Here is a 57,671-nt window from a genome sequence, read left to right as displayed (position 1 = left end):
CAATTCGCGGGTCTGAAAATGGACGCATTGGAGCCGACGGTGATTCGTTAATCGACATCGCACTCAAGCAAGGTGACGTTGGTGTCAATTACAACTTTGGTGAGCTGGTCGGCGCATCACTATCGGGCCGAGTCCATGTCGACATGGATAACGATTGCACTTATGACGCTGGAGAGCCGACGCTAGAGGGCATCGAGGTCCGCTTGTTCAACAAAGACGGTGACGAGGTCGCCCGCACAACAACCGATGCCGAAGGCATGTATCACTTTACGAATATCGAGCCTGGCGAATACAGTGTGGTCGAAGGTACGGTCGATGGCTACTTCGAAGGCACGTCCAAAGCAGGTTCAGCAGGCGGCCAAGCCGATCCGCCCAATCGAATCGGAAAGATCAACTTGGCGTCGGCGGAAGTGGCGGTTGATTACGACTTCTGTGAAAAACCGCCTGCGGAAATTCGTGGCGTTGTCTTTGCCGATCAAGACCAGGATTGCACATTCGATTCAGGCGAAATGGGGATCGCCAATGTTGTCGTCGAATTGTATGACGATAGTGGAAACCTTGTCGCCTCGACTCGTACCGATGCAAACGGTAAATACCAATTCACGTTCTTACCCGCTGGCCACTACACCGTCCGGGAACTCCAGCCGGTTGGATGGCTGCAAGGTGGACAAATAGCGGGCAGTCACGGCGGTGATACGTCGGTACAAGACACGATATCCGCAATCCCGATCGGCTTCGGCGACCGTCTGACCGATTACAACTTCTGTGAAGTCGAACCTGGGTCGATCGCAGGCGTCGTTTATGTGGATACCGATGCCGACTGCGTTCGTGATCCCGACGAAGCGCCTCTCGAAGGGGTGCGAATCGACTTGAAGGATGCTTCGGGAGCGATCATCGCACAAACGCAAACCGATGCCAACGGCCATTACTCGTTCGGCAATTTGATGCCGGGTGAGTACGAGATTGCTGAACATCAACCCGATGGCTATTTCCAAGGCGGTCAAATGGTCGGCAGCGGCGGCGGACGTGTTCTTGGCGATGACCGTTTGGGAACCACTCTGCTCGCCGGAGCCCATTTCACCGATTACGACTTCTGCGAAATCCCGCCCGGCTCGATCGCTGGAACCGTCTACGTCGATCACGATGCCGATAACCAGTATGATTCCGAAGAACCGCCGATCGCTGGCGTGACGATCGAACTTCGTAACCCCAGCGGACAAACGATCGCGACGACGAAGACCGATTCACAGGGGAACTATCGCTTTGAAGGACTCGCACCGGGCGACTATCAAATTTTCGAGCAACAACCGACGGGCTACTACCAAGGTGGCCAATCGGTCGGCACCGGTGGCGGACGAATCGTCGAGAATGACTTGTTGGCGATGACACTCAAACCGGGTCGTCACGAGACCGAGTACAACTTCGGTGAATTGCCACCCGGTTCGATTTCTGGATCGGTGCATGTCGATAAGGATGCGGATTGCATGATCGATCCCGATGAACCGCCGATCGCAGGGGTGACGATTGAGCTGCGTGATGACAGTGGTCGCTTGATTAGTCAAACCCAGACCGATTCAAATGGCCGCTATCGATTCGCAAACCTGCCGCCGGGACGATATCATATCATCGAATTGCAACCGGTCGGATACTTCCAAGGAGCTCAACATATCGGCAGCGGTGGGGGCGAAGTGATCGAAGACGATCATCTGGCTCTCAGCCTATCCGCTGGCAACGACGTGGTCGACTACAATTTCTGCGAGTTGGAACCGTCAAGCATCTCCGGTTCGGTGTGGAGCGAGACGGATTTGGATTTCCAATACAACTCGGGTGATGTGGTGATTTCTGGGGTCACCATCGAATTGATGGATGAAAACGGGAACGTCTTAGCCACCACGAAGACCGATTCGCTCGGTAATTACGAATTCAAGAACTTGGCGCCGGGCATCTATTCGGTTCGCGAAGCGCAGCCTTCGGGGTTGTTTCACGGCAGCCAATTGCCAGGATCTGCGGGCGGCAGTGTCGGCGGGGATGACTTGTTGGTCGGAATCCGGCTCGTGGGTGGGACAACGGCCATCGACTACGACTTCCCCGAGATCCCACCCGCGACGATCTCGGGATACGTGTTCCAGGACGGCGACGCGATTTCGGCATCCAAGCCACCTGCGGCAGAGGATTTACGTGATTACAAAGATGGTATTCTCAAGCCTAATGATGTGCGGATCGGAAACGTTACGCTGGAGCTGAGAAACGTTCTTGGGCAACCGTTTGAATCAGAGCGGGCACTGCCAGGAATCTATGCGGATGCTGTGATTCGAATCACGACCGATGCCAATGGTTACTACGAGTTCACCGGCCTTCGTCCGGGAACATATCATGTCTACCAAATTCAACCGGAGGACTACATTGACGGGCTTGATACGCCGGGGTCAACGGGCGGTTTGGCTGTCAACAAAGCAGACGCGCTCTCGGAAGATGGACGCATCATGATTCAGACCTTGGCATTGAGCGAGGCGACGCACCCGAGAGATGACGCGATTTTGAACATCACGCTAGTAGCAGGCGGAATCAGTCAAGACAATAATTTTAGTGAGATCTTGGTTCGCGAAGTCCAGATCCCTCGTTTACCCGAACCGGTCCAAGAAGAGGTTCGTGTTTTCGCACCGATTGAAACCTTCGCCCGACCTGAGCTATTGGTTTCCTACGCGGAAATCGATCCACTTCGTGCTCCGCTATTAGCCGATGATGAATGGGCGGTGTCGTGGCACCTCAGCGTGATCAATGGCGGCTTCCCACGCGGAAATCAACTAGGTGCTGAGCAGGTCCATTCGGTTGTTCGCGGCGTTAACGCGACGACGATGAAGGAAAACTGGAGTGAAGGTGAACATCGAATTGGCCGATGGATCATTGTCAATTCAGATGGCAAATTGATGGAAATCGCCGATGTGATGACGCTCGGTGAAGAAGATGCCATCGCCTTGACCGGCGACTTTGACGGAAATGGATCAGACGAAGCGGCGATCTTCGTCAACGGCAATTGGTTCATCGACATCAATGGCAACGGACGCTGGGACCAAGGCGATTTGTGGATCAAGCTTGGTACCGAATTGGATCGACCCGTCGTCGGCGATTGGGACGGCGATGGCAAAGATGACATCGGGATTTTTGGCCGTCGCTGGCAACGGGACGCCCAGCGGATCAAGCGAGACCCAGGCCTGCCCGATCCAGAAAACACTCGCAGGCGGCAATTGTCGGCCGAGGAACTGGCTCGACATCACGAAGACCGTGGTGAGGATCGCCAACGACTGCTGCGACGAGGCAGCCAAGGGGCACTGCGAGCCGATGCCGTCGACCATGTGTTCCAATATGGCGAGCAAGTCGATACGCCAATCGTCGGCGATTGGAACGGGGATGGGATCGATCAGATCGGAATCGTTCGCGGCAGCCTGTGGATTCTCGACAGTGATGGTGACGGACGGATCACGCCGAAAGACGAGCAGACCAGCTTTGGCCGCTCGACGGACGAAGCGATCGTCGGTGACTTTAACGGGGACGGTATCGACGAGATTGCAGTGGTCCGAGGTGACGTTTGGATTATCGACAGCGATGGAGACCGCAAACTGACCGCGAACGATCGCCGTATCATTGTTCCGAGGACGGGCTCGGATAGTCAACCGATCGTCGGCGACTTCGACGGTGACGGCAAAGACGACCCAGGCTACTACGACGAAGACGCGGCCTAGACGTCGCGTTGTGGTTGTAGGCGGTTGCAAACCGCAGTGGAGAAGAACATCTCGATCAAAAACTGCGGAAGTTCTGTTTCCTGACGCCCGAAACAGCAAGTTTTGAGCCCCTCAGACCCAGCGCACGCCAATCCTGCCTATAATGGGCCGCTCACGCTTACCTCTTTCTCGCCATGGAAACTCTTTCCCATGAAACGATTTTGCCTGCGAACACCTTTTTGGGTATTGGCCACGACTCTGCTTGTCACCTGTTTCCTTCTAGGTATGAAGCTTGCTGACCCGCCTGGTCAACAAATGCAGACGTTTGCAAACGCGTTCCTGGAAACGCTTAGCGAAGAACAAATCGCTCAAACCACCGTTGCCTATGAATCGTCCGAGCGGACCGATTGGCACTTCATCCCGATGAAGACACGCAAAGGCTTGCCGCTGATGGAGATGAACACGGCTCAGCGGACAGCGGCGCTTCGGTTATTGAGGTCCGCACTTAGCGAAGCAGGCTACCGTAAGGCTAGCCAAATCATGCTGCTCGAAGACGTGCTTCGTCAACTCGAAGGCCCAAATAGTGAATCGAGAAGGAATCGGCAAAAGTACTATGTGACCCTTTTTGGAACGCCGGATTCGGTAGAGCCTTGGGGACTTAGCTTTGAAGGACACCACTTGTCACTCAACTTCAGCTGTCGAGACGGGAAGTTGGTTGACAGTAGCCCTCAATTTTTTGCGTCCAACCCAGCGACGATTATGAGCGACGTCGAAGGGCCACTCGGAAAGGGAACGCGAGTCCTTCGACGCGAAGAGGATTTGGCTTTTGAGCTCATCAACAGCTTTGATGAAACTCAGAAATCAGCGGCGATCATTGCCGATGACGCACCGCGAGACATTCGTTTTGGCGGACTTGCACAAGCCAAAGTGGGTCCACCCGAGGGTCTTCGTTTTGGTAGGTTGACGAAAGATCAAGCGAAACGACTCAAACAGATTGTAAGCGTCTATACCGATGCGGTGCCCGAACAGATTGCAAAGGCTCGGCGAGATGCAATCAACACGAGCGGTTGGGACAACATCTATTTCGCATGGGCGGGAGCGACAAAGCCAGGAATCGGCCACTACTACCGAATCCAAGGAGACGAGTTTCTAATTGAATTCGTCAACACCCAGCCTGATTCTGCAGGCAATCCGGCCAACCATATCCACTGCGTCTATCGAGACTTGACCGGCGATTTCGGTTTGCCAAACTCGTGAGATTGGTGCCTCTTTGACCCCTTCAAAACAGACGCGTGCAGCAGCAGGATCATAGGTGTGGTGACGCCGTCATTTCAATAGCGGGATGCACCGTTGGTCGCATGAGGTTACACCTCACGGGCGAAAACGGGGTTCCAACGGATTCGCCATCCGGCTTGGGTGGCATCCGCGTCTTCCAACGAAGGAATGGGAACCTCGTCGACGTCGGATGAATTGCCAGGCGAATCCAGTTTTAACGATGACTCGTCATCATCCTCGTTATCATCCTCGCCGCTACGTCCATAATTGCTATCGCCATATTCGCTAGTTGGCGGGCTGATTTCAGCACCCTTTAGCCGAGTGCTAGGCTCGTCATCGAAGGCGGGTTTGGGCGGCGACGATACGGAATGGTCTTCGTCGCTCGAATCTTCGGGCTGCGACACCGAAGGGGCTTCGATAATCACTCTTGAACTCGAGACGATGTCGGATGAGCTTGACGGTACCGAAAACGACGAATAACCGTTCACGATCGCTGGGCTAAACGGATCGTAATACGATAAAGGAACTCGTTGGACCACCTGCTTGGGTACCATGATCGTTTCGGTGTAAGGCACGTACTTCTTGGTTGTCACAGGCCGACGCACCTTTCGCGTAACCGCTTCTTGTTCATAGTACTGAACTTGAACTGGTTCGCGGCGAGTCTCATAAACCATTCGCGTGGTTTGCACGGGAACTTTGCGGACCTGCTCTTCGGTCACCCAACGTTGTTGCTGGACAGGCACTTTGCGAGTCGATGTCTCCGTTACAGGACGCTGCGTCACATAGGGCACCTTTCGCACTTCAGTCGTAGGAACCATGCGAGTCGTTTGGATGGGAACATTTTGTATCACCGTTTCGGTTTGCATACGGTTGACTTGAACGGGAACCGTTTGCGTCACCACTTCCGTTTGCATCTTTTGGACTTGCACCGGTACCTGGACTTGATTGACTTCAGGAACGTAGCTGGTTTGAGCAATCTGTTGTTGGATGTAATTGGGCCGATAGGCAAGTTGGGTTTGAACCGTTGGCGGAGTGACTTGAGGCGTCACGGCGTAGGCACCACGAACGCGGGCGAATAAGCCCAAGGGGCCAGGCACTGCGTAAGCGTTCGGTACGTACTGAGCTTGATACTGAAGCTGCCCCGGCTTAACGACTTGCTGCGCAACGTAGCCACCCGCGTCAACGGTTTGATTTTGGTAGGTCGTGACGGGACGCATCGAGGTGTACTGTTGCGTTTGGTACTGCGTTTCGATGACAGGACGTTGCACGGTATATTGTTGTTGGCGATACTCGGTTTCAACGACAGGTCGTTGCACCTGATATTGTTGTTGCCGATATTCGGTTTCCACCACCGGTTTGTAGGTCGTGATACGTTCTTCACGCTCTGCCGTTTCGGTGACGTAACGAGTATTGGTGACGGTCTCGTCACGGTACGACGTCTCGACGATCGGCTTCCAAACGGTATAGCGTTCTTCACGGTAAGAGGTTTCGGTAACTGGACGAGCAACCTTGTATTCTCTTTCCTCGGTACGCGTTTTCAAAACGGGGCGATAGCTGGTCACCTCCTCTTCAACATAAGACGTTTCGTACGTCAGACGCAGACGCTCGACCGTTTGCGGCTCCATAACCGTTTCGCATTGCAAACGGTACGTTGGTTCAAAACAGCATGCATCTTGTGCGACAACCTGAATACTTGGCAGCAAGGCAATACTAGCGATTGCAGCGGAGCCGAGTAGTATTGTGAACCGACGGCGTTTCACTTGACCAATACGTTGACGCCGCGACATTACAAAGGAAGATTCTTCCAATTCACGTTCTGTTGGTTGATGATTCATCTTGCTACTCGACTTTTCTAGGCTTTGTCCGAAAAGGGTTCTGACCCCTTGGAAAACAATCGTTTTTCCCCATAGTGCTCGGCTTGTCTGGAGAGGGTCAGACCCCTTTTCGGACAAACCCCAGTACCAAGGAAACTTCCAAAGGGACGGATGGATTCACTTTATCGCGCACCACTCAACAGGAAAGCGAAGAGATCCGCAGTTCTTAGAGTACGCGGCCTCCAGAAAAAGAGTAGAGGAAACCTAAAAAAAAACAGTTTTTTAGGCGGAGCTGGTCCTTCTATTTTGTCCAACCCTCCCGAACTGTCCATCCTCCAGTGCAAGCGTTGTCTTTTGTAGCCGAGTCTCTCCGAGACTCGTGGATCCCAGCGTCTCGGAGAGACGCTGCTACTCGTGAAATCCAGCCGTAGCCGAGTCTCTCCGAGACTCGTGGACCCCGGCGTCTCGGAGAGACGCCGCTACTCGTGAAATCCAGCCGTAGCCGAGTCTCTCCGAGACTCGTGGAACCCAGCGTCTCGGAGAGACGCTGCTACTCGTGAAATCCAGCCGTAGCCGAGTCTCTCCGAGACTCGTGGACCCCAGCGTCTCGGAGAGACGCTGCTACGCGTGAAATCCAGCCGTAGCCGAGTCTCTCCGAGACTCGTGGACCCCAGCGTCTCGGAGAGACGCTGCTACTCGTGGAATCCAGTAGTAGCCGAGTCTCTCCGAGACTCGTGGACCCCGGCGTCTCGGAGAGACGCCGCTACTCGTGAAATCCAGCAGTAGCCGAGTCTCTCCGAGACTCGTGAAATCCAGCGTCTCGGAGAGACGCTGCTACTCGTGAAATCCAGCCGTAGCCGAGTCTCTCCGAGACTCGTGAAATCCAGCGTCTCGGAGAGACGCTGCTACTCGTGAAGTCCAGTAGTAGCCGAGTCTCTCCGAGACTCGTGAAATCCAGCGTCTCGGAGAGACGCTGCTACTCGTGGAATCCAGCAGGTCGTGGTGGACGAGTCTACGAGTCCCTGACTCCACAGCGGTCCAAAAGGACTCGTTGCCTCGTCCAGTCCCCTATAACGAGACCTTGACGCACCCCTAGTACCGGCGAACTCGGGCGATGAGGGTTGCACCGATTGTTCCGAGAACGATATTGCCGATCCAAACGCCGTAGGGAGGGATGGCGGCATCCTTGGCCTGCTCGAGACCGAAGATGAATAGCGGATAGTAGGTCAGCAGAATGGGCAGAAAACAGAGCCCGAACGTGGTCCAGTAATCACTTGTCCGGGCGATCATCGCTAGAGGAGCACCGACGAGAACGAAGAAAAAGCAACTAAAGCCTTCAGCCCAGCGGCGCCAGGGCTCGGTGTGAAGCCGAGTGAGACGTTTTTTGCTGTGAGCTAATTTCGCTTCAATTCCCTGCCCGGCGGGCCCCGCGATCGCTTCGCTGCGAGACATGAGGATGGAAAAGCCTACATGAGCGGCCAATTGGCCCGCGGCAGCATGGGTTCGCGCGTCTTGCTGCAGACGCTCGGTCATGATAATCCGTAGCGGCAGCGAACTGGGGCTTCGATCAGCAGGGTCTTTGTCAATCATCGCTTGGCCGAGCGGGATTTTGTACTCAATCTCGCCGGGCACAATCCCTTGAATTCCACGCCCCGTCTCGATTTGACTGTCGACGACTTGCAAGACCAGTTGGTATGTGGCGGGGTCGAGACTCAATTGACCCGTTTTTGCTGTCAATTTCATGGGGCCATCATTGCCATGATTGAGCACCGACACCGTGGGTTGGATGAGCGTTTTGCCTTGGACATCGCGGACGTGTATCGAAAAGCCATGATCCGACGTATACGAGTGCTGTGCTCGCAAAACTCGATAGGCGATATCCTCCACCGACATCAAGACGACGCGGTTGATCCCCGGTTTGCCCCAGGAAACGGCCAGGTCTGAAACGCAAACCGATATCGGGCTCAACAGGACCGCAAAGATCAAAGCGGGTTGAAGCATTTTGAGTGGGGAGATTCCCGACGCTTTGACCGTCGACACCTCACCGTCCGCAGCCATCCGCCCATAGACGCAGCAAACGGAGAACAATGCGGTGGCTGGAAACGAGAATTGAAGAGCGATTGGCAGCACATAAGGCAACAGTTGGACGACCGCCATGATGCCCAAGCCACGTCGCAACAATTCGCGACCGACCCCAATCATCAAAATCAACATCGTCATCGCGATGAGCGCGACGATAAAGATCTTGAAGATCTCCAGTAGGATGTATCGAGTCAGGCGGGTGGGCATTCGTATTTTCAAGCGATAATAAGCAGCGGTCTTTTCCAGCCACCTCTTTAGCAGAAATTTTCTAACGATGGGTAGTCTGAAAATCGAATCTCCCGCCCTTTAGTCGCCCTGACTAAAAATCCCCCCGGCTGGCGTCGCCATGACATTTCCCCCCAGTCGACCATACAGCTGTTTTGCGAAACGATTGGAGTGCACAAGGCGACCCACACATGGTGTTGTGCATGACTGCCAGACAGCCGATGGCACACCACCATTTCGAGGGGCATTCGGACGAGGGCTCTTGGAGGGGATACCCCCAATTTTCGCTAAATTACGATTTTTCAGGTGTGCCAGGGATGGGGTTTGGTCATAACAAGATATAGGGGGGCGTCATCCCCATGCAGAGTGCTCTGGAGGTCAATTTGGAATGTTTGCTAGCTACCAACCTCCCACACTTGACGGATCGTCGCACTGCCCAATTTTGTATTGCTTACAACCACCCCTGCTGGGTATAATGGAAGAGTGTTCACTACCCGGCTTTGGGCTCGTAGTGCGTGGTAAGCATTTGAACTGTCCAATTTAATAAGAAACGGAAGAAAAGATGAAAAAGTTATTAGTCGTCGACGATCACGAAGTCATTCGTCATGGTGTCCGAGTACTTCTAGAGGATACCGACATGGAAATTGTCGGTGAAGCCAGCACTGCGGCCGATGCGCTTAGCAAAGTAAAATCACTCTCTCCGGATGCCGTACTATTGGACATTCGCATGGAAGGTGGCGATGGCCTCAACGCGCTTGGTCGTATCAAGCTCGATTATCCCGATTTGCCAATCGTCCTATATTCCGCTTACGACAACCCAACATACATCGCTCGGGCGGTTGCGTTGGGTGCATCGGGTTACGTTCTCAAATCGGCCACGCGAGAGCGGTTGATCGAGGCTCTCGGTCTGGCATTGGCAGGCGAATCGGCTTGGACTCGCGAAGAGCTTCGGCGTGTAACGGGTGCCTTGGCTACTCCCCGCTTGAGCGCTGACATCGAAGTTCCGCTCACCCAGCGTGAAAGTGAAGTTTTGCGTCAGATGGCACTCGGTTTGACCAACAAAGAGATCGCCAAGATGCTCGGGATCAGTTACGAAACGGTGAAGGAGCATGTCCAGCACATTTTGCGAAAGATAGGCGTGAGCGATCGAACGCAAGCCGCCGTGTGGGCCGTTCGGAAAAACTTGGTTTAGAAGATGCGGTGGTCTTCGCGAAAGTTGTCAAGACTTTCGCTTTCCGGCGTAGACGTGACCCTTCGCGTCTTGTCGCTGCCTGTCTGCTAAATAATACCAACGTCCCAAGCAACTTTGTCGCAAGGGATGGAATTTGGCTTAAACCAAGTGTCGTTTGAGGCTATAATTCGCTTTGAGTTCGATTTGGTTCACCCCCACCCCACGCCCCCCCTATCTTAGAAGGATAAAGTTGATGCCCACCCATTGTCAGACTTCGCGCCGCCAGTTTCTACAGGCGATGGCAGCCAGCACGGCGGCTAGCTGTGTTTATTCATCTTCCGAGAGCGTTTTTGCTGAGACATCGCCCAACGAGCGCCCCGTGTTTGCAACGATCGGGCTTCGCAATCAAGGCAGGCTGATCACAGGCAAGACTTTCAAATTTGCAGACTTCGCAGCCTTTGCGGATGTCGATTCGAAGGTGCTCGCTGAAAATGTTGAGGTAGCTCAGAAACGACAGGGCAAGAAGCCTGACGCCTACAAAGACTACCGAAAGGTTTTGGATCGCAAAGAGATCGATGCGGTCATGATCGCGACCCCCGATCATTGGCATACCAAGGTCGCGGTGGAAGCAATGTATGCGGGAAAAGACGTCTACTGCGAGAAGCCTTTGACCCTAACGATCGATGAAGGCAAGTTGATCGAAAAGGTGGTGAAGGAAACAGGAAGAGTCTTCCAAGTTGGTACGATGCAGCGAACCGAGAACCGCCAGCGGTTTTTACAAGCCATCGCAATGGTTCGAGCTGGACGAATCGGTACCGTCAAACGAGTGACATGCGGCATCGACAGTTTTGCTGCGTCTCCAGTCATCCCAGCGATCACGCCTCCCCAAGAACTCGATTGGGATTTCTGGCTCGGCCCAGCACCCAAGGTGCCCTATCGCGCATTACCTGAAATGCGGAAAGGCTATGGCGGCGGCGTGCCGCTCTATAGCAACTGCCATTATGCGTTCCGAAATTGGCATGAGTACTCAGGTGGAAAGCTGACCGACTGGGGCGCACACCACGTTGATATCGCCTGCTGGGCACTTGGTATCGGCGATAGCGGTCCGAGCAAAATTCGCCCCGTGAAGTACAAGTTGCCCGTTGAGTACAAGGATGGTTATCCGCTGGTTGACGATCAATACAACATCGCGACGGACTACGAGATTCATGCCGACATGCCGGACGGTGTTGAGTTGGTGATCCAAAGCGAGGGGGACAATGGTATTCTCTTCGAGGGCACCGAGGGTCGGTTCTTTGTCAATCGCGGCAGGATTGTTGGCAAGCCCATCGAAGATCTTGCGGACAATCCGCTGCCCGACGGAGCCATTGAAGAGGTCTACGGCGGCAAGGTTAGCGAGAATCACTCTGCCAATTTCATTGAAGCGATGAAAACGCGAGAGCAGCCGATTTCGGATGTTTGGTCGCACAATCGAATGTTGGAGATTTGTCACTTGTCGAATATCTCGATGCGATTAGGCCGCGAGCTCAATTGGGATCCCGCCAAACGAGAGATCGTCGGCGACGCCGAAGCCAACGCCTTTCTCTCACGCGAAAATCGCAAGGGCTTCGAGATCAACATGTAAAGCAGGCCTTCGTCCCGCGTAGGACCGCATCCATTAGCCCCATACGCATCAACTTAAGCCGAACGCCCTTGATTCCCCTCCCGGCGAAGAGGTCGTGCCGCTTTTAAACGATTGTTTTACAAGCGTTTACGCTTGGTGTACCTCCCCCGACGCCGCCGGGGGAGAGGTCGAGGGACGCCCTCAAGGCGTTCGCGAGGGAGGGGCCGGTGCGGCACTTGCACGAAGCAGATCGCGTAAGCCCCCCTCCCGAACGAGGCTTACGCCCGTTCAACCTCCCCCAAGCTTCGCTTGAGGGAGGTTGTATATTGTTAGCCCGGATTATTCATTAGCCGTTTTGGCGATAGCGGGCTGTCGATTTAATCGGTTTGACTCGACTTATTGTTTAACGCCAAGCCGTAGGCGACCGCTTACGGAAAAGCTGACGCCTTCGGCTAAGCGTTAAACGATTAAATCAGCAGGCCGATAGCCACGGCTGCGTGATTTGTCGTGTGAACCGTGGCTAACGGCCTGTCGATTTAATCGGTTTGACTCGACTTATTGTTTAACGCCAAGCCATAGGCGACCGCTTATGGAAAAGCTGGCGCCTTCGGCTAAGCGTTAAACGATTAAATCGACAGCCCGATAGCCACGGCTGCGTGATTTGTCGTGTGAACCGTGGCTAACGGCCTGCTGATTTAATCGGTTTGACTCGACTGATTGTTTAACGCCAAGCCATAGGCGACCGCTTATGGAAAAGCTGGCGCCTTCGGCTAAGCGTTAAACGATTAAATCGACAGCCCGATAGCCACGGCTGCGTGATTTGTCGTGTGAACCGTGGCTAACGGCCTGTCGATTTAATCGGTTTGACTCGACTTATTGTTTAACGCCAAGCCATAGGCGACCGCTTATGGGAAAGCTGACGCCTTCGGCTAAGCGTTAAACGATTAAATCGACAGGCCGCTAACGGCAAAACGGCTAATACGCAGACTGTTTTTCGAGCAATGAACGTAAACGCTTTAAGGCGTAGACGTTAGCAAAACAATTTGCAAGCCCATGAATCATCCGGGTTAGCGAGCTTTCCGGGGAGAGCCTTTCAGATTGAAAACCTGTCCTACGGGTTTGGACTTCTTCTTGCGAAAATCGGGGCGACATTGCGTCGCTCGCTGCCTACGTTACGCTACTTCTTCTTGCGAAGATCGGGACGGCGGCGTTTGTTTGGGCGTTCAATCTTCGGTTCAGGCTTGTTGATCTGCTCACGAATCCGATCGGCAAACGACAACTTCTTTTTCTCCGTTGGCGTGGCCGTGCCATCGACGACGTCCAAATCAAAATGTTTCTTGGCGGGCAACGTCTTCTTCACCAACACTCGCTCGCAAATCCCCCACAAACTGCTGGTGATAAAGTACAAGCACAATCCAGCTGGGACGCGAAAGAAGAACAGTCCCATCATCAACGTCATGATGTTCATCATCTTTTGCGTCATAGCCGTTTGCTCATCCGTCGCAGGCGGCATGAACAACTTTTGTTGAAGCAAGAATAAACCGACCACGATCACCGGCAGGATGTTGAAATAGGGACCAAGCCAACCCGTGCCTCGACCACTGAGGTATTCCCACATCCAATCACCCCAGTAGGCCAGCATGTCGGGGCCAGCCAAGTTGGACGCCCAATTGGTAAACGACGAAAACGTCTTTTGACGAAGTTCGATATCGACCGACAAAGCTCGATACAAACCGATAAAAATCGGCAATTGAAAAAACATCGGCAAGCAGCCAGCCAGGGGATTGAAGCCGACGCGAGTTTGCAACTCTCGTTGGGCTTTCAAGCGGGCTTCCATGTCGTCTTTGTACTTCTCCGAGATCTTTTTCAGCTCGGGTGCTAGCTCTTGCATTCGCTGAGCATTGATGGCGGCTTTGCGACTGAGTGGGAACATCGCCGCACGCACAATCACGGTTAACAAGATAATGGCGATCGCATAATTGCCGATCAATCCGCCGAGTATGTGGAGCATGCCTGCCAAAAAGACGGCAAAGGGAGCAAACCAGCCAAAATAGATCGTATCGTCGAGACCATATTGGCCAACCACTTCGGGGTCTTTCGGCCCCGCGAACAGTCGCAATTCTTGGCGAATCGCTTGGCCAGGCTCGAGGGAGGCAATTTCGCTATTAAGATAGAACGAAACGTTGACGGCTCGTTCTTTGTGTCTTTCAATCTGATCAGGAACCGCGACCAACTCGGCGGTTGCCCGGCGATAGGAATTCAAGAACTCGTCGCCCGCCGGCGGTAAATAGGCCGCGACGAAGTACTGAGCATCCACCCCGATAAATCTCAGTGCCTGAGCGTCCTGGCCCGTGTCGGGTGCAAAGATCGATTGGTCGGCATCGGCAGGCGTTTTACGCGCTTGTTTGAGGAGACCATAGCCACTCAAAAATTGTCGGCCATCGGCGACGTTCTTGTAGACAACGTCACGAGCGGCGGCACCGCCCCAGTTAGGGCTGATTTTGTTGCTATACCACCATCCTTCCAGGGTCAATCCATTGGGACCGTTCAATCGATAGGCCAAATCTTGAGTCTTTTCGCCACGGTTGCGGACTTCCAAATCCATGTCGATCACGTAGCTGGCCTTGGGTAGTCGATACGAGCGAACCAGTTCGATCGCTTCGCCGCCCGCTTTGGCCAATTCTTCGGCAGTCAGATTCAACTCAAAGGTGATCTGGTCCGATACCTCATCGCTGTTCTCCTCGTCAATCGGGTGATCGTCAGTCGGGCGATCGACAATCGACCAAACCATTTTGGCTGGATCGGCGATACCGGCGATCGAATCCTTGCCCACTTCGATCTTTTTGCGATTGATCTGGGAAAGCGTCATCAGGCATGACAATTGTGAAACGTTGCCCTTGATCTGATCGACACCCCCGTCATCCGCCAAACGGATCATGTCAAGCGGATGTTCGCTAAGCGTTGCCGTTAAAGTGGAGCGTTGGCTGCCTCGAGTGACATCGACTTCGACCGTGTCGCCAGGCTTGGTTTTGTTCAGTGCTGCGTCGATATCTTCGCGAAAGCGAATTGGTTTCCCAGCAACCGAAGTGATGACATCGCCGACTTCGATGCCCGCCAACTGGCCGGGGGTACCTGGGCCGACGACGTTCACGCGGACGCCTTCGAGATCAGCTGTCGAATCGGTCGTCGAATCGAGCAGATTGTTATTTAGAGGAGAGCCAGCGAAGTAGCCCAAGTAGCCACTACGGACATCGACGCGGCGATATTTCAAACGGTTCGAGTCTGGCTCTCGTTCGGTAAGTTCGACGCGTTCGACCCCACCACCGCGACTATTGAGCGTGACGAGCATGCGATAACCACTGGCGGGGTCCATCGACCCAAGCGTCGTCCACTGGGCGGTTTCGGTTCGCTCCACACTTTTAGTCGGAGCCGTTTCCTTCGCAGCGTCGGACGTGGCCGCAACCTCCGGATCTTCGCTCTCGACGCCGATTTCAGCTGAGGGCTCGACTTCCGCGTCGGCGACTTGCGCATCGTCACCGACCTCCGCGACCGCGTTCGGCTTTGGCTGAGGTTGCTCGGGCAAAAGCATCGACCGCAGCGTGAAATAGACGAAAAAGAACGCCGTCGATGTGATGATGAAAGTAAGAAGACGCCGTTCCACAGTGATTCCAGCAAATAGAGGGAGAAAGCGAGGTCATGGTTTCGAGTTTAAAACGCGTGATTTAAACGCGTGTTCAAAGCTCAGGGCCCAAACAAAAGGCAATTCGGGCGTGTCATTGTGACAACGATCACGCTTCTCGGGAAGGGGAAAAGGAATTTGCCGTTACTCATTCCCTTTTCCGGTGCTATTTCTTACAACATGAAGGCTGAAGTCTGCTCGGTTTTCCACTGCTTTCCTCGTTCCGGTTTTGATCCATGCGCCGTATTGGCACGCTCGACAACGAAAATTTGGCTCGCCGCTTCGGCGATTTCTTGGTAACCCAATCGATCGACGCCACCGTCGAAAAAGCTGCAGGGGCCGGCCAAGGCGAGGTCTCAGAATCATTGGGGTGGGAGATCTGGATCCGAGAGGAAAAGGATGTCGATCAGGCTCGCGAGGCGATTCGAGAATTCGAATTGAACCCGAATGATCAACGCTACCAAGTCAGCGAAGAGGCTCAAACGCTGCGGAACCAGCGAGTGGCCCAAGAGCATCGTCGACAACAGGAGATGAAAAAGCTGCAGCGTTCGATGCCCAAATCGCGTTCGGGTGGCTCCAACATGCAAACCTTGGGCGTTCCAGGGAAACAGGAAAAGATCCCGGTCGTGATCGCCGTGATTGTCCTTTCCGCACTTGCTAGCTTTGGAACGGACTTCGGAAGGCCTCGCAATACGGCCATGGTCAGCGGTTTTTGGACCGAGGCGGAACTGTATTTGGGGATGTCCTTCGTGGACCAAACGGATCCCGATTACATCGAATCGGGCAATACCGAATCGAGCCGAGATTCGTTTGCTTCGATTCGCAAAGGGCAAGTATGGCGATTGGTGACGCCGATGTTCTTGCATGGTGATACGATGCATCTGCTTTTTAATATGATTTGGATCTTCGTCCTCGGCTCAGCGATCGAGCGTTTGCAAGGCTCCGTATTTCTGGCGGTGCTACTGATCGTGACACAAATCGCCGGGATGATGCTGCAAGTGATGCTGCCGGGGGTCGAATCGCTGCCGCCGTTCTTGAGCGCTTTAGCAGGGAGTCCGTTTGCGATTGGAGCCTCAGGAGCGGTGTATGGGTTGTTTGGTTATCTCTGGATTCGCCCAACGCTGGATCCCGGTTACCCGATCCATATGGCTCCGATGAACGTGCTACTGATGTTGGGGTGGTTGGTTTTCTGTATGACAGGGATGTTCGGCAACATTGCCAACGGTGCTCACTTGGGCGGCTTGCTTGCCGGTATTGCGGTTGCCTATTTCGTCTCACCACGTCGACTGTAAAGATAAGACGATCGTAATGGTCGGGCCGCCAACCGAAACGAATCTCTTTTTTGCTCCTCGATGCTTCCGATGAACTCAAACAGATTACCTATGGAGGGGTATCGCCAAACTGTTTTTTCAAGGAATAGAAACCATGCCAATCGCCTATGAAGAGGCTGATTGCGGCATTCTGCCAACAATCAACCCAAAACGCGGATTTCGTTTTTTAAGCCGTCGATTTAAGGTCGGTTCTTGGTCGCTCGCAGCTCTTTTGGCGATCTCCAGCCAAAACGCCGTGCTCGGCCAAGCACCGTGTAATTGCGGTCCCGGTTCTCAATACCCCGGATCATCACAGTATCAAAGTGGCCCGTATCAAGGGTCCGTTCAATACGGTGGTGGCCAATACGGTGGTGGCCAATACGGTGTGAGCAATCAAGCAGCGAGTCAGTATTACTCGCAGCCTGGTTATGGCCAATCAGGTCAGTACTACGGTCAAGGCCCAGCCCCGAACCAGAACTACATGCAAGCACCTGGCCAAGCACCTGGTCAGGTCCGTGCGACTGGGCCGATGCAAGCTCCACAAGTTGCACAACCAAACGCTAGAGCTTCAACCCAGGGACGGTCAGCCGCTGGCGTCCAATCATCCTCCTCGGATAACGGTTCGGATAACACCGCCGCAGCGAACCAATCCCAGTGGTCAGGCTCTGCGAACGGTGCGGTCAGCGAAGGCTACGTCGGCCCGCTGCCGAGCGGGGGAAATTGGCAAGGACCTTCATCTTGGTCAGCAAACCAAGGGGTTGTCGAAAGCCAGGTCGTCGATGGCGGTGCTGTTTACAGAGGCCCGATGATGGGTGGCCAGGCATATGGCGGCACAATCAACGAAGGCATTATCAATGGCGGACCGGTCTACGCGGGTCCGATAGGTGGTGGATACCTAGGTGGCTCCGCTTACGGCGGTGGTGGTTATGGGCAAGCCGTTGCCTGTGCCCCCGTAGCGTGCGCACCGGCTCCACAGCCGCTTGGGCTCTATGGAGGTTTTGACTTCCTGTTCATTCGACCTCACTTTGACAATAACGTCGCCATCGTGATCGACCCGCCTTCGGGCAATACACTGCAAACGTACGATTATGACTACGAGTTCAGCCCGCGTGCCTACCTTGGGTGGCAGGACCAGTGCAGTGGCTTTGGATTCCGATTCGGTTTCTGGAACTTCGACGCGGACGCTGGCCCCTACTCGGCAACTTCAAACGCTTTTTTCGAGCCCGTCTTCGTGAGCGTCCAAGGAGCATCAGGCAACTTGTTCCGAGCGGCGACGGCGGAATTCGATGCGGGTGGCGGCAGTCAGACGTTGACGGCTCAGCATGAATTGGAGTTGCAGGTCTATGACTTCGAGATGACGCAGGCCTTCAATGCCAGAGGATGGAACTTCCTCGGCGGCGTCGGTATTCGATTCGCCGATATCGACCAGCTTATGTACGCTAAAGCGACCCGCGATGGCGATGGCTTAACCATGGCAGAGGTTTCGAATGACTTAAGCGTCGAAGGTGTCGGCCCGACGGCATCGATGCAAGTCTTCCGCCCGCTTGGCAATTCTCGCTTCTCCGCCTTCGGTGGACTGCGTGGTTCGCTATTGCTCGCTGATACGAACCAGTCGATCTACAACGGTTATTATGGCAACTGGGATAACGATGCGGGTCCCGATGGTATTCCAGGCAATGGTGACGACGTCGTAACTCCCGATACCTACGGAACGCTCACCGATCGCGCGGATCAAAGAGAAGTGATCACGAACTTCGAACTTCAACTCGGTGTTCAATATCAACTGCCGATCACTTCCCGTTGCGATTTGGTTCTGCGATCGGCTTACGAAACGCAGACTTGGTTCGATGTCGGCGGTCCCGTCGATTCGCACAGCACGCTTAGCTTTGACGGCATCTCGTTCATGGCTGGTTTGATGTTCTAGGCTTAACGCCTCGCAACCCTATGCAATTGCCCGGCGCGGCAAATACACGGCTTGGTGAGCTTTCGAAATTCAATCGAAAGAGCGCCAAGCCGTGTTTTTTTGCGCTATCACGAATGAATGGAACACTTTTCGCGAATCGCCACCAATCCTAGGCCGGATGATTCATGGGCTTGGAAATTGTTTTGCTAACGTCTACGCCTTCAAGCGTTTACGTTCATTGCTCGAAAAACAGTCTGCGTATTAGCCGTTTTGGCGTTAGTGGGCTGTCGATTTAATCGTTTAACGCTTAGCCGAAGGCGTCAGCTTTTCCATAAGCGGTCGCCTATGGCTTGGCGTTAAATAATAAGTCGAGTCAAACCGATTAAATCGACAGCCCGTTAGCCACGGTTCACACGACAAATCACGCAGCCGTGGCTATCGGCCTGCTGATTTAATCGTTTAACGCTTAGCCGAAGGCGTCAGCTTTTTCATAAGCGGTCGCCTATGGCTTGGCGTTAAACAATAAGTCGAGTCAAACCGATTAAATCAGCAGGCCGCTATCCCCAAAACGGCTAATGAATCATCCGGGCTAGCAAAAATCGTACTCGTAACTCATTGAAAGGGTACGCGTCCTCGGACGACGAGCACGAGTACGAGTACGAGTACGAGTGCCGCCGAGATACGAGTGCCGCCGAGATACGAGTACCGCCGAGATACGAGTGCCGCCGAGAGCTGAGCAGGAGTACGAAAATGCAGTCTTTTCGGACGTTTCCCTGCAATCGCCGGCGGTGTTTACCGAGAAGTGTCGAAAAACATACGGTTAAACATCTTCAACGCCGAGCGGAACCGGGACAGTCATTCTCTGCCTTCCAATCCAATCGGCAGCCCCAAGATGGCTATGAACCTAAATGGGCTCAAGGGCTTCTGCATAGCCGCCAAAGATCCGCATTGCCATTCGTAGAATCAGAAAGACCAGTACCACGATGACAGACAACCAAATCAGTCCTGTTGCGATTGCCGATATCGTACTGACGGCCGACTTGGCTTTCTCGTCATATTCCGCTGCCAATCGGTCGATCGATTCCGCATCGGTTCCCGAAATCTCGGAAATTTCAACCTGCGTCAAAAATTCCTCGGGGAACAAATTGGTCGCTTTCAGGCCGCCCGACAACGTTGCTCCACCGAGTATCGCATCTCTCGCCAAATCCGACCCGCCTCGGTAGTAATCGCTATCGGTGCTGTCGAGAGCCAAGTCGATGGAGCGAATCGGATCCAAACCCGCGTCGAGGGCCAGCGACAAGGTCCAACAAAATCGCGATAGCGTGATCGTTTGTAAGGCGGGACCAACCACGGGAATCAAGTAGAGAATCGGGATGATATTTTGAACGCCCCCCAGATTTCGAAAGAAGGCCCAAATCATGCCGCCAATGATCACAAAAAAAATGCCAACGTATGCCCACAATTGGAGGACGCCCGACGTACCACGCAATCCAAACCCGAGCGTATCGAACATTTCGCCACCGGTCGGAGGGGTGAGCACACCGAGTAGCCAAATCAGCAGCGAGATCGCCATCAGTCCGCCAAACGCTTGCAGTCCCGGCCACGCCAGCGACGTTAAGAATTTTCGCTTTAACATCAACCGATGTTGATATAGATTTGCCAAGGCCAAGAGCGATCGTTCGAGTCGTCCGGTCGCTTCGCCAACGCGAGTCATTGCGATCAACAAGGGGGGAAAGAACGGATGCTCAGCTTTCATCGATTTGCTGAGCAGTTGCCCATCCTTGGCACCGTCCCGCAACGCCAGCATGGCGCTGCGTTGGCGTGGCGACCCGTAGCCCGCCTCACTCTTGAGTAACACCAACAAATCCGCGCCTGCTTTGATTCCCGTGCCAAAGCGGTAACAGAACCCCTGAGCAGCCGATAGCTTCATTCGACGAGAAAACACTTAAGTACAAGCCTTGTATTGCGATTTAGTCGCGAATGCGACGACAGGTAATAGCCCCAGACGCCCGACCGGAGAATCGGAACAAGCGACGCGTGGGATTCGCGAGTGACGTCGATTGTATTAATGCGGCTTTTACCTCCACCTGAGTCAACATTTTAACCACCTCCACTGAGCGAAGTTTGGGGGGAGCGAAGTTTGGGGGGAGGTCAAACGCGGCGCCCGAGCCGCCGTTCGGGAGGGGGGCCTGCACGACACGGTTCACGAAAGCACGCTGCGGGCCCCCTCCCTGGGCCCCCTCTCTCGCGAACGCCTTAAGGGCGTCGCTCGACCTCCCCCAAACTTCGTTTGAGGGAAGTGGTTTCGCTCAGTAACACAATCGGCGTTCCACGCGTCTAGTGTAGGCGAAATGACGGGGTTATGCAGCTTGACGGATCTTTTTTTCTGCATTGTGTTTTTCTGGAGACAATGCAATCGCTTGGCGGTATTCCGCGAGTGCTTCTTCCAATTGGCGAAGCTGCTCAGCGGCGGTTTGAGATAAGTCAACAAAAATTATCTTTTGTTTGCCAATCATGCACCACGTCGGCTGCTCGCCGTCGAGGTACTCACTCCGCAATTGAAAACCAATTTTCTTGACTTCGGAAGAAAGTCGTCGAAGTCGTTCGACCACATTCGCTTCCATTTTCTCGGAAGTGTGATTCTTGAGAGTGCGAATCGATCGTGTGGGCACAAGATCTCTCCGATTCAGGGTTAAAGAAACTATTCAATTGTCACATTTTGCCAAGCTTGGTGTTACAGGTTCACTCAATCGACCGTCTGGCAAACTATGCGGGAGCGATTATCCAGGGTGTAGCAGATGAAACGAATTCGACGATAGATCAAGTAGTCCTTGGCGACTTTGTTCTTCACGCCTTCAATTGTCCTTTCAACGAAAAACCTATGTCACCGCAATCAGCTCCATCGCCCCACGATCCTGTCCAAGCCGATGCCCAAGCCGAAATTCAGTACTTACGTGCTGAACTTCGAAAAATGCAGTCGTTGGCCACTTTAGGGGAGCTGATGGGGACCGCCACTCACGAGTTCAACAATGTCTTGATGACGATTTTGAACTACGCCAAATTGGGAATTCGCAACCGAGATGATGCCAGCCGTGATAAGGCGCTCGACAAAATTCTGTCGGCAACCGAGCGAGCGGCAAAAATCACAGGCACCATTCTGGCTCAAGCTCGCAATCGTAGTGAATCGCTTGAGCCCACCGATCTCCGATCGATCATCACGGATTCGCTGGTTCTCTTAGAACGCGAACTACGTAAGTATCGAATCACGGTGGAAACCGACTTTGCCAATCAAACCCCCGCCGCGATCGCCAGCGGGAATCAAATTCAACGGGTGGTTCTGAACCTCTTGATCAATTCGCGACAAGCGATGCCTGAGGGTGGAACGATTCTTATCAAGCTGAGCGAATCGAAGGACAAGGAATGGGTCGAGCTAAGTGTTCGCGACAGCGGCGCGGGGATCCCGAAAGACAAATTGCCACACATTTTCGACGCGTTCTACACGACCAAAAGTGGACCGGATGATTCAGGCAAAGGCGGCACGGGATTGGGATTGGCTGCGTGCAAAGAGATCATCGATGCTCACCACGGCCGCATTCGAGTGGAGAGCACCGTCGGACGAGGAACCGCATTCGTTATTCGCCTGCCGATCGCCAAAGAGCAACAAGCCGCCGCGTAGGACGCGCGTTGTTGCGTTGTTTCACCGCCGGGGCAACCTCGAATGGACCGTGGGATCGCTTCTGCCGGGCTTGCCCCAAAGGGCGTGGATTGAAGAAAAACGGGGTGAATTTCAGAGGGGTGTTTTCCCTGCTTCCGCCCGGCTTGTCCGGGCGGAGCAACAGGTGGCAGCTACCATGACTGCAAAACCCCACACTCGCCCCACCCCCACAAATCGCCTCCGGCGATTCGTGGAGGTGGGGCGAATTTCTTTCGGCCGTGCGGTTTGTAGCCGCCACTTGTTTCCTCCACCGAGACAAGCTCGACGGAAGGATCTTTCACGTTTCAGAATTCCTTCAGTCCACGCCATCCGGGCTTGTCCCGGGTTCAAAGCAACAACGGATAGCTGCCATGAATGGCCTCCGCCACTTTATTGCGGTGACGCCGCGTGGACAGAAGGCTCGACTCCCAACGCCTGTAGCTTCGGCTCGATTGCCTTCGCCCATCGTGCGTAACCCTCTTTACTAAGATGCAAGTAGTCGGGCATCACTTCGTCGCTGATCGTTCCGTCGGCTTCGAGGAAAATGGAGCCGATGTCCATATAGTGGATGTGTTTGCCATCGGCATAGCGTTTTATTTCGTTGTTAATTTCATTGTTATTCTTTCGCAAAACGTCCGACGGATTTTTTCCTCGCGGGAAAATGCCGAGCAGAAGTACTTTGGTATCAGGTCGGCTCTCTCTCAATAGATCGAGGATTCGCTTGACACCTGCGGCAACCTCGGTCGGGTCCTGCTGCAAATGTCCCGTGTTATTGGTTCCAATCATAACGACAGCAACTTTGGGTTGCATCTTGCCAAGATTGCCGTGCTGTAAACGCCAAATCACATGTTCCGTTCGGTCGCCGCTAATCCCCAAGTTGATCGCATGGCGATCCGCATAGAATTCTTTCCAGATGGCGTCGCCGGCTCCTTCCCAACCTTGCGTGATCGAATCGCCGATGAATGCCAAATCGAAGTTGCCCTTTCGAGCCTTTTGGGTGATCGCAGCATCACGTGCACGCCAATGGGGCACATCCAACCGCGACGCAGGGATCGCGGCCGTATTTACTTGATACAACTGATGAATTTTGTGGTACTGCCTCTTCAGACCAGAAAAAGTTTCAGAGTAGGCAAGGTCTTGATGAACGCTCTTGAGTTCCTTTGGATCCTTCTTCAGATCAAATAAGTTCCATTCCCGATTTCGGGGAAAGAACATCAACTTATAACGCTCGGTACGAATTCCATCATGAATCGGAACATTGTGCGAGGCACCGTTTTCATAATAGGCATAGTAGATCGCATCACGCCAATCGTCGGTCGCCTTCCCTTTATTTTTCAGAATCGGAACCAAGCTACGCCCTTGAATCTCTTCCGGCACCGGCGCACCGGCGACCTCCAAGAACGTTGGTGCATAATCAATATTTTGTATCATTGCCGTCGACTCGATGCCTGGCTCGACGACACCTGGCCAACGAATGAGGAACGGCATTTTGAGTGATTCTTCGAACATCCAACGTTTGTCGTACCAGCCGTGTTCGCCAAGATAGAATCCTTGATCGGAGCTATAGATGACGATCGTATCATCTGCTAACTTCGATTCATCCAAATAGTCAAGCACACTACCAACGCTATCGTCAACGGCTTGAATGCATCGCAAATAGTCTTTGATGTATCGCTGGTACTTCCATCGCAAGACATCTTTGTCGCTCAATTCGCCAGCCTTCATTCGCTCAATGAATGCTTGGTTTTCCGGTTCGTAGGCGGCATCCCACTGAGCTTTTTGTTCGCTGTTCATTCGCCGGTACTCACCGTTTGCGAGCCCAGATGCAAAATACTTGGGGAATGGATTCTCCCCTTTTTGTTTTGCATCCCAACCCCAAAAGAAATGGTCTTTCAGTGTCATTTCGTTTTGTTTTAGCAGCTCGCTCCGCCCAGAATAGTCATCGAACAGTGTGTCGGGTTCGGGAATGTCGACACCTTTGTACAACGAGAAGTATCGCGATGGGGGTGACCAATTACGATGCGGTGCTTTGTGCTGACACATTAACACAAACGGCTTGTCGGGATCCCGCTGCTCCTTTAGCCACTGCAATGCCCGATCGGTGATGATGTCAGTTACATAACCGGGGTAAGCCTTGCGAGTTCGATCCATTTGGATGAAATCTGGATTGTAGTAGCTGCCTTGGCCAGGCAAAATTTCCCAATGGTCAAAACCGACCGGGTCTGTAGTGAGATGCCATTTTCCAATGATCGCGGTTTGGTAACCAACCTGTTGTAACAGTTTCGGAAACGTCGTTTGCGAACCATCGAAGCGGTCGCTGTTGCGAAGAAATCCGTTGAGATAACTGTGTTTGCCTGTCAAAATGCACGCTCGCGAAGGCCCGCAAATCGAGTTCGCACAAAACGAGTGACGGAATACCGCTCCTTCCTTCGCGATTCGATCCAAGTTCGGCGTCTGGTTGATCTTCGATCCATACGCACCGATCGCTTGGGGTGCATGGTCATCGGAAAAGATGAACAAGATGTTCGGCTGCTTGGCAACCGCGTCGGCGCCACCGCTGCAGAGACAAACAAGCAGAATGCCGATAGAGAAAATGGATGATTTCATGAGATGATCCTGAAGGGGGGGCGGAGGCTGGGTCAAGTCGTTTTCTTTGTAAACGATGCCGACCCAGGATCTGTTGGCTATTTTATCACATTTGCGACGAGGAGCTACGCAGTGTAACGACTTGTCGGGTAAAATAAAATTGTCCAATACGCGCTCCATTCGTAATCCCCTCGATTGTCGCTCCACCCGCGAAGTGTCATTCGGAAATCTTTATTTCTCCGACAAGGGATCACGTAGTGCTTGCTTCGCAAGAAGATGGCATTGACGACAGATCGGATCGAGCCTGCACCAGTTCCACGCTCGGATGTCAACGATGCCGACTCAAAGTCGATCGCAATTACTTATCGCCGTTTTAGCGGTGATGGCGATTATCGTTCATTTGGTTCTTCGCTTTTCAAGTATTCCATCACAACATTGGGTCGATGCACCACTCTATGCGGCATTGGTTCTTGGCGGCATCCCGCTAGTGGTCGATCTGCTGAACAAGCTGGCTCGTGGCGAGTTTGGCTCCGACTTGCTGGCGGGAATTTCCATCGTTACAGCGGCGTTTCTTGGCGAGTACTTAGCTGGCACGTTGGTGGTGCTAATGCTTTCCGGTGGCGAAGCACTCGAAGGCTTTGCTGTCCAAAGCGCCTCGTCGGTACTACAAGCTTTGTCGAAACGGATGCCGTCGGTTGCTCATCGAAAGACCGATTCCCACGTGGAAGATGTCCTCTTGGATGAACTGCAAATTGGGGACGTTGTGGTCGTCTTCCCGCATGAAGTCTGTCCAATCGACGGAACGGTTGTCGATGGTCATGGGGTGATGGATGAATCGTACCTGACGGGCGAACCTTATCGGATGTCCAAGACACCGGGTGCCGCCGTGATTTCGGGATCGGTCAATGGTGAATCCGCGTTGACGATCAAGGCGGAGAAATTGGCGATCGATTCGCGTTACGCTCAAATCATGGGCGTGATGCAGTCGTCACAGCAGCAGCGTCCGCGCATCCGTCGCCTTGGTGACCAGCTCGGTGCCTTTTACACACCCATTGCGGTTGGCATTGCTGCCGCTGCTTGGATGTTTAGTGGTGATCCGGTTCGTTTCTTGGCGGTACTTGTCGTCGCCACCCCGTGCCCTTTATTGATCGCGATTCCAGTAGCGATTATCGGATCGATTTCGTTGGCGGCCAAACGTGCCATTGTGATTCGCGATCCGTCGGTTTTGGAGAAACTTGATAAGTGCCGTACGGTGATCTTTGACAAGACAGGAACGCTGACTTATGGTCAACCCAAGTTGACCCAAATCTCGGTCGCAAAGGGACAGGATGAAAATCATGTGTTGCTGCTGGTTGCAAGTGTCGAACGCTACTCCAAGCATCCGCTTAGTGAGGCGATCGTTCGTGCCGGCAAGGAGCAAAAAGTCGCGACGCTAGAGACATCCGAAATCAGTGAGCGACCGGGGCAAGGCTTGAGAGGCATCGTCGCGGGCAAATCGATACGAATCACGAACCGTAAATCGCTACTCGCCGAACTTCCGTCCGCCGCTGACCAATTACCTCCTCCGAGCGAGGGACTCGAGTGCGTTGTTTTGATCGACGGCGAATATGCAGCGACGTACGGTTTCCGAGACGCACCCCGGAGGGAAGGTGCGTCCTTCGTCCGGCATCTGGGTCCCCGCCATCGAGTGAATCGCGTTATGTTACTTTCCGGGGACCGCGAATCGGAAGTCCGCTACCTGGCCGATCAAGTTGGCGTTAGCGAGATCTATGCCGAGAAAAGCCCCGAAGAAAAGGTGGAGATTGTGCGTCGAGAGACCGCAGCAGCGGATACGCTGTTCGTCGGTGATGGAATCAATGACGCGCCCGCGTTAATGGTTGCGACCGTCGGCATCGCATTCGGGCAAAACAGCGACGTGACGACCGAAGCCGCCGGTGCGGTCGTACTCGATTCCTCGTTACAAAAAGTCGATGAGCTAATGCACATCAGCCGGCGGATGCGGGCGATCGCATTACAAAGCGCCGTGGGAGGGATGGCGATCAGTGTGATTGCAATGTTCATCGCTGCCGCAGGCTACCTGCCGCCAGTCGCCGGTGCGATCACGCAAGAGGTGATCGATGTGTTCGCCGTCGTCAACGCATTACGAGTCGCGCTACCGCCAAAGTCATTGTCGGATTACGAAGAGTTGGAGTCCAGGCTTTAGCCGATTTACGAGACGCATAAATCGCCTAAAGGCTGCACTCCAACAAAGACGGCTTATCATACAAAGACCATCAAACGCTCTCGGCCATGTCTCGCGCATGGTAGCTACTGCGGACGAAGGGGCCCGAGGCCACTTTCTTGAAACCCATGCTGCGGGCGATCTCACCAATTTCTTCAAACTCTTCGGGTGAGATGTAGCGGACGACTGGCAAGTACTTGTCGCCTGGTTGTAAATATTGACCCAATGTTAAAAAGTCGACGTCGTATTCGCGGAGGTCTGCTAACGCTTCGAGCAATTCGCCGCGCTCTTCGCCCAACCCCAGCATCAAGCCGCTCTTGGTCGCGACGCTTGGGTTGTAACGCTTGACTTGCCGCATCATTTCGAGCGTCCAGCGATAATCGCTTTTGGGGCCCCGTACTCGCCTGTACAAGCGAGGCACCGTTTCCATGTTGTGATTGAAAACGTTGGGTACAGCGTCGATCACGCGTTTGAGTGATGGTTTGCATTGGACAAAATCGGGCGTCAAAACCTCGACCGTCGCTCCCGTCTTTTCGCGGACGGCCACAATGCACTCGTAAAAATGCTCGGCACCACCATCGGGCAAATCGTCTCGTGTCACACTGGTGATCACGACATGCTTGAGTCCCAAACGGGCTGCCGCTTCGGCCACCCGGGCTGGTTCGTCGGTTTCGGGCAATTGTGGCTTGCCTCGATGGACCGCACAAAATCCACAGGGGCGGGTGCACGTGTTCCCCAGAACCATGAAAGTCGCCGTTTGCTGGCTATAGCATTCCATGCGGTTCGGGCATTTCGCGTTCTCGCAAACCGTCTCTAGTTTTAGCTCACGCAGCAAACCCGAGGTTTCGTGATTGGAATTGCTGCGGGGAACAGGCCGTCGAAGCCAGCGTGGTAACCGGCCTGATGCACTGACATCGGCACCAGCGGGCATTTCGGGCTCAGAAACAACAGGTAATCGGAAAGCCATAATATAAGGTGAGTTGGGCAAACGGAGGAAGCAAATTGAAAACGTCGGCTCTATTGTAATGAACCTGTGTAGCCCGTCTGCGCTAGATTGCCGATTCGCGGTACAATTGGGCGAAACGCACACTAGGCTTTGCCCGAAAAGGGGGCTAACCCTCTCCAAACAGGCTAAAAACGGTTGAAAACGACTGTCCCCCAAAGGATCAGACCCCTTTTCAGACAAAGCTTAAAACAATCGCTGTTGGCGTGAGAAAGAACAAACGAGAAAGATGGCAAAGAACAAAAAGACCAAAAAGGGGGCAAGCGGCAAGAAAAGTACGCAGTCCGGCTTGATCAATGTCTCGGAAAATCGAAAAGCACGCCACCGCTACGAGATCATCGATTCCGTTGAGTGTGGAATGATGCTGATCGGTAGCGAGGTGAAATCGATGCGGGAAGGCAAATTGTCGCTTGATGAAGCCTATATCCGGGTCATTAAGAACGAATTATGGCTGATCGGAGCCGACATTGCCCATTACAACAACGCTGGAATGTGGAACCACGATCCCCGACGCCCGCGGAAATTGCTCGTTCATGCTCGCGAATATGACAAGTTCGCTGGCGGAGCACTCCAGCGTGGGTTGACGCTGATTCCGCTGCGGGTTTACTTCAACGAACGCGGGATTGCCAAATGTGTGATGGGACTGGCAAAGGGCAAAAAGATCTATGACAAACGACAAACGCTGAAAAAACGCGATACCGAACGTGGTTTACGCCAAGCGATGAGGCGTGCGTAACATGAGCGTTTCGGAAACGAGTGCTTCAGACCCCCAAAGCGAAACCAGATTCCACCTTCGATATCTGGTTGGGATCTTTCTCGTTGCGGTCACCTTTCGTTGGATCGCCCAGCCACCCTTGTCGGTTTGGCCGCTCTGTTTTGTTGCCCTGGTACCGCTCTTGATCCTCGTCGAACTTCGACCACGGTATTCGCGTCGGGATTACCTCGGGTTCTGGGGCGCCGCAACGATCTTTTGGCTTGTCTCTTTGCAAGGTATCCGTCATGCCAACCCGCTGATGTACGGCGGATGGTTTGTGTTGTCAGCATACTTGGCGGTCTACATGCCACTGTTCATCGCTTTGACACGCACACTCCGTCGCCGCAGGCTGCCTCTCCTCGCCGCCGCGCCACTGGTTTGGGTCGGTCTCGAAACGATTCGTAACTACTTTGCTACAGGAATCTCCGCTGCAATGCTTGGTCACTCCGTGGCCGATGTTCCCGTGATGATCCAAATCGCCGATCTGTTCGGTACCTATGGAGTCAGCTTTGTCATTGCCACCGTCAATGTCGCCCTCTTCGTAATTGCTTCGATCGTCCGCCCGGTAAGGTTCGCGAAATGGTTTGGCGACACGCCAGGACGCGGGCACGTCGTGATCGCTTCGGCGATTGGGGGCGGTTTGTTGGTGGCTACGATTGCTTATGGTCAGTTCCGATTGTCCCAACCATCGACCGAACGGCTAGCGACGTTTGCATTGATCCAGCGATCGGAGCCTGTCGAGTACCAACAAGATTCGGCCCGGGAACAAGAGATCTTCCAACAATACGCTCGCGATTCAATCACAGCCTTTGAACGAACGAACGAGCCGATCGATGTCGTCGTTTGGCCAGAATCGATGTTCACCGGCGGGTATCCTTGGATGATTGCCGAACCCGATGCATCCATTCCAGGACCTTTCGAAGGCTCCGCATCTGAATTCAAACTGGCCATCGACAGCTTTCGCGATTACTTTCTTTCTCGCAACGCCGACGTTCAAAATGTGCTCGAATCGGTCAATGGTAACCATGGCAAACCGCATTTGATCGTCGGCTGCGGCGTGATTCGCTACCACGAAAAAACAAGTATACACAGCGGAATCGTGCATGTTGGCACGAAGGGAAACATCCAAGATTGGTATGCGAAGAATCACTTGGTGATGTTTGGCGAATACATACCAATCGTTCGTTCGGTCCCCTGGATTCGCGACGGGGTCCCCGATGGCTTGATGGTCACTGCGGGGGAGGGACCGGTGCCGATGCAAGTGGGCAATACCGTCGTGCTTCCGTCGATTTGTATCGAAACGGCCGTTGAACGAATCACAATCAACCAAATGCGACAACTGGATGACGACGGAAAAACAGCGGACGTCGTCGTGACCGTGACCAACGATGGATGGTTCGATGATTCGAGCGTGATCGACCACCACCGCCGCTGTGCACAATTGATCGCTGTCGGAGTTCGACGACCTATATTGTCAGCAGCCAATAACGGACCGACGGCGTGGATCGATCATTGCGGTCGCGTAGTCGATTCGTTAGCCACTGGATCAAATGGGGCGATCATCGCAGCGCCGATGAGAGAAAATCGCGTGAGCCTTTACGTCAAGATCGGCGATTGGCCTGCCAAGATTTTAGCACTATTCTGCATCATCGTGATGATCGACCGAAGACGTCAAGCGTACGTCTAGCCACAGAGATCACAGAGATCACAGAGATCACAGAGATCACAGAGGGCACAGAGAACAATGACAAGTGACGAATTGACAAAAAAAGATCATTGGAGCAGCGATCGAAGTGCATCGCATTTTGGAACCTGGACTTTTGGAATCAATCTACGAGGAAGCTCTACGAGGATGCATTGTGTCTTGAGTTGCAGTTGCGCGGTATTGCCTGCGAACGTCAAAAGGAAGTTGATGTGGTCTACAAGGGCCATGTCGTGAAAGGACAAAAGCTCGTATTCTTGTCGAGGGAGAAGTCGTCGTAGAACGAAAGGCTGTTACCAAACTTCCCGACGTCACCACAGCACAAACTCTCTCCTATCTAAAATCAACTGGCTTAAAACGTGGTTTGCTCATTAATTTCCGTCAATCCAAACGGATTGACGGAATCAGACGCCTTTCTCTGTGACCTCCGTGATCTCTGTGGCTAAACTACCGGGTGCGATCGGCGAGAGACATTTACCACCTTAAGCCTTCTGCATATGGTACGATGATCGAGAGGCTCTGGTTTATTGACGCCCCAACTCGCTTCGGAGAACTTCCATGTCATTGCCTATCGTCCGTTTGATTTTTGGAGTCGCAGCGGCCTATGACTTTCTCATTGGGTTGGTTTTTCTGTTGGCTGGGAAGGCACTTTTTGATGCTTCGGGCATTCCTTATCCGAATCATTGGGGGTACATCCAATTCGGATCCTTGATGTTAATTACATTCGGGATCATGTTTTTCTGTATCGCCGTCGCACCGGCTGGCAATCGAAATTTGATGCCGTTCGGCATGCTGCTAAAAATCAGCTATGTCGGTATGGTTACGTATTATTGGATCACGACGGGGTGTCCTTTTTTGTTCAAGCCGTTCGCTGTGATTGACTTGCTAATGCTTGTGTTGTTCGTGATCGCTTATCGATCCACCGCTCCCTTGCCCCATGAAACCCCGACGAAGCATTGATTACACTCAATTGGTATTTTGGATGGGTATTGATCGCATCCGCTTTCGGCACTGGCGCGATCATTGGATTGTTCTTCCATCGTGACAATTTCCTTGATGGATACGGATCTTTTCGCCGTCGCTTGCTTCGTCTTGGGCATATTGCTCAAGCCGCACTCGGCATGATGAACGTGCTGTTCAGCATTTCGGTGCCGACGACCGAATCGTTCCAGACACAGATTGCATCGTGGGGATTTGTCATCGGCGGTATCGCAATGCCTATGGTTTGTTTTTTATCCGCTTGGAAGAAACCATTTCGGCACCTGTTTTTTATCCCCGTCGTCGCACTGTTTGTGGGCGTTATTCAAACCATACGGAATGGGCCTCCATGAAGATTGGCTTTTTAGCTCTTAGCGGTTTACGGGCCCATGACAAGAAGCTTCTGAAACTCGGACTGACGCTTCCAGGGGTCTTAGATAGAGGAAAAGTGCTGTCGTCGCTACCGAGTTTGGGACTGCTTTACTTAGCCGCATCGACACCTGCTGGGCATGAGCTTCACTACTACGAAGCTGAGCGTGATGGGAGTGAACCGGAGGATGTATACGACTGTGACCTGGTCGCAATCAGTACCTTTTCAGCTCAAGTCTTTGAAGCCTATGCAATCGCCGATCGCCTACGCGCCAAAGGAGTAAAAGTCGCAATGGGCGGCTTGCATGTTACAGTGGAGCAACAAGAAGCACTGGAGCATGCCGATTTCGTCTTTCTTGGCGAGGGTGAGCAGAGCTGGAACGAAGCGATCCCTCGAATGGTGGCTGGAACGGCAAAGCGAGTTTGGGATGCGCGGGCGTCGGCACCTATGGAACTAAGTTCGCTTCCCATTCCTCGCTATGACTTGTTGGCCGATCGACCTTACACTCGGTTTCCTGTCCAAACCACTCGCGGATGCCCGTGGCGGTGCGATTTCTGTGCTTCCAATGTGATGTTCTTCCATCCCTACCGAAAGCGTTCGGTACAGCAGATCATTCGTGACGTTGAAGCGGTGAAACAGATAAAAAAGCGTCCATTTATCGAGTTCGCCGATGACAACACCTTTGTCGATCATCAATGGGGAAAGAACCTGTGCCGCGAATTGATTCCTCAACGAGTGAAGTGGTTTACCGAAACGGATGTCTCGGTCGCTGACAATCCTGAGTTACTTTCCCTGATGCGAGAATCAGGTTGTAAGCAAGTTCTCATCGGCATCGAAAGCCCTGATCCGGCTTCGCTCGACGGCGTCGAGCTTCGTGCGAATTTTAAATCACGGTACCAAGGTGACGTTCGGCAAGCGGTGAATCGAATTCAATCTCAGGGGATCACTGTTAACGGTTGCTTTATTTTGGGTCTCGACAGCCACACGCCCGAAATTTTTGAGCAGGTGCTGCGATTCGCGAACGAAGCGGAATTGTGGGATGTGCAAATCACCGTTCTGACCCCGTTTCCGGGCACCCCGTTGTACCAACGTTTGGAGGCCGAAGGACGGCTACTCCAGCCAAACCGCTGGGATTTATGCACATTGTTTGATGTCAATTTTGAGCCGAAACAAATGTCGGTTGAACAGCTTCGAAAGGGCATTTATTGGCTTGCGGAGAGGCTGTACACTCGAGAAGCGATCGCAGACCGCCGCCGCTCGTTTCTATCCAAGGCCTTTGTGTCCCATCGTGTTTAACAAATGCATTGACCGGTTCCTATCGGTTTAGGCAGCAAGGATATCTATGCGACCGAATGGGCGACTCCAATGATCGGATGCCTCGATTCCAGCATCACGGGAATCAATCCGCTAAGATGGGGGCTTGGCGAACCGCAAGAACTTTCCTCCTACACGCATTACAAGGATCAAAGAGGATGGAAACCCTGTTTGGCATTTTGGCCATGATAATCCTTGGTGTTGGCATTGTTGGTTGGGTAGGCCGAATTGGCATCGGACTTCTTGCAGCAACAGTGGGCTAGCCCGCTAGAAGGAACCTCAATGAACCGATCCTTTGAAATCGTTCAACTCGATTGCTTGAATCCGCATCATGCCGATGCAATTTTAAACCTGCTCAGTGAGTACGCGGATGATCCAGCGATCGGACGTCCGGGAATCAATGAGGAGGTAAAGAGTCGTCTGATCGGCGAGATGGCAAAGCGACCTTCTGTGGTCGCAATGTTGGCGTTTACATCAGACCATTTGGAGTCGACTGCTGCGGTTGGCGCAGTCATTTGTATCGAATCATTCTCGACCTTCTCCGCCAAGAGCGTAATCAACATCCATGATTTGATGGTGGCCAAGAACTATCGTGGCAAAGGGGTTGGGCGAAGATTGCTTGCGGCGGTTGAAGAGATGGCTCGGACACGCAACTGCTCAAAAATTACGTTAGAGGTTTTTGAGACAAATGCAGCTGCCAAAATCTTGTACCATCGCTTCGGATTTCAATCCCCCGAGGCTGACAAAGAGATGGGCCAGACACTGTTTTTGGCGAAACCGATTGAAAAAGCCTAGCGGTGCGGCAAGGTCTCGTTTTGGGTAGCGGACTCAGAATACGAGAGGAAGACGAAAACGATTGTTTACAAAATTTGGAAAATTTTACAAAATTCTGGACGATTGGCGGACAGTTGGTCGTTTTGGGGATTTAATACAAAAGACGGTAACCCATAGCTGCTACTAAACTTATCGCCATATCTTCTTTTTTCCTGTGCCGATTCGCACGTTTTGGCACTGAATTTTCTACAGTTGTTTACGGGTCAGTTAGTTGACGGTAGGTTTTTTAACCGTGAGAGTCGTTCCATTTGAGAAATGTCGTCGAGGACACCGAAATCATGAAACAACGTCTTTTGAGGAAAGAAAACGTGAACTTCCGACAGATTTTTCTGGTCATTTAAGAAAATGGCGTTATCGTTTAACGCGTATTACAATGAGAGGCTGGCGGCAAGGAGTCGTCAGCCGCTTTGGTGGCAAGAAATTGCACTGGCGTTGACTCGGCACATCACGTAGTGGTTGACGCCTGAGCGTGTTTTGCCGCCAAGGCAAGTGGAGGATCGTCCTATGGAGAGGGCGTTACCCGGGCAATACCGGTATCGAGTCGCGCGGCCCGCCGGGGTCGCAGGGATTGGTTGACAAGCGATACCACAGCACTGGGAGAAGTTGGACGATGGGAATGCACGACGAATATCGCGATGCAAAAATCAAGGAACTTCGAGATCAATTGACTCGATTTGCCCCCAAAGGAAAAAAAATTGAGCAAGCGGATTTAGCCGAGAAGTTGTATGGGGAAATTGAGCCCAATCGACCCTACTCGTTCGATTATCTATGCTTTCGGATCACCAATTATCGGCCCGAAAAGCCCAGTCGCCACAATATCGAAGCGGTCGACTTGAAACACGATCTTCGTTTACTGATCGAAGACCTCAGTGATTCGGCTGACATCGCCGTATCGGAACTGTCTCAACCCGTCCATACGGTCGGAGACTTGAGCAAGATGTTTCGGGTTTCTACGAAAACAATTAGCCGGTGGCGCGATAGCGGTTTGGTCAGTCGGCGGTTATTGTTCGGCGGACGCAAACGGGTCGGGTTTTTGCACAGCAGTGTTGAAAGCTTCGTGTCAGCGAATCGCGAGAAGATTCGACGCGGTGAACGGTTTAGTCAGCTTAGCCACGAAGAAAAAGCAGAGATTGTTGAACGGGCACGCCAATTGGTCGAAGGCGGTTCGAATCTGTCCGATGTCACACGGCAGTTATCCGAGCAAATGGATCGTAGCCCGGAAACGATTCGCTATACGCTCAAAAACTTTGATTCGGGCCACCAGCAAGTTGCGATCTTTCCCAATCATCGATCAACGTTGAGCGAAGACGACAAACGAGCGATTTTCCGCTTGTCGGCGCAGGGCGCAACAACGGCTCAACTATGCAAACGCTTTAAACGTACACGAAGCAGCATCCAGCGAATTCTTATCGACATGCGGATTCAGTACGCGATGGAATTGCCGCTCGACTATATCTACAACGAAGAGTTCGAAGACAGCAGTCGTGAGCAAGAATTCCTGGCGCCTATGCCAGAATCATCCAGTGTGGCGCGGAAGGCACGCGTTCCGAGTGGGTTGCCGAGTTATTTGGCCGCTCTCTACGATGTCGCGCTGCTCGACCGCGAGCAGGAGTATCACCTGTTCCGCAAAATGAACTATTTGAAACACCGCACCAGTGTGCTTCGTGATTCCCTCCAAAACTCGGGGGCAAACCGCTCAGCAATCATGGATCAAATCGATGCGTTGTATGAAGAAGCGGTTAGAGTGAAGAACAAAATCGTTCAATCGAATTTACGCTTGGTCGTTTCGATCGCAAAACGACACGTCGCTAGTAGCGATGACTTCTTTGCGTTGGTGAGCGACGGGAACATGTCGCTGATTCGCGCGGTTGAGAAATTTGATTATTCCCGCGGTAATAAGTTTAGCACGTACGCGTCGTGGGCGATCATGAAGAACTTCGCTCGCACCATTCCGACGGAATTCAAGCATCGCGATCGCTTTCGCACAACAACGGAAGAACTGTTCTTGTCTCGCCAAGATGAACGCCTCGATCCCTACGTAGAAGAGACGGTCCAACGGACTCGGCAACGTGAACTTTCGAAGATTCTCGATCGGCTCGATGAGCGAGAGCAAAAGATTATTTCCGCTCGCTTTGGCCTCGGCCGAGGTAACGAACCGTTGACACTCAAAGAGGTCGGCGAGGAGATGGGAGTGACGAAGGAGCGAATCCGTCAACTCGAGGCACGGGCATTGATGAAGCTTCGCGAAGCCGCAAACGACGCGAAAATCGACGTTGAACTCGGCTCGTAAGGCCGCGGGAGTCCAAATCTACCATGGATTCTGTAGAAGAAACAAAACCAAATGGCGAGTTTGAGCGTACCGATTGAATCGCACAGGTATTTATTTGATACTCGAATCGCACCAAACTCGTTTTCTGTTGAAACATGGCATCGAACGCAGACCCGAAATTAGCCGACCAGAATCCGCCTGACCACGATCCCCCCGGCCAAAATCCGTCCGGCCAAAATCCCCCCGGCCAAAATCCCATCGTGCCGATGATGGGAGCGGAGGGAGGCTTCGAAACGGATGAAGAGATTGCGCCGTTTCGAATCTCAGGCATTTTATGCCTCCTGTTGGGGTTGCTCAGCATCACCGCCCTGATCGGATATGTGATGATCGCGCTGCCACTCGCCGCCATTGCTATCGGGTTCGTCGCGCTGCGAAAGTGGGATGGGCCGAAGCCGACGGGGGTCACGGCTGCTAAAATTGGCATGGTTTTGGCCGTCGCCTTCGGCACATGCGGATTCTTTATCCACCACGGTCGTTCATCGACCTTAGGCAACCAAGCGGAATACTTCGCACGTCAATATCTTAAGATCGTCGGCGAAGGTGATTTCGAAATTGCTCTGGAAATGAAAAAGGATGCCGTCAACCGATTGCCAGTCCACATGCCGCTCAGAGAACACTATCAATCGAGTGAGGAGTTGATTAAATCGATGGACGAATTTCGGTCATCGGGTATGAACCTGAAAGTCTATGGGCTGGGACCTGAGGTTGATTGGCAAATCAAACGTGGCGTACGAGTCTACCAGCATTATGGACGGCAACTTGCCGAAATGGTTTTCACGACGCCTCCTGGACAACCATCGACCGATGTGTACGTCTCGCTCGAATACAAAATTGATCCCGATGGGGACGGGCAGTGGCGGATCGACCAATTCCGTGCTGACCTTAAGCGAACCGTCGCCGAAAGTGTACTTTAGATGAACGGAATTCCGAAGACGCTTCAGATTACCGATGTCGTTAAAACGTTCGACCAACCTGGTGGTGGGCGATTGAAAGTGCTTGACGTTTCGCACTTCGAAATTGCTGCCGGAGAGCAGGTCGCATTGATCGGCGAAAGCGGTGGCGGTAAAACGACATTGCTCCATTTGATCGCCGGACTTCTGACTCCCGACAGTGGTTCGATTCGCTTGGCTGGTACCGAGTTAACCTCATTGAGTGAACAAGGCCGCGATCGTTTCCGTGCGTCGACGATCGGCTATGTCTTTCAAACCTTCAATTTGTTGCCAGCCTTTACAGCTGTAGAGAACGTGCGGTTGGGGATGACGTTCGGGCGCGGCCACCACGGGGCGAGTCGAGCCTTCGATTTGCTCGAACGCGTCGGATTGGCCGATCGCGCACACTATCGCCCGAGTCAATTGAGCGTGGGTCAGCAACAGCGTGTTGCCATCGCTCGAGCGCTCGCAGGCAAACCCAAACTGCTACTTGCTGACGAACCGACGGCAAACGTCGATCCCGTCAGTGCCGAATCGGTTCTCGATCTGATCCAGCAATCTTGCGTCGACGAAAACTTGGCCATGTTAATGGTCACCCACAGCATGGATGTGGCGAAGCGATTCGAACGAGTCGATAGTTTAGAGCAGATCAATCATGCTTTCGCACCCACAACGTCGTAACGATGTCATTAATTCAAATTGCTTGGCGTAATTTCTGTCACCGCTCACTTTCGAGCTTCCTAACCACCCTCTCGTTGGCTCTCGGGGTCGGCTTGGTTGTTTTGGTGTTGTCTGTATTCGGTATCGTCACCGAAGCGTTTTCTCGCAATGCATCGGTTGGCTACAATTTAGTGGTGGGACCGAAGGGAAGTGCCCTTCAATTGACGCTCAACAGCGTTTACTACTTGAGCCAACCGATTGAGAATTTGCCCTTCACGGAATACATGGAATTCTTTGATTCTGCCGATCGCGCCGAAATGGTGCGGAAGTATGGTGGCGACCCGGCATTGGGCGAGCGAGATGGTGAATATGCTGCGTTCGTCGCGGGCGGCTACGCGATCCCCTTGGCCCTTGGTGACTATTTCGGCGAGTTTCGTGCTGTGGGAACCATACCCGATTTCTTTGAAAAGCTACGGCATGGATCCAACGTTGATGAGAAGTTTCGCTTCAAGGAAGGGCGGGCGTTTCAAGAGTACTCCGATGAGAACGGCTATTTTGAAGCGGTTTTAGGATCGCGAGTCGCAGCGGAGATGGACGTTCATGTCGGTGAGACATTCTATCCAACCCACGGCGACCCCGAAGGGCAAGGCCACGGCCAAGGTTTCGTGATTGTCGGAATTTTAGCACCTACCGGGACCCCCAACGATCGCGCAGCATTCGTCAATCTGGAAGGGTTTTATCTGCTCGAGAATCATTCGAAACCATTGGTCGGCGACGAAACCATCGTCGTAAGCGATGATTGGAAAAGCCGCGACCCCGATCACAAACCGTTGACGATCCCCGAACGAGAGGTGACGTCCATCTTGGTTCGCAACGGAAATCTGATGTTTGCACCAGGAATGCAGAACAAAATCAACGAAGGACTGCAATCCCAAGCCGCCGCGCCCGTCGGCGAGATTGCCAAGTTGATGACCGCGATCGTCGGGCCACTTTTGAAGGCCTTGTTAGCGATCACGCTGATCACCTGTGTCGTCGCCGCAGTGGGCGTATTGGTCGCCATTTACAATTCAATGAACGATCGCCGCCGAGACATTGCTGTCATGCGAGCACTCGGGGCCAGACGAGAGACGGTGACGACGATCATCTTGGCCGAGAGCCTTATCATCGCCCTGATCGGTGGTCTGTGTGGTTGGTTCCTAGCCCACCTCGCTATCCTGGTATCTAGCGGTTATATCGAAGCGCAAACGGGAGTGCAGGTGACGCTATTCACGACCAGTAATTACGAGTTGGCGATTTTACCGCTCGTCATCACGCTGGCTCTGTTGGCAGGCTTCTTGCCAGCGTGGAGCGCGTACCGAACCGACGTCGGTTCAAACTTAGCCGCCTAGTGCTTCGTCCCGACTAAACATCTTGCGGAACGTCCTTGGACGCTCGTGTGCCGAGTGCTCCCCAATGTCCGTATGGGCTTGCGATGCCAGGCACCGAAAGGGAGGCCGTGTGCGTGGAATGAATCCCAACCGGTCCACGTTCCGAATCGCCAGCTTCAATCGAGTCGGTTATGGATTTCACCGCCCAGAATGGTTTACGGTGCCTTCACGTCGCACGACACTGCCAACAGCAGGATTCAATCATCGTTGGTTCTGACCTTCCTACAATCATTGGCGCTGCGCAGAGCAACGAGAAAAGCAGCAGTACAGGCAGCAGCTTTCCGTTGATAGGCAAGGTCGTTCCATTGACCCCGTTCAGGCCAACGTCATAACCGGATCGATCGGTTCAGACCAAAAAACAGGGTGGCGGCTCAACGCCCCCTAGCGGAAGGGCCGAATTTATCAAGGAATCGAGCGGTCTCGCTGGTTTCAATCGAGGGGAGAAGGATTTCCGCTCGGCCAGAAAATCAACAGGGAAACTAAGGAAGGTTTCTAATGTCCCGACTCCAACTGCGGCGATCGCGGATCGCATTGCTTATCGCCCCACTGCTGGGCTCCCTTTCGCTCTGCGCCCACGCAATCGCCGAAGATATCAGTGCGTGCGTCCCCCACCCATGCCAGACGATTGTCAGCGAAGCGTGTCCCCCGATCATTGAATGGTGTCCGCCGGTCAACTTACAATCGACACCGATCGTAGATGGCTCCACCCCCATCGAACCGCCTTCTGATGGTACCGCCCCCCAAGAACAACCCGTTGCGCCAGGGGACACCGGACTCGCCGACTCTAACGATCTTCCTCAACCAGAAGCGATCGACGCAGCCACACTCGATGAGGCGGCGACAAATTTTGATCTCAGCCAAGGCTTGGCCACCAACTTCGGTTCCGGCGGCGGAGGCGACTTGGCGTTCTCAGACATTCCCAACATGATGGGTGACTACATCGGGGGAGCCCGAACGACGCGTTTCACCTACAACCTCGCTGGTGATGCCAACCCGGCCTTGACCAGCGGTGGCACCGTGGCAACCAATTCAAAGATCAGCGACAACAACTCGGCGATCCCGCGTGACCGGTTGTCGTTCCGATACCACCGATTTGACGATGCAGCGTCAGTCAATGCCCTCCGGCCAACGGGCGAAACGGTATACATATACGACCCCGATTTGAACCTCTACTACATTCAACCGGAAGTCGAAGGGTTCGAGCAGAAGTTTGATACCCACCTGTTCGAGTTCGGAATCGAACGACGGATCACAGACAATTTCTCCGTTGAATTTCGCCTTCCGTTCGTTTCCACACTCGGATCCGAGCAGGCGTTTATCGCGACGCAGTTCTTGGAAGTCTTTGATGGAAGCAATACGAACGTCCCGTTTGAAATCGACAATCGCTTTTTTGGCATCGCGTCGCCCGATCTGACCCTCGGCAGCGATGATGTTGAATTACAAGATTTTACGATCATCAATAAGTATGCGTTTCATAGAAGCAGATTCGCCGTCGCGAGCATTGGACTGGGAACCCGCATTCCGGTCTCGAAAGATTCCAGCCTGTTTGTAAGTGATGGTGTCAACATCGACGGCCAATCGATCGATTTCGATGATAACGGAACGCCCACGCAGCGTCCCTCGATTAGCCTGTTTCGCGGTCGCTCCGTTGAAACCGACTACAACACGGTTTCGTTGACCCCGTTTCTGGCCGTGGCCTCACAATTGACGAACCGAACATTCATGAATGCTTTCTGTTCGATCGAAGCGCCAATTGGGCACAACCAAGTTCGATATAGAGAACTCTACACCGATGTTTACCAATCGGGCGATAGCAATGCGTTTATCACCAATCCGAATTACAGTGCTTTTCGTGATTCGAACACCGGCGAGCTGTACAACCAGTATTTAAGCGACGAACAACAAAAGGAAATTCGAGAGCAAACCCTGTTGTCGATTGACCTGTCGCTCGGGCGGGTTATCTTTCAAGCGAACAGCGGCTACAGCCGATTGCAACGCGTCGCCTTGCTGTCGGAGTTGCACTACACTTCAACTTTGAATGATGCCGATATTGCAACCTTCCGCAGCGTCGACCCCAATGGGCAACCGGTACAAATCTACGGTGATGACTTTAGCGCCGGATCGTCGCCAGACGCACCATTTGAAGTCGGCAACGTCGCCAATCGGCTCGATATCCTCAATGCCAATTTCGGCACCGTCGCTCAATGGGGCACAAACTTGACCACGTCCGTGGGCGTTGGTGTCCCCCTACGAAGCGGTGACGATCGGTTGTTCGACTGGGAATTCCAATTCCAAGTCAACTACTACCCGCGCGGTTTCACCGGGCTGCCACCGATGTTTTAGAGCATTTTGATTTTTGATGTGGCTGGGACTTCCAGTCCCAGTTGAGAAGAACACTGTGGCTAGAAGCCACAGCCACGAAATACTCAGCCTACGGTATTCTGCAAGAACGCTGTGGCTAGAAGCCACAGCCACGATGCTCTAGCCAACATGTTTTCGCTCAGAAGAGGGACCCGGCGAGCAAAGCAGAAGATTCTTAACTTCGATCAATCTCAAAAGATCCTCTGGATGTCCGCCTGTTCAAACAATCGCTGATGGTTCACCAGGAATCACGGCGATCGTTTAGGGAGACGAAATCCGTGGCAAGGCGGGCCAGAGGTTGACGACGCCTTCGCGACCGGCGGACATCATCAATGCGCCTTGGTCTGCCAGATCGACGGCGGTGACGCTGGAGGCGTGCTTCTCTAATACCAAGACTTCTCTCGCTTGCGAATTCGCAGATAGATTTTTCTTGCCCAGCGACAAACGTGGATCCCAAACGCGAACCGTTTGATCTGCGCTGGCGGTAAAAATCCTCATCGGCGACGATCCGTCTTGTAAGATCGCAATATCCTCGATCCGCTGAGCATGGCCATTCATCTCGATCGGCAATCGCACTTCATCGTCATTAACGCCACGATCAAAACGGGGGACCGACCAGAGCACGGCGGTCGCTTGATCGGTGCCAGCCGCTAACCACTTGCCGTCGTCGGAAACCGCAAGACATGTCAGTTCCGTCATATGTTCCGACTCCTCATCGGCACGAGGATGGTAGTGAAAGACGGTCGGCTTATCCGGTGCTTCGATTTGCCATGCTTTGGCTTTCCCGCCAATGCCTGCGGCAAAGATCGTCTTGCCGTCGTGCCCCATACGAACCGAGGATACAGGAAATCCGAAATCAAACTCCGCAATCTTGGTGACCGTTTCGCTTTGCGGATTCCAAAGCCAAAGACGAACGGACCCGTCGTCGCCACCCGAGACGATTCGGTAATCGACTTGGCCTTGATATCGCCCCTTGGCGAACTCGACCGATCGGACCGGTCCGTTGTGGGCGACTTCTTGCTTGCCAATCGCTTGCATCGATTCCGCATTCCAAACCTTGATCGATCGGCTAGCGGTGACGATGTACTTGCCATCGGCCGAAAAACTTGCTTGCTGAACCGGCCCGTTTGCACGAAAACTCCGCAGGTGTTTTTCCCGTTTTGCATCCCAAAGGAATGCAGCATCACCGTTCAATGTCAAGAACCTTTCGCTCGAGATCGGCAACGTCGCTTCGACGCTGGTAATTCGTGTTGGCATTTCGAACCAAGGTTCACGTTTCGCGTCATCGACGTGTTGACCCAAACTCCAAACACTGATTCTAGCGGCTCGATTGGCTGCCACATGAGTTACCATGAGAGTGTTTCCATCGAGTCCAATTGTCGCGGATGTGATACGTCCCTTTGTGGTGATGACGTCATCCGCGATCGTCTCGGATGCCTGAGCCTTCGGTTTGTTGCCTGCTGAGTTTCGGCTCAAGACACTTCGTTCTAGGTCTCGAGAATTCGATTTCGAATTGGCAGGCAAGCGGAGATCCCACAACGTCGCCGTCGTTTCAATTTGTTCATTGGTGGTTTGTTCGCTTATCGTCAACGCAAAATGCTCATCCGTGGAAAGTGACATCGACGTCACAAATCCGTCGTGCCCCCATTGGCGGACAAGCGTACGCGTTGCCAAATCAATTTCGCATAATTGCTGGTCGTCTGCCGCAATGAACACGGATTTGCCAGAACCAGAAAACTGGGCCGCATTGATTCGGTAGCCGCGAACAACGTCGATCGGTTCACCAATCGGTTTTCCTGATTCGGCGTCCCAAAGAATCCCTCGTCCGTCTCGGTCGCCGGTAAACAATCGTTTTGCGTCGCCGGAAATCGCGAACGCGGTGACCGCTTGATCATGACCGCTAAGTCGATGAACCACCCGTGGATCGGGAGAACCGCCAGGCGAAATATTCCATAACAGTGCTTTGACTTTCTCGGAACTTGATCCAGACAACAAGAGGTTTCCATTTCGTGATAACGCGATCGATTGATTCAATCCCGTCGCCTTCATTCGTCCAATCTCGGTACCACGCTGTAGATCCCAAATTCGAATCGTCGAATCAGCGCTACCGACGAACAAACGGTTTCGCTTCGCATCAATCGCCATCGACATGGCAACATAAGAGGTCCCCTCGCGGAGCAGTTCGTTATCCTCTCTCGAAACATCATCCCTTAATTCTCCGATCGGCGACAACGTCATTTTGACCGGATCAACACGAAGCACTCTCGCGGTCCGATCGCGACTTGCGGTCACGATTCGTTTGCCGTCGGGGCTAAACCTGGCCGACCAAATTTCGTCATGGTGAGCGTAAACCTTGGTTAAATCCGCCGTATTATCGATCGAATCGTTTTGCGACGAGGATGCAAATCGGGATTCAACGGATTGACCAACATAGGTTTCAGGCGTCCAAGAACGCACCGTTTTGTCGGTCGAACCCGATAGCACATGATTTGAATCTTTCCGGACCATGACAGCGGTGGTTACCCACCCACCATGGCCACGAAGCGAATGGGTCATGCGGCGTGATTGGGTGTCCCAGAGTTTCAAGGTAAAATCGTCCGAAGCGGTTAGCAGTTTGCCAGCGTCCTTGGAAAACTCGATCGAGCGAATCGTGTCACGGTGAGCCAACAATTCCTCCGCCGCGATTGTTTGCTCGGACCGAGCTAGCAGGTCCGGCCGGTATTCTTGCAGTTTCTCGTCGATCAAACGCGAAGCAGTCAACGTGCGTTTCGGCCTTCGACCTCCCGATGGTTTACCTAGATCGGTGATGGCCGATCCGATCGCTTCTGCATAATCAATGTCGTCAACCTCGTTGGTCTGCCAAATCATCACCGCACCACTAAGATCCCCGGATGCCGCCAAACTTCCATCCGACGACAAACAGACCGCCGAAACAGGCCGGGTGTGCAAATCGAAAACACCGACGCGCTCGGTTGTAACCGATTCTTCTGAGGCTTTCATTTCCCACAAGACCACACGTCCACTCGATGCATCGGCGACAGCAGCTGCGATCAACCAATCGGACAATCCCTTGACGGGTGCGATATCGATCTGTTTCACACCTGCGATATGCCAACCTTGGGATTGCTGCTTGCCGCTTTCAGCATCCCAAATGCGAATCGTTCGATCATGACTGGCCGACACCAAACGGTATCGATCAGCAAAACGGAGCGAGGTGATTGCCCCGGAGTGTCCATGAAGTGTTTGCTTGAGACGTGTTAAAGCAGCGTCCCAGATTTGGATCTCGCCTGATTCCGTTCCTAGAGCGATCAACGTATCGTCAGCCGAAACGGCCGCGGCGGTTGCAGAGCCTGTGTCGATGTTGTTTGCTGGTTCGCTAGGATTTTCGCCGCGGATGATCCCATTTGCCGATACCGCTAGCCGGTAAACCGAACCGTCCGCCGCGACACAAATCGCGAAGTCGCCCGCATGAGCGACGACGAGGTTCTTCACGGCTGCTGTTACCGTTGCAACCGACTGCGACTGATTGACTTGCCGCTTCAGCCAGCGGTACTCCCACCCCAAATCGGTGATGCCATTTTTTTGTTGTTGGCGTTCAGCGATGTCTCGCAGCATGCTGCGTGCTTTTTCGAAATTGTTTCGTTCGATACGCGCTTTGACCAATCCAATGTTGGAGAGATAGCTTTCATACTCAGCAAGTCCACGTTGGGTTTCCGCTTCATCGCGAGCGACAATGGCATCCTGCTTCGCCTCACGCTCTTGCTTTTCCGCTTCGACCGCTGCCTGTTTCGCTTTGGTTTCCGCTAGCAAAGCGGCATCAGCCCGTTCTTTTTCTTCGATCGCCAATCGTTCGTTTTCTTCCGCTCTGAGCTTTTCTGCCTTGGCGATTTCTTGTTGACGAGTGGCATCATTCCTTGCTTTGATCGCGGCCTCTTTCTGCTTTTCTTCCTGCTCTTTCGCTTTTTGCGCGATCAGGGTTTGTTCGTTGGCCAATTGTTCACTGCGGCGAGCTTGATTCTTCTGAGCGTTTATCAAACCGATCGCGACCGAACCACCGATCAAAATGAAAACCAACATTGCAGCTACCGCTAGACGCAACAGGCGAAAACGCTTGGTGCGACTTTCACGCTCTCGGATCCCAGCCTGCAGTTTATCGATGAGCGGAGCGTGTGAATCGTTGGACGGATCGAGCACTTGCAATCCGTTATCGTAATCCCCATTCGCGTACGCTGTTTCGGCATAGAGAATTCGTGCTCGATCAAGACCAGTGATGGCAGGTTTGTTTTTCCCCCAAAGCGACAATGCTTCTTCGAACCCGAAGATCGATCGCGAGAAATCGGCGTACTGCTTTGACGTTTGCCCCCTTTTTAAATCTTCAGCCGCTCGCGTGGCCAACGCGACACTTTCGGCGTGAGAGCGATAGTCGCGAATCGCTTGTTGAAACTCAACGACGCTGGGGTAGCGATCAACCGGCTGAGTCGCCATTGCCTTCAAGGCAATTTCCATCAACTCACCCGAATGCTTGTTACCGAATTCGCGGATTTTATTCGCCGTGACCGCTTGAATACACTCGCGGACGGTCTCTCCGTAATGAGGTGGCGTGCCGGTGATAATCATGAACAGCGTTGCACCGAGCAAATAAACATCACTCGCTGCAGTAATCCGATCGAGTGGTCCGGTCGCCATTTCCGGTGCCATGAATGCTGGTGAACCACCTAACCCCGTCGTAGGAAAAACGGAATCATGCTTTTCAAATTCGGCCGTCGGTAGAGCCAAGCCCCAATCCATTACCATCACGACGCCGAAGTCGCCAAGCATGATGTTCTCGGGCTTGATGTCGCGGTGCACGACTCCGCGAGTGTGTGCGAAGCCGATTGCATCCGACGCTTTCAACAAGATTTCCAAGTTCTCGTCACGAGTCTTTTCGGCGATCACTTTGGACCACGGCGTACCGACCACCCGTTTCATCGCATAGAAAAGTGTCTCATCGCCCATCACTGCGATATCATGGATCGGCACAATATTGGGATGGTCTAAATCGCCCGTGACCACCGCTTCGGAAAGGAATTGTTGACGACGATCCTCTTCGACCATCTCGAGTCGACCATCGGCGAGCAATTTCTGGCGTTTCTCTTTTTCAAGCGGACGAATGATCTTTACCGCGATCATCCGATCAAGCGAGCCTTGGCGGGCGATGTAGACGTTGCCCATCCCCCCTTTGCCAAGCAGTCGAACCAGGCGATAGTCCGATTTTTCGGACGAATTTAGTTTCCCCTTTGTGACGCTGCGAGCATTGATTTGCAGGTTTGTTTCGCGCAGAGATCGCTCAATCGCGGGCGCTAACTGACTTGGTTCATGCCGGCTGCCTGCGGTGAGCGATTCCCAAAGCTCCGCATCTTCATCCGACATTTCGCGAGGATTGATCGTTGCCCCAACCTGTTTGCTGGCCAAAATGGATTGATTGAAGTCCGCTTCGGAGGACGCTTCGTTTGAGTCGTCTGGCGTTCCGGTTGCGCCACTTGATGAATCAATCACAACCGTTCCGTCTTGACCTCGTTTTGGCGAACCAACGAGCGGGGTGGTTTGATCCAACGTGGATTCTAAATCCGAGGCATCGAGTGTCCTGTCAATATCTCTGCCTTGCCTCGGATCGGATCGCGCAGTAGACCCTGGATCGTGTTTTCCGGCCACTCCTTCCGCTACCGTTTGTTCAAGATCAGCGGCCGATAGGGTCATGTCGTAACCAACCGGTTGCGTCCGAGAAGGATCTTCCTCTGGTTCAACACGGGTTGTTGATTCGAGATCCACCGTTTCAGTATTGAGATCGTTCGACGGAACGATATCCCGAGTCGATTCGAATGAAAGATCTTGCGCCGGATTCTCGTTCGGATCGTCTTGCGAACTTGGATCGTGATTCTCGTTGTCTTTGCTATCTCTGGTCATCACGCCCCCCTGATTCTCCGCTGCGAATCACCGATGATTCCTCTTGTCGATCCTCGGATGGCAATTGTTCGAGTCGTTTTAGTTCCAAATATCCACCATCAAGCTCGTCGCCTGAAGTGATCGGCTCGCCATCGCGAACGTCGACTTCAATAATCGTTCGCCCATTCCCGTCACCAAGTATGTACTCGATCGCATAGCGACCATCGGGCAAATTGGCGAATAATCGTTTGAGCGTGTCTCCTTCGAGAACATTGTCGGGCAATCGCTGGGGTTCCGCTAAATCGTCACCGAATGGGTCGGGTGACAGAACTCGAATTTGAAAGTACTCCTCACGTGTCGACGATGGTGATGCCGAAGCTTCGGATGTTTCTACACTCGTACCCTTTGGCGACAACATTGTTTCGTTGCGCACGACGAGTTCCATCTCTTCGGGCTGCGGTAGCACATCGCGAACGGGAAAGAACGCTACTGGAATCGTCAAGTTGGGAATGATAAACCGAGCGGTACCATTTTGGTGAGTGAGTGATGAATTGTCGGAAACCGAATTGGTGACAAAGTTCGCGTTCAAATCAGGACGTAGCGGGTTGTCGTTATCGGTCGCCGAAACGACTCCGCTGGAAACACTCTCGGTTTCGCCCGCTCGAATCGGCAACGACTGCTCAGCGATCGTCGGGTTCGGATCGAGCACACCTTGCGTGACGGTGTCACCAGTAAGGATGATCGATTCATGATGGCGAACCGAAAAACGGACCTCCAATGGCGCGGTCGCCGACGAGCGGCCATTGAGTGTGCTGCTTAGAATGTCCTGCTCGGTGTAAACGTGAGAAACACTTGTCGCTTGTCCGCCGACGATGGAATCAACCTGCTGATAACGATTGGTCTCAGCACCCCAATCGATGTTTAGCGTTAAACCTCGTTCGCCCGTTTGTCCAATTCCGACCGTTAGCACACCCTCACCGTCGTTGGCATTCGCTTGTTGCAATCGATTGGTACGGATGGAATCAGGGTCGTAGAACGCAGGATCGATCGCCCCGATCACAGGTCGAGGTGAGAACGCACGGGCGACACCGACGTCATCACCCGTGCGAATTTCAATTTGTTCGCCCAAGACAATGTTCGCCGCGTCGAGTTGTACCGCTCCAAGAGTTGACTGTGACGCGATGATGCCGACACCGTTTCCTATCCTTAGTTGATCGTCCACACCATTTCCAGCATCCAATTGAATACGTCCATTATCGCCGAGAGCGATAATGATTGGGGTTACTTCGAATGCGGAGTTAAGATCTTGATCGCGCTGATCTGCGATGACGATGTCGTCGGCGGCCGAGACGCGGATTTCTCCGTCGCTGGTGGTGATGCTTTCGAGTCGAACCGAATTCGATTCGCTGATCTCAATCGATCCCTCTTGAATCGCTGTAGCCTGCACCCGATCGATGGATGTTTCCAATGCATTACCAACACCGATTCCACTCAGGCTGGTCAAAATCACGCCTCCGAAATCAGCATCCATGTCCTGATTGGTATCACCCGAGTCAATAATCGCCCCCGATTCGGCAAGCACCGTCACCGCGCCGTCCGAAGGGTTGAGAGTCCGAAGGCCTGTCAGGTAAACGTCACGCATCGATTCGAGCCGAATCGTTCCGGCGGCCGCGTCGACCATTGCCCCCGAGTCAATGACGATGTCTCGATCGACGAGTAGGACAATGTTGCCACCTTGGCTGCGGATCGATTCGCTGAGTCGTAAGTCCGCAAGATCAACGCCCGCAAGATCGCTTCTGACTTCGATCCGTACATTGCCGCCCCCTGAATCGATTCGCCTGACTTCCATCCCTTCGTTCGAATCGTAAAGGGTCACATCACCACGCGATTGAATCGACTCAACCGAGGCAATTTGATTGTCAACATTCGACAGGTCAATTGTATTATCGCTCGATACCGTTAGGCGATCGATGATGAGTGAAGAGCCGCCCGCTTGCTCAATGCGTCCGACGATGTCTTGGTTGACGCCGAGGACGAGATGTCCATTGGCTGCGTTGATCGATGCAAGAGTGATGTCACCGGCATCGCGTATCGTCAACACATCACCGCCGGAGTTGCTAGTGATCACGCTGCCGCTAAAGTCGACGTTGCCGTGTTGAGCATTGATCATGATCGAGTCATCGATATTGATCGAGCCACCTACTTCCACGTCACCTCCACCCGAAGCAATTTGGATTTGGGTCGTGGTCAGCGGGTCGCCATGGATCGACACGTTTCCGTTGGCTTCGATGGCGATCTTATCCGCTGATATTAAGCCATCCAGAGTGACAGTCGACGCTTCACTGGTCAGATTTAGATCACCAGCAACTTCAATCGGACCACGCTCCGCCGTGATGATCGACGTCGATGTGATGCTCAGGTTCTCGAGTCGATGTCCACCCGAATCGTCGGCACTGCCGAAGTCAATGCTTGCACCGGAAACCATCTGATTGCCAAGATGGATCGACAAACTGGCGGCGGCGGCGTCAGCGGTAACGGTAGCATCACCGAGGAACACTCGCCCGGAAGTGGCAGAGATGTCGACATCGCCGCCCAGAATCAAACGACCTTCCACCAGTAGATCGCCGCGGTTGACGTTTAGCTCAAACGGGTCTCCAGCGATTGCGAGATGAACGTCGCCGCTGAGCAAAAGTTGATCATCGAGCAGGTCAAACTCGCTCGAGACATTTTCGTTCAGCGTGATCGATTCGGCATCGATCGTGTAGCTCGATTCGCGAATCGGTCCGCTGCTCGATGTCGTTAGCGATACCGAATCCAAACCGGCACCATCGAATAGGGTCACATCGAGTCCACTCGGTAGCTGCGCTTCGAAGACGTCGTCGCCGCCGGCAAGAAAAACAATGATTTGGTTTGACGTGACGGAGTTTTGTGAAAGCGGTTCGGTTTCGCTCGCTCCAGGATGGCCCGCGATCGAGATGATTTGGTCATCTTGGTTGTAGAGCGTCAGGTCACCCACCGCATCGACTTCCAATTTGACCGTGTCGGCTGCCGCGGTACCAGTGATAACCAATTGGCCCAAATCGTTGAGCACGGCCGACGCATCCAGGACAATCCGAGGTTCCAGACGCCCAAACATCGGCCGCAGCCCGCGCCGAAGGTGGATTGGCAGCGGTTTGGGAGAACGGGTCCACCGATCGGACAACGAGGACCAGCGTGACATCATTTGGATGGCACTTTGGCATCTTAGCGATAGAAAACGCTGGATTTTCATGCGGATCGCGGACAAAGAGAAAAAAAGGCTGCGTTACGGCCACCGACCCATTGCTTGGGGACTCTCTATGATAATCGATCGTCGCCAAAATGAATGCATGAAAACAGAAGAGTGGCGCAAGCTTCCAGCTTGCGGTTCCTCCCTCCTTGCAAACCTCCCCTCCTTGCAAACAAAATCTACACGAAAAGATGAACAAAACGGGCCTGGGCTTTCTATAAAGTAAGGGACACCCTACCCTGATATGGCTGTTTCGGTAGTGGATCTGATTAAAGATCCTATGCTCTGCGGGATCTCTTACAAGATCCACTACGAATTGCTGCGTTGTCAATCACATATTTCTGGCTACAGTAACGAATACGTTGCTGCCTGTTTCCCTCCATATCCCCCATCCGATAGCGACATGCAAATCTGTTTGCTTTTGCGGTGTTTCTACACACCGAAATCAATGCTCGGCTTGGCTTTTGCCATTCCACTTCTATTCTCCGCGTCTGGCTGCGAACAATCCGACCCGGTCGTGACCTATGAAATACCGACGGAGGCACCTGCGGCCTTTCGTGGCGATACGCAGCAAATGCTGGCTGCGATGTTCCCGGCCGAAGGTAAAACGTGGTTCTTTAAGGTCACAGGCCCCGAATCAGCAATCGAGTTAGTCGAGTCCGATTTGAAGAACTTTGTCACGAACGTCAAATTTACCGGCGGGAATCCCGATTTAAGCGAACTACCCGAGGGCTGGCGAATTGGCGCAGACAAACCGATGCGATTCGCTTCAGTCAACATCGATACACCTGAAAAGCAGCTTGACCTAAGCATATCGTCGCTATCCACTCAGTCGGATTGGGATGCGGAGGTGTTGGCTAATGTGAATCGGTGGCGGCGCCAATTTGGTATTCCACCCTCCAGCAAAAAATGGGCGGAGGGCGAGGCATTTGAGGTTGCTGCCGCCGACGAGCAAGCGATTTGGGTCGACCTGAAAACCGAAGCAACAGACGACAATCCTGCGATGGCAGCTGGCCCAATGACGGCTCCGCCGATGGCCGATGTGATGAATAGCCGAATGCCCAATGATGATGTTCACAGCGGTTTGGCAATGCCCGCATCCGCGGCGGAGCAACCAGCGACCGCCGAATCGCAAGAGGACGCGAAAGAGGACGCGGACGCCAATTCGAAAATCAAGTACGAGCGCCCCGATGGATGGCGGACGGGACGGATGTCCTCGATGCGATTGGCTGCCTTTAATGTTGGCCCCGAAGACGCGGAAGCCGAGATTACCATCATCCCGGCGGGTGGTGACCTGCGGGGCAATGTCGCCCGTTGGCTCGGCCAGATTCGCCCCAGTGGTGTCTCCGATGAGACTGTCGACAAAATGATTGAGGATGCAGAAAAAATCGTTGTGGATGGAAAGGAATCCCAGCGGTTTATCCTCGAGGGCGAGGAATCGGATGGAAAAACCACTTCAATCGACGCCACGATCGTACCACTCGAGGATGGATTTAGTTTATTCATTAAGATGACCGGGCCCGCCGAAACGGTTGCGGATCAGTATGAAGCCACCACATCATTCATTCAATCGCTGAAATTATAGACTTCGAATATGGCCAGTATTCTCACTCCAGCCGACCCACAAGACCGCCGCGACGACCAGCCCGATGGTGCTCGTCACAAAACGTCGAAAGCCGAATACGGTTCGGCCGATATGACGTTGAGTGGTGTTGCAATGACCGCGCTGCGGTCACTCGGTTCGCTCAAGTTTACCGTCGCATTGTTTGCCACTTCGCTCGTGCTGGTGCTCGTTGGCACGCTGGCACAAGACGAAATGAACATGCTTGATGTCAAGAACCGTTACTTCTTGTCATGGATTGCTGCACTGCATCTGGATGATTTTTTTCCGCAGTCGTTCTTTCCACATGAAACCAAGATACCGGGCATCATTCCCTTTCCCGGTGGTGCGTTAATCGGCATGTTGTTGATGGTGAATCTAATCGCTGCGAAGATTACACGTTTCAAGATCCATGCATCGGGTTGGAAACTTTGGGGCGGCATCACCTTTCTAGTGGGCGGCGCGTTGGTTGCTGGATTGATCATTTCGTCGGGCCACAGTAGCGATGGTCTTCAAGGTGAGCCACCGATGGAGTATGCCGAGCTTTGGAATTGGGTCTTGGCTGTCTTGGCGATCTCGACAGCTGGTTTGCTGATGACGGCGGTCCAGGCGAAAGATAAGACCGCACGAAAGTTGCTCGTCATCGCTGCGGCCGTCGCGGGCACCTCGTTAGCTTATTACCTGATTTCCGGCACTCGTATCAACGATCCCGGACTGCGAATCGTTTGGCAGTTGACCAAGGGACTCGGGGCGGGACTGATTCTGCTCGTTGGATGCCGCTTGGTATTCGACAAACAAGGTGGAAACATGCTGCTGCATCTAGGAGTGGGCCTGTTGATGGTGGGCCAATTCGTTTTCGGAGATCGCCAATTAGAACAACGACTTAGCTTGGTCGAAGGTGAATCATCCAACACGATGATCAGCCTTGATTCTATCGAATTGGCGTTCATCGATCGCGGTGAAGGTGTCGACAAGATAGCAGCGATTCCAGCCAGCCGTATGGTCCAGTCGAAAGCTTCAGGCGTACCGGTACGTGATGAGGCCCTTCCAGTCGATGTCCGTGTCTTGGCGTTTTACGATCATTCCGCTTTACGAAGGGTCGAACCGGATGACGACAACTTTGCCAACGCGGGAATTGGAACCGAGGCAATCGCCGTTCCACTCACGAAATCAGGTGGCGCTGATAACTCGGTCAATATCCCCTCGGCCTATGTGGAATTGATCGATAAGGAAACGGACCACTCGCTCGGCGTTTATATGCTGAGCCAATTGCTGTCGGATCGACAAACGTTGGTGCCCGGTGATCCGACACCGGATTCGTTCGACTCCATCACGGTCAAGGGGAAAGACTATGACATTGGGCTCCGGTATCATCGTGAAGTCAAACCGTTCTGGGTTCAACTGCAAGACGTCCGTCAAGTGACTTATAGCGGTACGTCCACGCCGCGAGATTTTTCCTCGATGATTCGAATCGTCGACACCAAGACGGGCGAAGATCGTAAAGAGCGTATTTGGATGAACAATCCGCTTCGTTATCGAGGCGAAACCTTCTATCAATCCAACTACTCGACGCTGCCAAACGGCAAAGAGCTTACCGGTATTCAAGTCGTTCGTAATTCAGGTTGGTTGATCCCCTATCTGGCTTGCAGCATTGTTGGGCTGGGGATGATGGCTCACTTTCTTGGTACACTGATGCGTTTCTTGCGCAGGCGACAACGGGAAACGGAAAAGGAACTCGCGACGCTCGCAACCTACAACTTGTCGCCTCCGAGTCGATTGCCCGTCTATGTTTCGATTGCTGCATTAGGGCTGTTTGCCGTCGTGATGCTGGTTCCCTGGTCCGTTGTAATGAACAAGCTGCGTCCGACCGCTCGAGTGCAATCGTTCGATTTCTACACGGCCGGGAAGATCCCAACCCAGTTTGGTGGACGGATCATGCCGCTCGACGCCTATGCGCGGATGACACTCAAAGCGATAAGCAACAAAGAATCACTGCCGCTCGATTCCGCCCCTTCTGGTATCTCCGAACGTGCCGATGCGAAGCGATTGTCGGCGATGCAGTGGTTGATGGAAGTGGCGGCGGATGAAAAAGAACTGAATCATTTGCCGATGTTTCGCATTGACGCCGAAGAAGTCCGCAGCGAATTGGGGCTTGAGCGACGCCAAAGCAAACTGTATTCGCTCGACGAAGTACGTAAGAACTGGAGCAATACAGAAAAGTTGATCGATGCGGCGTTCAAAAAAGAAGCGGACGATCAGTCGTTCAAGGAAAAGAAGTTGATCGAACTGAGTAGCCGCACACGCCAATACATGATCACGGCGTCGGCCATGCGGTTACCGATGCCACCACAGATTCCGGAACGTTTTTTTCCAGCCGGGACCGACGAACGGACGCGAGGGTTGTTTGCTCTGCGCCAATTGGAACAGCAGATGAAAAGCGTCGAAGCGATGCCTGCGCCCGCGATCGTACCACCCAAGAAAGAAGTGGCAGTATTGTCAGCAAACGATCCGAAGTGGGAACCCTACGGTCCCGCATTTTTCAATATGGCACGAAGTGCGGTCCAACTCGGCAATCAGGATGCGGTCCCCGCTGCTATTCGATCGTTTGGAGATATGATTGAAGCCTACGACAAGGGTGATCCCGCGAAGTTTAACGAATCAGTAGACGCTCATTTGGCAGCAGTGCAAAGCTACGAAATCGGTGGCTACAACAAGAAACTCGTTTCGCTCGAACGATGGACGCAATCCAATTGGCCTGTCGGCGTCGCAATGGTCATGTACTTGATCGCAGTCGTCATGGGGCTGGTGTTCTTCCTCGTGAATGTGCCCCGGCTTCGCGAAGTCGTCTGGGGAACACTGCTGATCGCGGTGGCCATTCATACCGTTGCCATCCTCTGCCGCGTTGCCATCACCGGACGCGCACCGGTGATCAATCTGTACTCATCGGCCGTCTTTATCGGCTGGGGCGCGGTCGTCTTTGGCTTGATCGTTGAACGTATCTTCCGTTATGGAACAGGCAATATGCTGTCTGCGGCATCGGGAGTCTTGACCCTCTTTGTCGCCTACGGGCTCAGCAGCGGCGATACGATGCCCGTGTTGCAAGCAGTCCTCGATACTCAGTTTTGGTTGGCGACCCACGTGCTGAGCGTGACGCTCGGATACGTAGCAACCTTGGTCGCAGGAACGCTGGGGATCGGTTACTTGATTGCTGGATGGGTGGGGAAAGATCCGAAAGCTCTCAAGGATTTGTATCGGTGTTGTTATGGAGCCGCCTGTTTTGGAATCCTGTTTAGCTTCATCGGAACCGTACTCGGTGGCCTCTGGGCCGACGATAGCTGGGGCCGGTTTTGGGGTTGGGACCCGAAAGAGAATGGAGCTTTGCTGATCGTGATTTGGAACGCTCTGATGTTACATGCCCGCTGGGATGGCATGGTCGCAGCAAGAGGTTTTGCCGTGTTGGCGATCGGTGGTAACATCGTGACCGCCTGGAGCTGGTTCGGAACAAACGAGCTTGGCCTCGGACTTCACGCCTACGGTGGCTTCGATTCCGGCGTGCTGATGTGGCTTTGCGCTTTCCTGGTAACTCAAATCGCCTTCATCGTCGGTGGAGTCTTGGCAGGAAAGCAACCAAGTGAGCTAACCAACCGTCAAGTGAGCTAACCAACCGTGGACAAACTACCATCCGCATCGCAGGCTCGATGGAGAAGCACTTCTGGGAAGGATCTATACGCTGAGCCGAAAGTGGTTTCCTGTCCGTCTCGCTAGCGACGCATCAAGGCGAGGTACCTGTCGAGGTACCTGTCCAGAGAATGATCACGAACACCTTGGACCACATCTCGGATCCAGATACTTGGTGCCCCCCAATCAGCACTCTCAAGAGCAGAGGGTGCCGAAAACTAGTTATCGATCCACCTCGCCCGGATTATTCATCAAAAAAGTACGACGGCCTTTCCAGGCCGTCGAAATCAACGACAGCCCGGAAAAGCTGTCGTACAGTGTGTTTTTAGCAGGTTTGTCCGAACCGATGATTGCCAAACAACTTAGCCCGGATGATTCATGGGCTTGCAAATTGTTTTGCTAACGTCTACGCCTTCAAGCGTTTACGTTCATTGCTCGAAAAACAGTCTGCTATCGCCAAAACGGCTAATGAATCATCCGGGCTAGGCGATCGAAAGGGCTGGTTGCCGCCAATCCTGGCTGTTGCCGGGCGCCGGCGTGAACGAGACTCGGAACTCTAGAGCATTTTGATTTTTGACGTGGCTGGGGCTTCCAGCCCCAGTTGAGAAGAACGCTGCGGCTGGAAGCCACAGCCACTAAACACGCAGCCTACGGCTTTTTGCAAAATGCTCTAGACTTCATTTCAGTCTTCTAACGTTCGATCCTCTAGAGTATCCATCGGACTCTTAATGCTTTTGCCAAGAACTTGGCTGACATGCACGTAGCCCATCGTCGTCTCAACATCCTTGTGCCCCATCAACTTTTGGATCGTCTGAATGTCCGTCCCCGATTCGACAAGGTGCGTCGCGAAACTGTGACGCAGTGAATGAGGCACACCGTTTTTTGGAATCTCCGACAATCTTAGCCCGGATTATTCATGAGTTCGCATAATGTTTCGATAACTCCCATGCAGCAAAGCGTTTACGTTCATTGGTCGAAAAACAGTCTGCGCATTAGCCGTTTTGACGCTAGCGGGCTGTCGATTTAATTGTTTAACGCTTAGCCGAAGGCGTCAGCTTTTCCATAAGCGGTCGCCTATGGCTTGGCGTTAAACAATAAGTCGAGTCAAACCGACTAAATCAGCAGGCCGCTAGCCCGGATTATTCACGAGACACCAAACAAAAAGGGCCTTTCTTGCGTCTAAGTGTTTAACAACCAAGCACTTTCGACAAACAAGGAAGACCCTTCATGAGTTTACAGTCTGCGCAGCAATTTGTCTTG

At 53.2% G+C, this 57,671-nt stretch carries 33 protein-coding genes and 1 pseudogene (1 of these 34 running past the window's edge); 23 read left to right on the top strand and 11 right to left on the bottom strand.

All coding sequences use genetic code 11. The features are described from left to right. Positions 1-3,740, top strand: partial view of an SdrD B-like domain-containing protein gene (locus Q31b_RS22845; RefSeq protein ID WP_390622346.1) — the 3' portion only. The gene continues 2,017 nt to the left of window position 1, outside the view; the window shows 3,740 of its 5,757 coding nt (coding positions 2,018-5,757); the start codon falls outside the window, past its left edge; the stop codon is at positions 3,738-3,740. A 189-nt stretch (positions 3,741-3,929) separates the two neighbouring features. Next, positions 3,930-4,976, top strand: a complete 1,047-nt coding sequence (locus Q31b_RS22840) for a DUF3500 domain-containing protein (RefSeq protein WP_146601980.1) — start codon at positions 3,930-3,932, stop codon at positions 4,974-4,976. 107 nt (positions 4,977-5,083) lie between these two features. On the opposite strand, the gene Q31b_RS22835 is transcribed toward Q31b_RS22840, so the two are convergent. Then, positions 5,084-6,829, bottom strand: coding sequence for a hypothetical protein (locus Q31b_RS22835; RefSeq protein ID WP_231617777.1), 1,746 nt, complete (start codon positions 6,827-6,829; stop codon positions 5,084-5,086). A gap of 1,071 nt (positions 6,830-7,900) precedes the next feature. After that, positions 7,901-9,097, bottom strand: a complete 1,197-nt coding sequence (locus tag Q31b_RS22830; protein WP_146601979.1) for an LptF/LptG family permease — start codon at positions 9,095-9,097, stop codon at positions 7,901-7,903. Between the two features lie 580 nt (positions 9,098-9,677). On the opposite strand from Q31b_RS22830, the gene Q31b_RS22825 reads away from it, so the two are divergent. Beyond that, positions 9,678-10,307, top strand: coding sequence for a response regulator (locus Q31b_RS22825; protein WP_146601978.1), 630 nt, complete (start codon positions 9,678-9,680; stop codon positions 10,305-10,307). A 232-nt stretch (positions 10,308-10,539) separates the two neighbouring features. Further along, positions 10,540-11,910, top strand: a complete 1,371-nt coding sequence (locus Q31b_RS22820) for a Gfo/Idh/MocA family protein (RefSeq protein ID WP_231617776.1) — start codon at positions 10,540-10,542, stop codon at positions 11,908-11,910. A 1,156-nt stretch (positions 11,911-13,066) separates the two neighbouring features. Here Q31b_RS22820 and Q31b_RS22815 read toward each other — a convergent pair. Then, entirely contained in the window at positions 13,067-15,550 is a 2,484-nt protein-coding gene (locus tag Q31b_RS22815; RefSeq protein WP_146601977.1) for a YidC/Oxa1 family insertase periplasmic-domain containing protein, read from the bottom strand. Between the two features lie 254 nt (positions 15,551-15,804). Between Q31b_RS22815 and Q31b_RS22810 the strand changes: the two genes are divergently transcribed. Continuing rightward, entirely contained in the window at positions 15,805-16,860 is a 1,056-nt protein-coding gene (locus tag Q31b_RS22810; protein ID WP_146601976.1) for a rhomboid family intramembrane serine protease, read from the top strand. A gap of 133 nt (positions 16,861-16,993) precedes the next feature. Then, positions 16,994-18,802 carry a hypothetical protein gene (locus Q31b_RS22805; protein ID WP_146601975.1) on the top strand — a complete coding sequence of 603 codons (1,809 nt, stop codon included), beginning with the start codon at positions 16,994-16,996 and terminating at the stop codon, positions 18,800-18,802. Positions 18,803-19,685: 883 nt separating this feature from the next. On the opposite strand, the gene Q31b_RS22800 is transcribed toward Q31b_RS22805, so the two are convergent. Both Q31b_RS22800 and Q31b_RS22795 read right to left on the bottom strand, forming a co-directional pair. After that, on the bottom strand, positions 19,686-20,711 hold the full coding sequence (locus Q31b_RS22800) for a type II secretion system F family protein (RefSeq protein WP_146601974.1): 1,026 nt from the start codon (positions 20,709-20,711) through the stop codon (positions 19,686-19,688). Positions 20,712-21,141: 430 nt separating this feature from the next. After that, the gene (locus Q31b_RS22795; protein ID WP_146601973.1) at positions 21,142-21,453 is read right to left on the bottom strand and encodes a hypothetical protein; all 312 of its coding nucleotides are present in this window, start codon (positions 21,451-21,453) and stop codon (positions 21,142-21,144) included. Positions 21,454-21,662: 209 nt separating this feature from the next. Here Q31b_RS22795 and Q31b_RS22790 point away from each other — a divergent pair, with 209 nt between their 5' ends. After that, positions 21,663-22,457 (top strand): sensor histidine kinase, encoded by a 795-nt coding sequence (locus Q31b_RS22790; protein ID WP_146601972.1) that lies wholly within the window; start codon positions 21,663-21,665, stop codon positions 22,455-22,457. Positions 22,458-22,627: 170 nt separating this feature from the next. Here Q31b_RS22790 and Q31b_RS28595 read toward each other — a convergent pair whose 3' ends face one another. Both Q31b_RS28595 and Q31b_RS22785 read right to left on the bottom strand, forming a co-directional pair. Next, positions 22,628-22,777, bottom strand: coding sequence for a hypothetical protein (locus Q31b_RS28595; RefSeq protein ID WP_197172118.1), 150 nt, complete (start codon positions 22,775-22,777; stop codon positions 22,628-22,630). An 88-nt stretch (positions 22,778-22,865) separates the two neighbouring features. Then, a complete protein-coding gene (locus tag Q31b_RS22785) occupies positions 22,866-25,082 on the bottom strand; it encodes a sulfatase/phosphatase domain-containing protein (protein WP_146601971.1) in 2,217 nt (738 codons plus the stop codon). Between the two features lie 313 nt (positions 25,083-25,395). On the opposite strand from Q31b_RS22785, the gene Q31b_RS22780 reads away from it, so the two are divergent. Beyond that, positions 25,396-27,264, top strand: a complete 1,869-nt coding sequence (locus Q31b_RS22780) for a heavy metal translocating P-type ATPase (RefSeq protein ID WP_146601970.1) — start codon at positions 25,396-25,398, stop codon at positions 27,262-27,264. Positions 27,265-27,334: 70 nt separating this feature from the next. Here Q31b_RS22780 and lipA read toward each other — a convergent pair whose 3' ends face one another. Beyond that, entirely contained in the window at positions 27,335-28,249 is a 915-nt protein-coding gene (lipA, locus tag Q31b_RS22775; RefSeq protein WP_146601969.1) for a lipoyl synthase, read from the bottom strand. A gap of 265 nt (positions 28,250-28,514) precedes the next feature. On the opposite strand from lipA, the gene smpB reads away from it, so the two are divergent. The 13 genes and pseudogenes from smpB to Q31b_RS22710 all read left to right on the top strand — a co-directional run bounded on the left by smpB (position 28,515) and on the right by Q31b_RS22710 (position 41,925). After that, positions 28,515-29,021, top strand: coding sequence for an SsrA-binding protein SmpB (gene smpB / locus Q31b_RS22770; RefSeq protein WP_146601968.1), 507 nt, complete (start codon positions 28,515-28,517; stop codon positions 29,019-29,021). A gap of 1 nt (position 29,022) precedes the next feature. After that, positions 29,023-30,726 carry an apolipoprotein N-acyltransferase gene (lnt, locus tag Q31b_RS22765; RefSeq protein WP_146601967.1) on the top strand — a complete coding sequence of 568 codons (1,704 nt, stop codon included), beginning with the start codon at positions 29,023-29,025 and terminating at the stop codon, positions 30,724-30,726. Between the two features lie 106 nt (positions 30,727-30,832). Then, positions 30,833-30,907, top strand: a complete 75-nt coding sequence (locus tag Q31b_RS29150; protein WP_231617800.1) for a hypothetical protein — start codon at positions 30,833-30,835, stop codon at positions 30,905-30,907. 46 nt (positions 30,908-30,953) lie between these two features. Beyond that, positions 30,954-31,165 (top strand): annotated as a pseudogene (locus Q31b_RS28590) (GxxExxY protein). A 134-nt stretch (positions 31,166-31,299) separates the two neighbouring features. After that, complete coding sequence (locus tag Q31b_RS22750) at positions 31,300-31,701, top strand: hypothetical protein (RefSeq protein ID WP_146601966.1); 402 nt, start codon at positions 31,300-31,302, stop codon at positions 31,699-31,701. Beyond that, positions 31,698-32,072 (top strand): hypothetical protein, encoded by a 375-nt coding sequence (locus tag Q31b_RS22745; RefSeq protein WP_146601965.1) that lies wholly within the window; start codon positions 31,698-31,700, stop codon positions 32,070-32,072. The genes Q31b_RS22750 and Q31b_RS22745 overlap by 4 nt, the downstream gene beginning before the upstream one ends. After that, positions 32,069-33,385 (top strand): B12-binding domain-containing radical SAM protein, encoded by a 1,317-nt coding sequence (locus tag Q31b_RS22740; protein WP_146601964.1) that lies wholly within the window; start codon positions 32,069-32,071, stop codon positions 33,383-33,385. The genes Q31b_RS22745 and Q31b_RS22740 overlap by 4 nt, the downstream gene beginning before the upstream one ends. A 300-nt stretch (positions 33,386-33,685) precedes the next feature. After that, positions 33,686-34,198, top strand: a complete 513-nt coding sequence (locus tag Q31b_RS22735) for a GNAT family N-acetyltransferase (RefSeq protein ID WP_146601963.1) — start codon at positions 33,686-33,688, stop codon at positions 34,196-34,198. Between the two features lie 655 nt (positions 34,199-34,853). Beyond that, the gene (locus tag Q31b_RS22730) at positions 34,854-36,527 is read left to right on the top strand and encodes a sigma-70 family RNA polymerase sigma factor (protein WP_146602128.1); all 1,674 of its coding nucleotides are present in this window, start codon (positions 34,854-34,856) and stop codon (positions 36,525-36,527) included. A 134-nt stretch (positions 36,528-36,661) separates the two neighbouring features. Next, positions 36,662-37,480, top strand: coding sequence for a hypothetical protein (locus Q31b_RS22725; RefSeq protein ID WP_146601962.1), 819 nt, complete (start codon positions 36,662-36,664; stop codon positions 37,478-37,480). Next, complete coding sequence (locus tag Q31b_RS22720; protein WP_146601961.1) at positions 37,481-38,176, top strand: ABC transporter ATP-binding protein; 696 nt, start codon at positions 37,481-37,483, stop codon at positions 38,174-38,176. 2 nt (positions 38,177-38,178) lie between these two features. Further along, positions 38,179-39,543 carry an ABC transporter permease gene (locus tag Q31b_RS22715; protein ID WP_146601960.1) on the top strand — a complete coding sequence of 455 codons (1,365 nt, stop codon included), beginning with the start codon at positions 38,179-38,181 and terminating at the stop codon, positions 39,541-39,543. A 534-nt stretch (positions 39,544-40,077) separates the two neighbouring features. Then, positions 40,078-41,925, top strand: a complete 1,848-nt coding sequence (locus Q31b_RS22710; RefSeq protein WP_146601959.1) for a hypothetical protein — start codon at positions 40,078-40,080, stop codon at positions 41,923-41,925. A gap of 279 nt (positions 41,926-42,204) precedes the next feature. Here the strand turns inward: Q31b_RS22710 and Q31b_RS22705 are convergent, their stop codons facing one another. Then, entirely contained in the window at positions 42,205-47,886 is a 5,682-nt protein-coding gene (locus Q31b_RS22705; protein WP_146601958.1) for a protein kinase domain-containing protein, read from the bottom strand. Next, complete coding sequence (locus Q31b_RS22700; RefSeq protein ID WP_146601957.1) at positions 47,873-51,088, bottom strand: hypothetical protein; 3,216 nt, start codon at positions 51,086-51,088, stop codon at positions 47,873-47,875. The genes Q31b_RS22705 and Q31b_RS22700 overlap by 14 nt, the downstream gene beginning before the upstream one ends. Before the next feature lie 289 nt (positions 51,089-51,377). On the opposite strand from Q31b_RS22700, the gene Q31b_RS22695 reads away from it, so the two are divergent. Then, positions 51,378-52,718 carry a hypothetical protein gene (locus Q31b_RS22695; RefSeq protein WP_231617775.1) on the top strand — a complete coding sequence of 447 codons (1,341 nt, stop codon included), beginning with the start codon at positions 51,378-51,380 and terminating at the stop codon, positions 52,716-52,718. A gap of 9 nt (positions 52,719-52,727) precedes the next feature. Continuing rightward, positions 52,728-56,393, top strand: a complete 3,666-nt coding sequence (ccsA, locus tag Q31b_RS22690; protein WP_231617774.1) for a cytochrome c biogenesis protein — start codon at positions 52,728-52,730, stop codon at positions 56,391-56,393. Positions 56,394-57,093: 700 nt separating this feature from the next. Here ccsA and Q31b_RS22685 read toward each other — a convergent pair. Further along, positions 57,094-57,285, bottom strand: a complete 192-nt coding sequence (locus Q31b_RS22685; protein WP_390622343.1) for a tyrosine-type recombinase/integrase — start codon at positions 57,283-57,285, stop codon at positions 57,094-57,096. Positions 57,286-57,671 lie beyond the last annotated feature (386 nt).

Origin of the sequence: Novipirellula aureliae (assembly GCF_007860185.1) — a bacterium.
Lineage (GTDB): Bacteria > Planctomycetota > Planctomycetia > Pirellulales > Pirellulaceae > Novipirellula_A > Novipirellula_A aureliae.
This window is presented reverse-complemented; position numbering and strand designations above follow the sequence as displayed.

Coding starts and splice junctions, on each gene's coding strand:
- Q31b_RS22735 (WP_146601963.1), top strand. CDS start 33,686: ATGAACCGATCCTTTGAAATCGTTCAACTCGATTGCTTGAATCCGCAT.
- Q31b_RS22700 (WP_146601957.1), bottom strand. CDS start 51,088: ATGATGTCACGCTGGTCCTCGTTGTCCGATCGGTGGACCCGTTCTCCC.
- Q31b_RS22800 (WP_146601974.1), bottom strand. CDS start 20,711: ATGAAGCTATCGGCTGCTCAGGGGTTCTGTTACCGCTTTGGCACGGGA.
- Q31b_RS22825 (WP_146601978.1), top strand. CDS start 9,678: ATGAAAAAGTTATTAGTCGTCGACGATCACGAAGTCATTCGTCATGGT.
- lnt (WP_146601967.1), top strand. CDS start 29,023: ATGAGCGTTTCGGAAACGAGTGCTTCAGACCCCCAAAGCGAAACCAGA.
- Q31b_RS22830 (WP_146601979.1), bottom strand. CDS start 9,097: ATGCCCACCCGCCTGACTCGATACATCCTACTGGAGATCTTCAAGATC.
- Q31b_RS22695 (WP_231617775.1), top strand. CDS start 51,378: ATGGCTGTTTCGGTAGTGGATCTGATTAAAGATCCTATGCTCTGCGGG.
- Q31b_RS22810 (WP_146601976.1), top strand. CDS start 15,805: ATGCGCCGTATTGGCACGCTCGACAACGAAAATTTGGCTCGCCGCTTC.
- Q31b_RS22835 (WP_231617777.1), bottom strand. CDS start 6,829: ATGAATCATCAACCAACAGAACGTGAATTGGAAGAATCTTCCTTTGTA.
- lipA (WP_146601969.1), bottom strand. CDS start 28,249: ATGGCTTTCCGATTACCTGTTGTTTCTGAGCCCGAAATGCCCGCTGGT.
- Q31b_RS22785 (WP_146601971.1), bottom strand. CDS start 25,082: ATGAAATCATCCATTTTCTCTATCGGCATTCTGCTTGTTTGTCTCTGC.
- Q31b_RS22720 (WP_146601961.1), top strand. CDS start 37,481: ATGAACGGAATTCCGAAGACGCTTCAGATTACCGATGTCGTTAAAACG.
- Q31b_RS22730 (WP_146602128.1), top strand. CDS start 34,854: ATGCACGACGAATATCGCGATGCAAAAATCAAGGAACTTCGAGATCAA.
- Q31b_RS22710 (WP_146601959.1), top strand. CDS start 40,078: ATGTCCCGACTCCAACTGCGGCGATCGCGGATCGCATTGCTTATCGCC.
- Q31b_RS22715 (WP_146601960.1), top strand. CDS start 38,179: ATGTCATTAATTCAAATTGCTTGGCGTAATTTCTGTCACCGCTCACTT.
- ccsA (WP_231617774.1), top strand. CDS start 52,728: ATGGCCAGTATTCTCACTCCAGCCGACCCACAAGACCGCCGCGACGAC.
- Q31b_RS22750 (WP_146601966.1), top strand. CDS start 31,300: ATGTCATTGCCTATCGTCCGTTTGATTTTTGGAGTCGCAGCGGCCTAT.
- Q31b_RS22740 (WP_146601964.1), top strand. CDS start 32,069: ATGAAGATTGGCTTTTTAGCTCTTAGCGGTTTACGGGCCCATGACAAG.
- Q31b_RS22725 (WP_146601962.1), top strand. CDS start 36,662: ATGGCATCGAACGCAGACCCGAAATTAGCCGACCAGAATCCGCCTGAC.
- Q31b_RS22705 (WP_146601958.1), bottom strand. CDS start 47,886: ATGACCAGAGATAGCAAAGACAACGAGAATCACGATCCAAGTTCGCAA.
- Q31b_RS22790 (WP_146601972.1), top strand. CDS start 21,663: ATGTCACCGCAATCAGCTCCATCGCCCCACGATCCTGTCCAAGCCGAT.
- Q31b_RS22820 (WP_231617776.1), top strand. CDS start 10,540: ATGCCCACCCATTGTCAGACTTCGCGCCGCCAGTTTCTACAGGCGATG.
- Q31b_RS22780 (WP_146601970.1), top strand. CDS start 25,396: ATGCCGACTCAAAGTCGATCGCAATTACTTATCGCCGTTTTAGCGGTG.
- smpB (WP_146601968.1), top strand. CDS start 28,515: ATGGCAAAGAACAAAAAGACCAAAAAGGGGGCAAGCGGCAAGAAAAGT.
- Q31b_RS22805 (WP_146601975.1), top strand. CDS start 16,994: ATGCCAATCGCCTATGAAGAGGCTGATTGCGGCATTCTGCCAACAATC.
- Q31b_RS22840 (WP_146601980.1), top strand. CDS start 3,930: ATGAAACGATTTTGCCTGCGAACACCTTTTTGGGTATTGGCCACGACT.